This is a genomic window from Sinorhizobium saheli (assembly GCF_001651875.1).
Lineage (GTDB): Bacteria > Pseudomonadota > Alphaproteobacteria > Rhizobiales > Rhizobiaceae > Sinorhizobium > Sinorhizobium saheli.
The window spans coordinates 1-54992 of sequence record NZ_LNQB01000076.1; the positions used below are offsets into that span (position 1 = coordinate 1).

The 54992-nt window shown below is 64.0% G+C and carries 60 protein-coding genes and 1 pseudogene (1 of these 61 running past the window's edge); 30 read left to right on the plus strand and 31 right to left on the minus strand.

Annotated elements, in window-relative coordinates; genetic code table 11:
• The first annotated feature begins 84 nt into the window (after positions 1-84).
• The 4 genes from ATB98_RS17160 to ATB98_RS17175 all read left to right on the plus strand — a co-directional run bounded on the left by ATB98_RS17160 (position 85) and on the right by ATB98_RS17175 (position 3994).
• Entirely contained in the window at positions 85-1200 is a 1116-nt protein-coding gene (locus ATB98_RS17160) for a CgeB family protein (protein WP_066875713.1), read from the plus strand.
• Between the two features lie 19 nt (positions 1201-1219).
• Complete coding sequence (locus ATB98_RS17165; RefSeq protein ID WP_066875714.1) at positions 1220-2260, plus strand: UDP-glucuronic acid decarboxylase family protein; 1041 nt, start codon at positions 1220-1222, stop codon at positions 2258-2260.
• Positions 2261-2262: 2 nt separating this feature from the next.
• Positions 2263-3033: a TIGR04290 family methyltransferase gene (locus ATB98_RS17170; RefSeq protein ID WP_153436011.1), complete on the plus strand. Its 771-nt coding sequence runs from the start codon at positions 2263-2265 to the stop codon at positions 3031-3033.
• 181 nt (positions 3034-3214) lie between these two features.
• Positions 3215-3994 (plus strand): SH3 domain-containing protein, encoded by a 780-nt coding sequence (locus ATB98_RS17175; protein ID WP_066875855.1) that lies wholly within the window; start codon positions 3215-3217, stop codon positions 3992-3994.
• A gap of 162 nt (positions 3995-4156) precedes the next feature.
• Here ATB98_RS17175 and ATB98_RS17180 read toward each other — a convergent pair whose 3' ends face one another.
• The 4 genes from ATB98_RS17180 to ATB98_RS17190 form a co-directional block, all read right to left on the minus strand.
• Entirely contained in the window at positions 4157-4348 is a 192-nt protein-coding gene (locus ATB98_RS17180) for a hypothetical protein (RefSeq protein ID WP_066875715.1), read from the minus strand.
• Positions 4349-4404: 56 nt separating this feature from the next.
• A complete protein-coding gene (locus ATB98_RS17185) occupies positions 4405-4761 on the minus strand; it encodes a hypothetical protein (RefSeq protein ID WP_066875716.1) in 357 nt (118 codons plus the stop codon).
• Between the two features lie 137 nt (positions 4762-4898).
• A complete protein-coding gene (locus ATB98_RS29025) occupies positions 4899-5075 on the minus strand; it encodes a hypothetical protein (protein ID WP_153436010.1) in 177 nt (58 codons plus the stop codon).
• 102 nt (positions 5076-5177) lie between these two features.
• Positions 5178-6248, minus strand: a complete 1071-nt coding sequence (locus ATB98_RS17190; RefSeq protein WP_167354089.1) for a DNA topoisomerase IB — start codon at positions 6246-6248, stop codon at positions 5178-5180.
• A gap of 284 nt (positions 6249-6532) precedes the next feature.
• Here ATB98_RS17190 and ATB98_RS17195 point away from each other — a divergent pair, with 284 nt between their 5' ends.
• Positions 6533-6733 carry a hypothetical protein gene (locus ATB98_RS17195; protein ID WP_066875717.1) on the plus strand — a complete coding sequence of 67 codons (201 nt, stop codon included), beginning with the start codon at positions 6533-6535 and terminating at the stop codon, positions 6731-6733.
• 143 nt (positions 6734-6876) lie between these two features.
• A complete protein-coding gene (locus ATB98_RS17200) occupies positions 6877-8460 on the plus strand; it encodes a phospholipase D-like domain-containing protein (protein WP_066875718.1) in 1584 nt (527 codons plus the stop codon).
• On the opposite strand, the gene ATB98_RS17205 is transcribed toward ATB98_RS17200, so the two are convergent.
• Positions 8355-9296 (minus strand): lysylphosphatidylglycerol synthase domain-containing protein, encoded by a 942-nt coding sequence (locus ATB98_RS17205; protein WP_066875719.1) that lies wholly within the window; start codon positions 9294-9296, stop codon positions 8355-8357. The genes ATB98_RS17200 and ATB98_RS17205 overlap by 106 nt on opposite strands.
• A gap of 11 nt (positions 9297-9307) precedes the next feature.
• On the opposite strand from ATB98_RS17205, the gene ATB98_RS17210 reads away from it, so the two are divergent.
• The gene (locus ATB98_RS17210; RefSeq protein WP_167354090.1) at positions 9308-10147 is read left to right on the plus strand and encodes an endonuclease/exonuclease/phosphatase family protein; all 840 of its coding nucleotides are present in this window, start codon (positions 9308-9310) and stop codon (positions 10145-10147) included.
• Positions 10148-10231: 84 nt separating this feature from the next.
• Positions 10232-10726, plus strand: a complete 495-nt coding sequence (locus ATB98_RS17215; RefSeq protein ID WP_167354086.1) for a DUF1236 domain-containing protein — start codon at positions 10232-10234, stop codon at positions 10724-10726.
• A 147-nt stretch (positions 10727-10873) separates the two neighbouring features.
• On the opposite strand, the gene ATB98_RS17220 is transcribed toward ATB98_RS17215, so the two are convergent.
• Positions 10874-11380 (minus strand): ferritin-like domain-containing protein, encoded by a 507-nt coding sequence (locus ATB98_RS17220; RefSeq protein ID WP_066875722.1) that lies wholly within the window; start codon positions 11378-11380, stop codon positions 10874-10876.
• Positions 11381-11567: 187 nt separating this feature from the next.
• Here ATB98_RS17220 and ATB98_RS30370 point away from each other — a divergent pair, with 187 nt between their 5' ends.
• Both ATB98_RS30370 and ATB98_RS17225 read left to right on the plus strand, forming a co-directional pair.
• The gene (locus ATB98_RS30370) at positions 11568-11699 is read left to right on the plus strand and encodes a hypothetical protein (protein ID WP_268801793.1); all 132 of its coding nucleotides are present in this window, start codon (positions 11568-11570) and stop codon (positions 11697-11699) included.
• A 21-nt stretch (positions 11700-11720) separates the two neighbouring features.
• A complete protein-coding gene (locus tag ATB98_RS17225; RefSeq protein WP_066875723.1) occupies positions 11721-12044 on the plus strand; it encodes a hypothetical protein in 324 nt (107 codons plus the stop codon).
• Between the two features lie 28 nt (positions 12045-12072).
• Here the strand turns inward: ATB98_RS17225 and ATB98_RS17230 are convergent, their stop codons facing one another.
• The 3 genes from ATB98_RS17230 to ATB98_RS17240 all read right to left on the minus strand — a co-directional run bounded on the left by ATB98_RS17230 (position 12073) and on the right by ATB98_RS17240 (position 15147).
• The gene (locus ATB98_RS17230; RefSeq protein WP_066875724.1) at positions 12073-14058 is read right to left on the minus strand and encodes a protein-L-isoaspartate(D-aspartate) O-methyltransferase; all 1986 of its coding nucleotides are present in this window, start codon (positions 14056-14058) and stop codon (positions 12073-12075) included.
• A 144-nt stretch (positions 14059-14202) separates the two neighbouring features.
• Complete coding sequence (locus tag ATB98_RS17235) at positions 14203-14799, minus strand: general stress protein (protein WP_066875725.1); 597 nt, start codon at positions 14797-14799, stop codon at positions 14203-14205.
• 45 nt (positions 14800-14844) lie between these two features.
• Positions 14845-15147: a PepSY domain-containing protein gene (locus ATB98_RS17240; protein WP_066875726.1), complete on the minus strand. Its 303-nt coding sequence runs from the start codon at positions 15145-15147 to the stop codon at positions 14845-14847.
• Positions 15148-15366: 219 nt separating this feature from the next.
• On the opposite strand from ATB98_RS17240, the gene ATB98_RS28035 reads away from it, so the two are divergent.
• The gene (locus ATB98_RS28035) at positions 15367-15546 is read left to right on the plus strand and encodes a hypothetical protein (RefSeq protein ID WP_084435518.1); all 180 of its coding nucleotides are present in this window, start codon (positions 15367-15369) and stop codon (positions 15544-15546) included.
• Positions 15547-15631: 85 nt separating this feature from the next.
• Entirely contained in the window at positions 15632-15805 is a 174-nt protein-coding gene (locus ATB98_RS17245; RefSeq protein ID WP_066875727.1) for a DUF1328 domain-containing protein, read from the plus strand.
• Between the two features lie 25 nt (positions 15806-15830).
• Here the strand turns inward: ATB98_RS17245 and ATB98_RS17250 are convergent, their stop codons facing one another.
• Positions 15831-16079: a hypothetical protein gene (locus tag ATB98_RS17250; RefSeq protein ID WP_066875728.1), complete on the minus strand. Its 249-nt coding sequence runs from the start codon at positions 16077-16079 to the stop codon at positions 15831-15833.
• A gap of 142 nt (positions 16080-16221) precedes the next feature.
• On the opposite strand from ATB98_RS17250, the gene ATB98_RS17255 reads away from it, so the two are divergent.
• Together ATB98_RS17255 and ATB98_RS17260 are read left to right on the plus strand one after the other, a co-directional pair.
• A complete protein-coding gene (locus ATB98_RS17255; protein WP_066875729.1) occupies positions 16222-17034 on the plus strand; it encodes a nucleotidyltransferase family protein in 813 nt (270 codons plus the stop codon).
• Between the two features lie 5 nt (positions 17035-17039).
• Positions 17040-17750, plus strand: a complete 711-nt coding sequence (locus ATB98_RS17260) for a metallophosphoesterase family protein (RefSeq protein WP_066875730.1) — start codon at positions 17040-17042, stop codon at positions 17748-17750.
• Positions 17751-17839: 89 nt separating this feature from the next.
• Here ATB98_RS17260 and ATB98_RS17265 read toward each other — a convergent pair whose 3' ends face one another.
• Genes ATB98_RS17265 through ATB98_RS17275 form a run of 3 tightly spaced genes read right to left on the minus strand, consistent with a single transcriptional unit; the run spans position 17840 to position 18588 of the window.
• A complete protein-coding gene (locus tag ATB98_RS17265; protein WP_066875856.1) occupies positions 17840-18034 on the minus strand; it encodes a hypothetical protein in 195 nt (64 codons plus the stop codon).
• 58 nt (positions 18035-18092) lie between these two features.
• Entirely contained in the window at positions 18093-18332 is a 240-nt protein-coding gene (locus ATB98_RS17270) for a hypothetical protein (protein WP_066875731.1), read from the minus strand.
• 10 nt (positions 18333-18342) lie between these two features.
• A complete protein-coding gene (locus tag ATB98_RS17275; RefSeq protein WP_066875857.1) occupies positions 18343-18588 on the minus strand; it encodes a hypothetical protein in 246 nt (81 codons plus the stop codon).
• A 228-nt stretch (positions 18589-18816) separates the two neighbouring features.
• Between ATB98_RS17275 and ATB98_RS17280 the strand changes: the two genes are divergently transcribed.
• Both ATB98_RS17280 and ATB98_RS17285 read left to right on the plus strand, forming a co-directional pair.
• On the plus strand, positions 18817-19674 hold the full coding sequence (locus ATB98_RS17280; RefSeq protein WP_066875858.1) for an SDR family oxidoreductase: 858 nt from the start codon (positions 18817-18819) through the stop codon (positions 19672-19674).
• A 23-nt stretch (positions 19675-19697) separates the two neighbouring features.
• Positions 19698-20462: a hypothetical protein gene (locus ATB98_RS17285; protein WP_234781928.1), complete on the plus strand. Its 765-nt coding sequence runs from the start codon at positions 19698-19700 to the stop codon at positions 20460-20462.
• Positions 20463-20524: 62 nt separating this feature from the next.
• Here the strand turns inward: ATB98_RS17285 and ATB98_RS17290 are convergent, their stop codons facing one another.
• Positions 20525-22006 carry a sensor histidine kinase gene (locus ATB98_RS17290; RefSeq protein WP_234781934.1) on the minus strand — a complete coding sequence of 494 codons (1482 nt, stop codon included), beginning with the start codon at positions 22004-22006 and terminating at the stop codon, positions 20525-20527.
• Between the two features lie 292 nt (positions 22007-22298).
• Here ATB98_RS17290 and ATB98_RS17295 point away from each other — a divergent pair, with 292 nt between their 5' ends.
• The gene (locus ATB98_RS17295; protein WP_066875732.1) at positions 22299-25415 is read left to right on the plus strand and encodes a PAS domain S-box protein; all 3117 of its coding nucleotides are present in this window, start codon (positions 22299-22301) and stop codon (positions 25413-25415) included.
• 65 nt (positions 25416-25480) lie between these two features.
• Here the strand turns inward: ATB98_RS17295 and ATB98_RS17300 are convergent, their stop codons facing one another.
• Positions 25481-25876, minus strand: coding sequence for a response regulator transcription factor (locus ATB98_RS17300; protein WP_066875860.1), 396 nt, complete (start codon positions 25874-25876; stop codon positions 25481-25483).
• Positions 25877-26352: 476 nt separating this feature from the next.
• Here ATB98_RS17300 and ATB98_RS17305 point away from each other — a divergent pair, with 476 nt between their 5' ends.
• Positions 26353-26988 carry a response regulator transcription factor gene (locus tag ATB98_RS17305; protein ID WP_066875861.1) on the plus strand — a complete coding sequence of 212 codons (636 nt, stop codon included), beginning with the start codon at positions 26353-26355 and terminating at the stop codon, positions 26986-26988.
• Between the two features lie 502 nt (positions 26989-27490).
• On the opposite strand, the gene ATB98_RS17310 is transcribed toward ATB98_RS17305, so the two are convergent.
• From ATB98_RS17310 to ATB98_RS17325, 4 genes are all read right to left on the minus strand, one after another.
• Positions 27491-27724 (minus strand): type II toxin-antitoxin system Phd/YefM family antitoxin, encoded by a 234-nt coding sequence (locus ATB98_RS17310; RefSeq protein ID WP_066875733.1) that lies wholly within the window; start codon positions 27722-27724, stop codon positions 27491-27493.
• Positions 27725-28125: 401 nt separating this feature from the next.
• Positions 28126-28476, minus strand: coding sequence for a hypothetical protein (locus ATB98_RS17315; RefSeq protein ID WP_066875734.1), 351 nt, complete (start codon positions 28474-28476; stop codon positions 28126-28128).
• Between the two features lie 11 nt (positions 28477-28487).
• Positions 28488-28808: a hypothetical protein gene (locus tag ATB98_RS17320; protein ID WP_066875735.1), complete on the minus strand. Its 321-nt coding sequence runs from the start codon at positions 28806-28808 to the stop codon at positions 28488-28490.
• A gap of 237 nt (positions 28809-29045) precedes the next feature.
• Positions 29046-29765, minus strand: a complete 720-nt coding sequence (locus tag ATB98_RS17325; protein ID WP_066875736.1) for a GntR family transcriptional regulator — start codon at positions 29763-29765, stop codon at positions 29046-29048.
• A gap of 389 nt (positions 29766-30154) precedes the next feature.
• Here ATB98_RS17325 and ATB98_RS17330 point away from each other — a divergent pair, with 389 nt between their 5' ends.
• The 4 genes from ATB98_RS17330 (at position 30155) to ATB98_RS17345 (ending at position 33028) form a co-directional block, all read left to right on the plus strand.
• Positions 30155-30877: an SDR family oxidoreductase gene (locus ATB98_RS17330; RefSeq protein WP_066875737.1), complete on the plus strand. Its 723-nt coding sequence runs from the start codon at positions 30155-30157 to the stop codon at positions 30875-30877.
• Between the two features lie 296 nt (positions 30878-31173).
• The gene (locus ATB98_RS17335) at positions 31174-32397 is read left to right on the plus strand and encodes a GGDEF domain-containing protein (protein ID WP_407695293.1); all 1224 of its coding nucleotides are present in this window, start codon (positions 31174-31176) and stop codon (positions 32395-32397) included.
• 70 nt (positions 32398-32467) lie between these two features.
• Positions 32468-32704, plus strand: coding sequence for a hypothetical protein (locus ATB98_RS17340; RefSeq protein WP_066875739.1), 237 nt, complete (start codon positions 32468-32470; stop codon positions 32702-32704).
• Positions 32705-32821: 117 nt separating this feature from the next.
• Positions 32822-33028, plus strand: coding sequence for a CsbD family protein (locus tag ATB98_RS17345; RefSeq protein ID WP_066875740.1), 207 nt, complete (start codon positions 32822-32824; stop codon positions 33026-33028).
• Between the two features lie 220 nt (positions 33029-33248).
• On the opposite strand, the gene ATB98_RS17350 is transcribed toward ATB98_RS17345, so the two are convergent.
• The 3 genes and pseudogenes from ATB98_RS17350 to ATB98_RS17360 form a co-directional block, all read right to left on the minus strand.
• Positions 33249-34520 carry an MFS transporter gene (locus tag ATB98_RS17350; protein ID WP_066875741.1) on the minus strand — a complete coding sequence of 424 codons (1272 nt, stop codon included), beginning with the start codon at positions 34518-34520 and terminating at the stop codon, positions 33249-33251.
• Positions 34521-34992: 472 nt separating this feature from the next.
• Positions 34993-35229, minus strand: a complete 237-nt coding sequence (locus tag ATB98_RS30025; protein ID WP_066875742.1) for a DUF1127 domain-containing protein — start codon at positions 35227-35229, stop codon at positions 34993-34995.
• Positions 35230-35628: 399 nt separating this feature from the next.
• Positions 35629-36694, minus strand: a pseudogene (locus ATB98_RS17360) (aldo/keto reductase).
• Between the two features lie 205 nt (positions 36695-36899).
• Here ATB98_RS17360 and ATB98_RS17365 point away from each other — a divergent pair.
• The 3 genes from ATB98_RS17365 (at position 36900) to ATB98_RS17375 (ending at position 40724) form a co-directional block, all read left to right on the plus strand.
• Positions 36900-37853 carry an AraC family transcriptional regulator gene (locus tag ATB98_RS17365; protein ID WP_066875744.1) on the plus strand — a complete coding sequence of 318 codons (954 nt, stop codon included), beginning with the start codon at positions 36900-36902 and terminating at the stop codon, positions 37851-37853.
• A gap of 189 nt (positions 37854-38042) precedes the next feature.
• Positions 38043-38501 carry a (2Fe-2S)-binding protein gene (locus ATB98_RS17370; protein ID WP_066875745.1) on the plus strand — a complete coding sequence of 153 codons (459 nt, stop codon included), beginning with the start codon at positions 38043-38045 and terminating at the stop codon, positions 38499-38501.
• 3 nt (positions 38502-38504) lie between these two features.
• Entirely contained in the window at positions 38505-40724 is a 2220-nt protein-coding gene (locus ATB98_RS17375; RefSeq protein ID WP_066875746.1) for a xanthine dehydrogenase family protein molybdopterin-binding subunit, read from the plus strand.
• A gap of 101 nt (positions 40725-40825) precedes the next feature.
• Here the strand turns inward: ATB98_RS17375 and ATB98_RS17380 are convergent, their stop codons facing one another.
• The 4 genes from ATB98_RS17380 to ATB98_RS17395 form a co-directional block, all read right to left on the minus strand.
• Positions 40826-41653 carry an HpcH/HpaI aldolase family protein gene (locus tag ATB98_RS17380; RefSeq protein ID WP_066875747.1) on the minus strand — a complete coding sequence of 276 codons (828 nt, stop codon included), beginning with the start codon at positions 41651-41653 and terminating at the stop codon, positions 40826-40828.
• A gap of 75 nt (positions 41654-41728) precedes the next feature.
• Entirely contained in the window at positions 41729-42742 is a 1014-nt protein-coding gene (locus ATB98_RS17385) for a TRAP transporter substrate-binding protein (RefSeq protein ID WP_066875748.1), read from the minus strand.
• 39 nt (positions 42743-42781) lie between these two features.
• On the minus strand, positions 42782-44062 hold the full coding sequence (locus ATB98_RS17390) for a TRAP transporter large permease subunit (protein ID WP_066875749.1): 1281 nt from the start codon (positions 44060-44062) through the stop codon (positions 42782-42784).
• Between the two features lie 100 nt (positions 44063-44162).
• Positions 44163-44714: a TRAP transporter small permease gene (locus tag ATB98_RS17395; protein WP_084435534.1), complete on the minus strand. Its 552-nt coding sequence runs from the start codon at positions 44712-44714 to the stop codon at positions 44163-44165.
• A gap of 194 nt (positions 44715-44908) precedes the next feature.
• On the opposite strand from ATB98_RS17395, the gene ATB98_RS17400 reads away from it, so the two are divergent.
• The gene (locus ATB98_RS17400; RefSeq protein ID WP_066875750.1) at positions 44909-45955 is read left to right on the plus strand and encodes a LacI family DNA-binding transcriptional regulator; all 1047 of its coding nucleotides are present in this window, start codon (positions 44909-44911) and stop codon (positions 45953-45955) included.
• A 14-nt stretch (positions 45956-45969) separates the two neighbouring features.
• Here the strand turns inward: ATB98_RS17400 and ATB98_RS17405 are convergent, their stop codons facing one another.
• From ATB98_RS17405 to ATB98_RS17415, 4 genes are all read right to left on the minus strand, one after another.
• Entirely contained in the window at positions 45970-47217 is a 1248-nt protein-coding gene (locus tag ATB98_RS17405) for an ABC transporter substrate-binding protein (protein WP_066875751.1), read from the minus strand.
• Complete coding sequence (locus ATB98_RS17410; RefSeq protein ID WP_066875752.1) at positions 47214-49370, minus strand: putative bifunctional diguanylate cyclase/phosphodiesterase; 2157 nt, start codon at positions 49368-49370, stop codon at positions 47214-47216. Before ATB98_RS17410 ends, ATB98_RS17405 begins: the two co-directional genes overlap by 4 nt.
• Before the next feature lies 1 nt (position 49371).
• Positions 49372-49701: a hypothetical protein gene (locus ATB98_RS29035; protein WP_153436006.1), complete on the minus strand. Its 330-nt coding sequence runs from the start codon at positions 49699-49701 to the stop codon at positions 49372-49374.
• 268 nt (positions 49702-49969) lie between these two features.
• Positions 49970-50845 (minus strand): universal stress protein, encoded by an 876-nt coding sequence (locus ATB98_RS17415; RefSeq protein ID WP_066875753.1) that lies wholly within the window; start codon positions 50843-50845, stop codon positions 49970-49972.
• Positions 50846-51122: 277 nt separating this feature from the next.
• Between ATB98_RS17415 and crcB the strand changes: the two genes are divergently transcribed.
• Positions 51123-51512, plus strand: a complete 390-nt coding sequence (gene crcB / locus ATB98_RS17420; protein ID WP_066875754.1) for a fluoride efflux transporter CrcB — start codon at positions 51123-51125, stop codon at positions 51510-51512.
• Between the two features lie 137 nt (positions 51513-51649).
• On the opposite strand, the gene ATB98_RS17425 is transcribed toward crcB, so the two are convergent.
• Positions 51650-52081, minus strand: a complete 432-nt coding sequence (locus ATB98_RS17425) for a helix-turn-helix domain-containing protein (RefSeq protein WP_066875755.1) — start codon at positions 52079-52081, stop codon at positions 51650-51652.
• A 335-nt stretch (positions 52082-52416) separates the two neighbouring features.
• Here ATB98_RS17425 and ATB98_RS17430 point away from each other — a divergent pair, with 335 nt between their 5' ends.
• From ATB98_RS17430 to ATB98_RS17440, 3 genes are all read left to right on the plus strand, one after another.
• Positions 52417-53382 (plus strand): helix-turn-helix transcriptional regulator, encoded by a 966-nt coding sequence (locus ATB98_RS17430; RefSeq protein ID WP_066875756.1) that lies wholly within the window; start codon positions 52417-52419, stop codon positions 53380-53382.
• 388 nt (positions 53383-53770) lie between these two features.
• Positions 53771-54760, plus strand: coding sequence for an AraC family transcriptional regulator (locus tag ATB98_RS17435; RefSeq protein ID WP_066875757.1), 990 nt, complete (start codon positions 53771-53773; stop codon positions 54758-54760).
• 154 nt (positions 54761-54914) lie between these two features.
• A protein-coding gene (locus ATB98_RS17440; protein ID WP_066875758.1) for a TadE/TadG family type IV pilus assembly protein crosses the window boundary here: on the plus strand, positions 54915-54992 show its 5' portion. Its footprint extends 1284 nt past the window's final position; only the first 78 of its 1362 coding nucleotides appear in the window; it begins with the start codon at positions 54915-54917; its stop codon lies beyond the right edge, outside the window.

Sequence of the window (54992 nt, forward strand, 5' to 3'; positions counted from 1 at the left end):
AGCCAGAATGACAACCATACCCGCATCACCTGCGCCCAAGCAGATTCTCACTGCAGTAGGCACTATGAAAAGAGGTAAGGCCGAATGAACCGCCCGCTCGACATCGTCGTCCTCGGCCTGTCGCTCACCTCCTCATGGGGCAACGGCCATGCGACGACCTATCGGGCCTTGCTTCGCGGGCTGCACGCGGCCGGTCACAATGTGACCTTCCTCGAGCGCGACGTCCCTTGGTATGCGAGCCACCGTGACCTGACCGCGCCCAGCTTCTGCGATCTCGCGCTCTATGGCGACTTGGACGAACTCATCACCCGCTATGCCGGCAGCATGGCCGCGTCCGACGCCGTTGTCATCGGCTCCTATGTTCCGGACGGCGTGGAGATCATCGACGCCATTGCCGATCTCGGCCCGAAGCGCCTGTGCTTCTACGACATCGATACGCCCGTGACGCTCGCAAAGCTTGCCCGCGGCGACGAGGAATACCTTGGCCGGCGGCAGGTTCCCTTTTTCGATCTCTACTTTTCCTTCTCCGGCGGCAGGACGCTCGATCGGCTCAGGGACGCATTTGGTGCGAGGCGGCCGCTGCCGCTCTACTGCGCCGTCGACCTCGACGTCTATCGCAACACAGGCGCGCCGAAGGAATGGGACCTCGGCTATCTCGGGACATTCAGTCCCGACAGACAGCCCGGCCTCGAACGTCTGTTGATCGAGCCGGCCCGGCAATTGCCCGACATGCGCTTCGTCGTTGCCGGTCCAAGCTACCCCGCCGACATCGCCTGGCCGAAGAACGTCGAGCGCATCGACCACCTGCCGCCCGGCGAGCATGCGGATTTCTACAGCCGCCAGCGCTTCACCCTGAACGTGACCCGCGCCGACATGGTGGCGGCGGGCTGGTCGCCAAGCGTCCGCCTCTTCGAGGCCGCGGCCTGCCGCACGCCGCTGATCAGCGATTGGTGGGAGGGCATCGAGAGCTTCTTCCCGCCCGGCGAGGCCGCCGTCATCGCGCAGGGGAGCAGCGACGTCGTGACCGCACTCACGCGCCTCGACAGGCGGCAATGCGAGGCGCTTGCCGAGTGCGCCTATCGCCGCGTCGCAGGCGCACACAGCGCCGCTGCCCGCGCGAGGACCTTCATCGAGGCGATCGAAAGCGTCGCGCCGAGGGCCGATATCGCGGCAAGACACGCCGAGCGGCTTCCGATTTAACCCGAAAGGAGAATGGCCGATGGCAAAAAGAAACGGAGCAGGTCGAGGGAAGGTCATCCTGGTTGCCGGCGGAGCCGGCTTTGTCGGCTCCCATCTTTGTTCCGCGCTTCTTCGCGACGGCAATCGGGTGATCTGCCTCGACAATTATCTCACCGGTTCCCCTGCCAATCTGAGCGGTCTCGAGACCAATCCCCTGTTCACCATGGTCGAGCAGGATGTCTGCGACGAGATCGAGATCGACGAACCGCTCGACCACATCTACAACCTCGCATGCCCAGCCTCGCCCTCATCCTACCAGGCCGATCCCATCCATACGATGATGACGAGCGTGACCGGCACCGGCAATCTCCTGAAACTTGCCGCCCGGCACCGGGCCACCTTTCTTCAGGCGTCCACGAGCGAGATCTACGGCGATCCGAAGGAGCACCCGCAGCAGGAGGACTACTGGGGTCACGTCAATTGCACCGGCCCGCGGGCATGCTACGACGAAGGCAAGCGCGCCGCCGAGGCGCTTTGCTTCGACAGCCTGAGGGCTGGAACCGTGGACGCGAGGGTCGCTCGCATCTTCAACACCTACGGTCCGCACATGCGCTTCAACGACGGCCGGATCGTTTCGAACTTCATCGTCCAGGCGCTGAACAACGAGCCGCTCACGGTCTATGGCAGCGGCGAACAGACGCGCTCCTTCTGTTACGTTTCCGATCTCGTCGACGGCTTGATCCGGCTGATGAACCGCAGGCAGAACCCCGGAGTGCCAGTCAACCTCGGCAATCCTGGCGAGTTCACCGTCATCGAACTGGCGGAACTGGTGCTGTCCAGGGTGAGAACGGCGTCGGTCATTGTCCATGAGCCCTTGCCGCCGGACGATCCGCAGCGCCGCCGGCCGGACATCACGCGCGCGCGAGCGCTTCTCGGCTGGGAGCCGCAGGTGCCGCTGCAGGAGGGGCTGCTGCGCACGATCGCCTGGTTCCGGCAGAACCTCGCCGTTGAGCGCGCCGCGCGCCGCTCCGGTCGCTCCCGACGCCAGCCGCAACTCGCCACGCTTTCGCAAGATCTTTGACCATGGCTCATATGGACCAATCAGTAATAAGGAATCGCGTCGCGGCACTGGGCCCGTGGTTCCACAACATGCGGATCGGCGGGGTCGAGACGTCGCCCGAGCATTTCCTCGGCGACTATCCGGCCGTGAAATGGAACGCCTTCAAGCATGTCGTGCCCGAAGACCTCGGGGGCAGAAGCGTGCTCGACATCGGTTGCAACGCCGGGTTCTATTCGCAGGAAATGAAGCGGCGCAATGCCGGTCCCGTCCTCGGTATCGATTCCGATCCACGCTATCTCCGACAGGCGCAATTCGCGGCCGAACTTGGCGGGCTGGACATCGAATTCAGGCTGATGTCGGTCTACGACGTGGCCGAGCTGCGTCAGAAATTCGATCTCGTCCTCTTCCTCGGCGTCCTTTATCACCTGCGTCATCCGCTGCTGGCGCTCGACCTGCTCTACGAGCACGTGGTCGGCGACGCGATGCTCTTCCAATGCATGCAGCGCGGCGAGGATTCCGCGGCATCCCTGGAAGCCGACTATGATTTCCGCGAGTGGCAGGTCTTCGAAAGATCCGACTATCCGAAGCTTTTCTTCGTCGAACATCGCTTCGCAAACGATCCGACCAATTGGTTCATTCCGAACCGAGCCGGAGTAGAGGCAATGCTTCGCAGTGCCGGCTTCGTCATCGAAGCCCACCCGGAGCGGGAGGTCTATCTCGTACGACGCGGAGAGCGCCCGTACATGGACGAGCCCACCTTGCGCGTTCTCGGTGCGTCGCATGGCTCCGTTTGAGGGTGCGCCCGAAGCTTTCCGTTCAAGCTCTGTTCATGCAGAACGCGCTATAAACCATTGAAAGACAAGACGATGGCGGTCGCCTGACAGAAGCTGGCAGGCGACCCGACCGGCCCGGGAACCGGAAGGTAGAACAAATACCGGATGCGGCATGATGCCAGCCTCCCTGGGAGTTGAAAACGTGAAACGCACACTTGTGAAAATTGCCGCGACAGGCATGCTCCTGCTCGCGCCGGCGATCGCTCAGGCGGCGGAAGGCTTCGCGACGGCGAACGTCAATATGCGCGCCGGCCCGAGCACGGCCTATCCTGCAATCACCGTGATTCCAGCCGGCGAATCGATCGAAATATACGGTTGTCTTGCTGACGTGCCCTGGTGCGACGTGGAGTTCTACGACGGCCGCGGGTGGGTTCACGGTCGATATATCCAGGTGCTTTATGAGGAGCGCCGCGTTTATGTCGCTCCGCGATATTATCGCCGCCTCGGCATTCCCGTCGTCGTCTTCAGCTTCGGCAGCTATTGGGACCGCCACTACCGCGACCGTGACTTTTATCGCGACCGCGATCGCTGGCGCCGTGGGCCGGGTATCTATCGCGGCCCGACTCGCCGTGCGGAGCCTCCGGCCAGCAGCAGACCCCAATTGGGGCCGAGGCCGGCTCCGCCGCCTGAGTTCGAGCCGGAATTGGAGCGCAGGCCCGATTTCCGCCGTTCCCCTGAAAGGCGCCGGGACCTCGACGACCGCCCGGAACGCCTTCCGGATTTCGATCGCGCGCCCAGCCGCAGGCCTGATGTCGACAGGAGCGGCGGCGAGCGCCGCCGGAACCTCGAGCGGGGCGGCGATGACCGCGATCGCGTCATCCGTCGCGGCGACGACAATCGCGGCCGCAGGGGTGGTGACGATGACCGCCGCAGGCGGCAGCAGCGTGTCTGCGAACCCGGCGCTCCGAATTGCCCGAACTAAAGCATTTTGCAGTCAGGTTGAGCATTTAGCAGCGTTGAGGCAACGACATGCAGAAGAGCAGGAACGTGAAGCGCGTCGCATGGACTGAATGCGACGCGCTTTTGTGCGGATGGCGTCTCAGCCGCTGCCCGGCTGCCACCGCTCACTGATCGGCACGGCCGCTCAGCTGTAGCGCCTGAGCTGCGCCGCTTCCTGCTCGAGCAGGTCGGCTACTTCCTCGAGCGTCATGTGGGTCGCGCAGAGATGGATCGCACATTCCAGAAAGCGGGTCGATGACCGGCGCAGATAGAGCGCTTCCTCCCGGGCCGCGAGCTCCGGGAGCGGATCCTTTCGTTGGGGTCGGCGGTCAGGCATCGTAAACTCCCTTCCATTCTCGTCATCCGGATGCCTGATGCGGCGGCACCGCCCGATCAGGGCGGCAGCAGGCCGACCGCGTAGGCACCAACGGCGACCACCACGCAGACAAACACCAGGGCAAACACCAGGAACCGCGTGCTCGACGCATCGGTCCTCGCCCCTGCGTCGGGTACTGGCGGCCGCATGGCGTCGCTGTATTCGGTCGAGGTATCGATGGGCCGGCCTGCCACCTGGCCTGCTCTGGCCTCCTCGACCGCTTTCGGGCCCGGCGGCGTGCCGGCCGCCTCGGCGTCGGTCTCGAGCGGTGCCGCCGCCGGATCGAAACCACGCCTCTTGTCTCCCGTCCTTCCGGACTGAATATCGCCGCGCACCTGTGCAGGATTGCTCGCGGCCTTTGGCTGGTCGGACATGAGCTGCTCCTTTCACCCGCCACCACAACCGGTTCCGGCGACGTTTGTTCCCCGTCCTTCCCATGGCTTGCGCGCGCGAGGTCGCGCTACGTTCAGGATGCTTGCGCGGGCGCGGTCCCGCACCGTCAAAGCCCCGATCAATTTGGCCGGTTCTCCGGCGATTTTTCGTAAAGCTCCTCGACCTTGCGCTTCTGCGCTTCCCTTGCGGCGGGCGGAAGCGGCCTCTGTCTCATGATCGCATAGGCCACTGCCGCGCCGAGAGCGAAGGCGCCGCCTGCAGTCGCGAGCAGCCAAAGATAATCCATCACCATCATCGTACCTCCTCGATGAGGCCAACGGGGATCTTTGCCGAAGGTTCCAGAGAGATGGCGACCTATGGCTCAAATGCTGGCGGCCGGGAACAGCCGGCACCGCGATCACGAGCGTGCGCGCGCAGGCCTTGCGGCCGCGGCGCTCCGGTCGACCGCGCGAACCGTGCCCGGGTTCTCCTTTCTCAAACGCTCCGCGCGCCTCAGGAACCGCAGCATCCGCGCCTCATCCGCGCGCAATTCAGGACTGGCCTGCCCCCGCGCCCGCAGGCGCTTGGCCGAGATTTCGGTGCCATTGGTCGCGAGCGCGATGATGTCCGGATGGATGTAGCTCCTGCGGCAGATCGCCGGCGTGTTGCAGAGCGCCGTGGCCGCGGCCTCGCTGATCTGCCGGACCGTCGGGCGACGGTTCTCTTCGAGCGCCGCCCGCGCTGCGGCGAAGGCGGCACGGCTGCCCGCCCAGGTGCGGAACGTCTTTGCCGTGACGGAAAAGCCCGCGATCTCCGCAAGATAACGGTTGAGTCGACCCGAATCGACCGGACGCAAGCCATTGGTCTCGTCCTTCCAGACGAAGAGCTCCCTGCCCGGGAGGTCGGCGATCTCCTCGAGCACGCGCTGCAGCTTCGGGCGACGGAGCCGCCGCCTCACGCGCTTGCCGCCTTTGGCGACGAAACACAGCTCGATGTAGCCGTCCACCAGTTTGACGTGCCGCTTCAACAGGGTTGTCGCCCCATAGGTGGCGTTTTCCTGCAGATAGGCGAGACTGCCCGGGCGCAGATGCGCTTCGTCGAGCAGGGCCACGAGAGCGGCCAGGACGGCCTGGGGGCCGCTCGCATCGCCGTCCATGTGACGCCGCACGCTGCGCCGTATCTTGGGCAGCGCCTTGCCGAAGCGGATCAACTGCGCGAATTTGACGTCGCTCCTCAGTTCCTGCCATGCGGGGTGGTAGCGATATTGCTTGCGCCCCCGCGCGTCCTTCCCGGTCGCCTGCAGGTGGCCGTGTTCGTCCAGGCAGATCCATACGCTCTCATAGGCGGGCGGGATCCCCAGGGAAGCGATGCGCGCTTTTACGGCCGGGTCCGTCACGGCCGAACCGTCCGGCATCCTGTAGACGAAGCCCTTGCCGCAGCGTTGCCGGGTGATGCCCGGCTCGGAGTCGCTCGTATAGACGAGGGTCATGCCGTTTGCCGGCACCTCACGTCCTACCGCCGCCTCGACGATCTGCGTTGCGGCAGGCCCGGCCACGCCGATCCTGCGACCCGCATCCCGGTTCTGCGGTATCGAATTCAGTTGCATTGACATCCGCTCGGCCCTTCCGCCCATTTCCGTCTGCACCGCAACTAACGCCGGTCGGTGCAGATCGGGTCCATCACCGCCCATCTTCTCGATGAGGGAACTTCCCGGCGCCGGTTTCGTTGGCCTTGACGGAGCGACCCCATGTTCCGGTGCAAGGACGCGCTTCAATGGACACCAGCGACCTGAACGGGACCAGATTTGAAACCAAGGCCATCACTGCCGTCGTCGAAGAACTGGAGCGGCAGGCGGCTGAAAATCCGTCGAAACTCAGCGTTCGCCGAACGGGGGACAAGATCACCGTCGATGGCGAGATCGACGTCGACGCGCTCGTCATGGTGGTCGTCGGATCGATGACGGGCGGTCCGTGAAGCCACGGGCTTTTTCTTACGGCTATGCGGCCGGCCCTCACGGTTCCAATTCCACGCCAACCCGCGGCTGAGGTCCATTCCGCAACCTGCCGCAGGAACAAATCAGCAGTGAAATCGATTCTTGTGCAATCGCCACCTATGGGATGCACAGTTTGGCTTGGAAGAGCATGTTTACCGGAAGGCCGCCCGGCAAGGCGCGCCGACCGATCGTCAAGGAAGCCAGGAATGTCTGGCGCAGCGCACCGGCGCGGCGCCTGTCTTTTCTCATCGATGCAGCCGCCTACTACCGGTGTCTCGAGCATGTGCTCGAGCGGGCGGAGGAACAGGTCTGGATCACCGGCTGGGATTTCGATCCGCGCATCAAGTTGCGGCCGGAAGACGCCAATGCGGAGGCGCTCGGCGACATGCTGGAGCGGCTTGTCGCCCGAAAGCCGAAACTCAGGGTCCGCATCCTCGTCTGGGCGATGGGGCCGATCTATTCGGGAAAGTCGCTGCGGCTCTTTCGCAGGCAGAAATGGGCCGAGCATCCGCGGATCGAGCTTCGCTTCGCAAGCCATCGCGCCTTGCGCGGCTCGCATCACCAGAAGCTCGTTTCCATCGATGACAGCATTGCCTTCGTCGGCGGCATCGACCTGACCGCGCGCCGCTGGGATACGCCCGAGCACCTCGCCGACAACGGGCTGCGCCGCGATCCGGATGGCGAAACCTATGATCCGGTACACGACATCCAGGTGGTTCTCGACGGGGATGCCGCTCGCGCGATCGGCGATCTCTGCCGCTCCCGCTGGAAGTCCTCGACCGGCGAGGACATTGGAGCACCGCTCTCGGGAGCGGTGGGCTGGCCGACCGACACCTCGCCGGACCTGGAAAACTGCACGGTCGCGATCGCCCACACCGACCCCTATTCCGGCAAAAGAGAAGGCTGCCGGGAGGCCTTGCGGCTGACACTCGACGCCCTGGAGGTTGCCCGCCACCACATCTATATCGAGAACCAGTATTTCGCCTCCGGCAAGATCGGGGCGCTCCTTTGCAGGCGGCTGCAGGAGCCGGATGGCCCCGAAATCGTCATCCTTACCAGCCGCAGCTGGCATGGCCTTCTCGAACGGCTCGTCATGGGAGGAAATCGCGACCGCCTCATCCGCCGGCTGCGGCAGGCCGACCGCTATGGCAGGCTGCGTGTCGGCTATCCCGTCGTCCCGGCCGCCGACGGCTCCGAGCGTGAGGTCTTCATCCACTCCAAGGTGGTCTCGATCGACACCCGGTTCCTGCGGGTCGGGTCGTCCAACTTCAACAACCGCTCGCAGAGTTTCGACACGGAATGCGATGTCGCCGTGGAGGCGGAAACGGAAGAGGAAGAACGCACGATCGCCGGCATCCGAAACCGGCTCCTGGCGGAACATCTCGGCGTCAGCGTGAACGCGGTCGAACGCACGTTGAGGGAGACAGGCTCTCTTGTCGCGGTCGTCGACAGGCTGAACACGCTCGGCCGCGGCATACGCGCCTTCGATGGCGTGGACGACGGTGGCGCCACCGAGCTCGTCTGGGGCACCGCCATTGTCGATCCGCACCGGCCGATCCGACCGTTCCATCGCCTGCCCGTTCTGGTGCGGCGCTGGAGCGGTCAGGTCTTTGCCTTGCTCGCCAGGTCTCTGCCATCGTTTCGACGGACGACGAGCTCGGCAATGGACAGCGAAACCAGGCCCAGCGGCAGCGGCAGGAAGAAGTAGATCGCCCGAAAGGCAATCAGCGCGGCGATCGTCCCGGAACCGCCAAGCAGGAACACGATCGTCGCCTCGAGGACGCCGACACCCCCCGGGACATGGCTGAAAATGGCCAGCGCATTGGCACCGACATAGGCGGCGGCCGTATCGAGGAACGTCGGATTTGCGAAGGCCCGCAGCAATTGATGCAGGCAGGCGCTGACGCAAAGGAAATTGGCCGTGCCGACAATCACCTGGCAGGCTGCGAGCGCCGATGACGGCAGTTTGAAGCGCCAGCGGACGATGCGAAGCGACCCACGCAGGAAATGTGCCAGGGTCACGTAACCGATCGTGACGGCAATGCAGGCCGCGCCGAGGATGAGGACGCCGGTCCTGGAGAACCCGGTCATCCGCGCGGTCCCTGCCGAGACGACTAGGCTGCAAAGGCCCGCAAGGGTCACGAGGCCGAGGCCGACGGTAATGCCGCAGAAAAGGATGACCTTCGCGACCTCCTCCGCGCTCAGCCCCCACCGCGTATAGAACCGGTAGCGGATGGCTCCGCTGCTCAAGGCCGCGCCGCCGACATTGTGACCGATCGAAAGGCTTGTGAACGAGGCGATGGCGATCTTCGGATAGGCGAGCTTTCGTCCGACATAGCGGATCGCGAGCGTGTCGAAGAGCGTCAGGCAGAAATAGGAAAGGAAGGCGAAGCCCACGGCTGCGAGCAGGTGTCCGGTGGGTATCTGCCAGATCGAGGCCACGATGTCATCGAGGCTCTGCTCCTTGAGGGTCCGATAGATGAGCCAGCCCGCCAACCCGACGGCGGCAACTATGACCAGTCTCGCTGCGAGTTTCCTGAGCATCGGCCCTGTTCCTGAACGACTACCGGAACGAAAAGCAACCCAAGTGTGTTCCCGAGGCGAGAGCACTCCCGAATACGATCATGCGACGGCGGATACGTTTCCTCACCTATAACGTCCACAGTTGTTTCGGCACCGACCGCAAGCTCGACCCTGCCCGCGTCGCCGCCGTCATCCACGAATGCCGGCCGGACATCATCGCCCTGCAGGAGGTCGACGTCGGCCGCGCCCGCAGCGGCGGCATCGATCAGGCGCATATGATCGCCGCGCACCTGCAGATGGAGGCGCAATTTCACCCGGCGCTCCACCTGAAGGACGAGAAATATGGCGACGCGGTGCTGACCGCCTTGCCGATGCGGCTCGTCAAGGCGGCAGGCCTGCCGTCGCGCGGCGAGCCGCGAGGCGCGCTTTGGGTGGAAATCGACCTCGCTTACGTCAAGCTTCAGGTCATCGTGACGCATCTCGGGCTGCGCGGTTCCGAGCGCGTCCTGCAGGCGACGGCGCTGCTCGGACCGGGTTGGCTCGGCGCCCTGGACCAGCGCGACCAGCGCGTGGTGCTGGCGGGCGACTTCAACGCGACGGCGCGTTCGGCCGCCTACAAGCTCGTCGCCCGTCATTTCAGGGACGCGCCGCTCGATGCGGAGACAAAGCCGCGACCGACCTTTCCCTCGCGATTGCCGCTCCTGCGGATCGACCACATCTTTGTCGGAGAGGGGATAGAGGTTGCACGATGCGAGGTGCACAACAGCGCGCTCGCGCGGGTCGCTTCCGACCATCTTCCGATCGTGGCGGAGCTCGAGCCCGCCGGCATAGGCGCCGTCGCAGGCGATGTGGCGGCATTGCCGGGCGGATGACGACGCCGTCAGCCAGCTATATCAGCTGGAACAAAAATGCGGCGGCGCGGTTGGGGGCCCGACTTCAATGAAAGGGAGAAAAAGATGAAACACCCTGCCATTCTCGCCTTCGCAATCGCCCTTGGCGCCTCGCCGCTCGCCCTTACGGGCATAGCCGTCGCGCAGGACAGTCAGGATACCAAGCCGGCCCCGAGCACCCAGGGGACCGAGATGCAGCCTATGCAGGACACGGAACAGCGGACGACCGACAGGTGCGCCGTGGCGAATCCTCCGGCAGACTGCCCGGCCGGCGACAAGACGGGTGCGATCAGCCCTTCGGGCGGCGTTAACGTCACGACCGAACAGCAAACGCAGATGCGCACGATCATCAAGGAAAGCGACGCCAAGCCGCTCGACTCGGTCGATTTCGACGTATCGGTTGGGACGACCGTACCGCAGAGCGTGACGCTCCAGACATTGCCTCCACGCATCGTCGAGATCGTGCCCGCTTACAAGGACTACAAGTACTTCATGTTGGCCGATGGCCGCATCGTCATCGTCGACCCCAACAACATGCACATCGTTGCCGTTATCGCCTGATAAGCCAGGCGATCGCTGACCGAGCCCGCGCCCCCCGCGCGGGCTCGACTGCTTTCCCGGAGCCTCATTCCTGTGACGTTGTATCGTTGCGCCTGATAAGACGCGCGGCGCAGACGAACGGCGCCGCGAAGGCGGCGCCGGACATCCTCAATGCTTGGCAGTCACGCCGAGTTGGTCCCGATCGAGGAACCTGCGCGTGATTTCCGCTGCATGCTGTTCGAGCCACTCGGCCATCGCGATTTCCTGCTGCAGAATGGTTTCGCAGACGCGTTTCGTCTCCTGATCGCCCGCATGCTCGGCGGCGGCGATGAGAATCCTGTAGCTGCCGATTTCCATGTGTTCGAACGCATAGCTGGCCAGTGAGCCCTTGACGACCTCGTCATCGACGAAGAGCCCGCTCAAGCCCTGCCCGAAGGCCATGATCTTGCCGCTGATGTCCTTGACCGTGGAGGTTCCGCCGTCAAGCCGCTCGAGGCAGCGCTCCAGCATCCGCGACTGGTCGCGCGTCTCCTGCAGATGCCGATCGATTCTGGTCTTGAGCTCCGGGTAGTTTTCCAATCGCCTGGATTGGCTGGTAAGCATGGTGATTGCCTGTTCTTCCATCGCATGCGCGTCCCTGAGCCAAGCTACGAGGTGTTCGGTCGCCTTCGCCATGGCATGTTCCTTTCCTGTTATGGCGTGCTCCAACCGAGAGGCCCTGGAAAGGTTCCGGCATTCGCGAGGAGAAGAATAAGAATATCGTCTGCCACGCTGAATCCGGAACAATTCCCGCTCTTGAGGATTGGAGACGGCAAAACCGCAAGTTTTCCCGATACAGTCTCGGCAATCGTCGGAAAGTCCCATGTCGAAAATCGTGGCTGCAGCAGTGATCGTCTTGCTGGTGTTGGCCGCGGCACTCTGGGCGATGTTTCCCCTCGACCGCCCACCGAAGCAGGGCCAGCCGGCGCCCCATGCGATCGACCAGTCGGAGTAGACCACATCAGCGAGGCAGATCATGCAGGAACAGTTGAAGATATATCGCCTGTTGCCCATCGCCGAACCCGATGACCCGAATTGGCAGAACGCCCAATATCAGGGCGTGCTTTTGGTCGCGGCAAGGTCGAGCGGCGACGCCCGCATCGTCGCCTCCGAGGCAGAGCTCGATTTCCTCGAGATCGATGCGAAACCGGCAGAGGGTGTCACGACCGACATGGCGAGCGCCTTCCGCAGCGAAAAGCTCTACACCGTCATCGAAGAGGGGTCTGCTCCTCCCGGTGCGGAACGGGGCGTCATCCGGGGCAATGTCGGCGTGGACAACATCATCTCGACCCAGGTCTGATGAGCGCGCAAGCGCCGGGCATCCGCCCTTAGAAGCCGGACGGAAATGTCTCGGGCACGCCCGGCCGGGCGTGTTCCGGGCCGAGCGGCGTGACCGGCGTGGTCTCGTCAACCCAGACGAAGGCATCGAATTGCCGGGGTAGTGACGCGTAGGCGTAGTGACTGAACCGCTCCGTGTCCGGCCTGTAGATGACTCCGATGAACCGCTCGAGCCTTGGTTTCAGCAGGCGCTCGCGCAGGCCTGCGTCGCGGCTGAAGTCGATGAGGAAGCGCTCGACCCCGGAGTCGTGGAGAAGGCGCTCGTAACTTTCCTCGTGCGACGGCCGGATCGGCTTCACCTCCATGTCGCCACCCCAATCGCTCGCTGCCGCCACGCGCCCGCCATGGGTGCCGAAGCCGATCAGCACCGTCTCTGCGGGGAAGCGCTCGCGGCAGAGCTGACCGATGTTCAACTCGTCGCGGGCTGTGCCCATGTCGGTGTGGCGGGCGTCACCAATGTGGGAATTGTGGGCCCACACGACCGCCTTTGAGGTGGGGCCGCGCGCGTCTAAGACATGCTGGAGCGTCTCGAACATATGGGTGTCGCGCATGTTCCAGGACTCCGCGCCGGCGTAATACATGCTGCGGTAGTACCGTTCGGCCGAGGCAATGAGCCGCGCATTCTGCACGGCGTCCAGATGCTCGTCGCCGCTGTCGCGGCCGGCTTCGAGCTGTCTCTCCAGGAGTTCCCGGCACTGTCGGACGACCGCTTCCTCGCACTTGCGGAAGCCCCGCGTCATCGCCGCGCGGCCATAGGTCGACGGGTCGTTCTGCCACGGCGTCAGGCACCCGTAACGCTCGCGCGCGATCGCCGCCGCCTGAGCGTCGATCCGGTCGAGATAGCCGAGGACGGCGGCAATGGAGCCACGCATGTTGTAGATATCGAGCCCGTAGAAGCCGACCCGCTCGGATGCGTTCTTATCGGCGTTGTGGCCGCGCAACCATTCGATGAAATCCATCACCTCGCGATTGCGCCACATCCAGGTAGGGAACCGCTGGAACGGCGCGGCCAAGCGGGCGTCGCCCGGCGCGCGGTGGCGGAGGTAGCGATCGATTGCCGCGGCGTCCGGCCAGTCCGCCTCGACTGCGACGATGGTAAAGCCATGCGCCTCGATCAGCCGGCGTGTGATGGCCGCACGGGCCCGGTAGAATTCGGACGTGCCGTGGCTCGACTCCCCGAGGAGAACAATCCTCCGGTCGGCAAACCGATCGAAGAGACGACCGAAGGCGGGATCGTCGAGAGCAGGCAGCGGCTCGGCCGCGTCGGCGATCATTTCCGGAAGCGTCGGCTCTGGCGCGGGGCGCGCGCTGGCGGAAGGCTGCGCGCGCCCATCACGCCAGCCATACTCGCCGACGAGCGGCACGAAGCGGACGCCGCCCAGGTCCTGCTCCTCGAAGGTGGTGGCGTTCACCCGCGTGACCTTCAGGAGACGCTGCTCGTCGGCGGATCCGACGGGGATCACCAAGTGGCCGCCGAGATCAAGCTGTTCTTTAAGCGCATGCGGCACATCCGGACCTCCGGCGGCCACGAGTATCGCGTCGAAAGGCCCCGCCTCGGGCCAGCCCGCCGTGCCGTCGCCGATGCGCACGTCGATGTTGTCGTAGCCTAGCTTGGCAAATCGCCCTTTCGCTGCCTCGGCGAGGCCGGCATGGCGTTCGATGGTATAGACGTGTTCGGCGATCCGGCTGAGGACCGCGGCGGCATAGCCGGACCCTGTCCCGATTTCCAGCACCGTGTCGCCGTGCTGAACCCCGGCCCGTTCGATCATCAGCGCCACGATGTAGGGCTGGGAGATCGTCTGGCCATAGCCGATCGAAAGCGCCGAGTCCTCGTAGGCGAATTCCTCGAAACCGGGATCGACAAAGACCTCCCGCGGCACGACACGCATCGCCTCCAGGACGCCGGGATCCCTCATCCCGCGCCGGGAGAGGTGGGACGTGATCATTCGTTCTCGGGCATGGGTGAAATCGATCATGGCAGACGCCCTCCTTCCATTCGATCGAAGCCGCCGGACCACGCGGCATCGGCGATGCCGGCGGCACGACGTTCAAGCGCAAAGGGCCGGAGGCAGGCCCTCGGCGCCGTGGGTCCAGTCAGACCCGGGAGAGATCGCAACGGCCTATGGTGACGTCGTTCGGCCGTGGCTTTCCCGCTCGCGGACCACGTCGTCGAGCGAAAATGGCGGGGATGCGCTGTCGAATTCGGTCCAGCCCTGTTCGACATAGGCGCGACGGCGGACCGATATATCGACCGCGTTGCGGTTTCTCATGATGCCGTCCGCCTGCGCGGCCCGCGAGTCGTCGACCCGGACGGTCACCAGTGCGCCTCCCCGCCGGATGCCCTCGGCGTAGAGATGCGCATCCTCTTCGGCAATGCCGGCATCGGTGAGCGATCCGATGATCCCGCCAACCGCGCCTCCGACCACTGCTCCGGCCGCAGCACCGGTTGCGGTCGACACCAGCCAGCCCGCGGCGACCACCGGGCCGACGCCGGGAATGGCCATCAGCCCGAGCCCCGCGAGAAGCCCTGCCGCGCCTCCGCTCACCGCACCCAATCCTGCCCCCGCTCCGGCCGCCGCACCCGCTCCGGAATAGCGGTCGCCGGCGTTGTTGACGACGATGCTGATGTCGTCGGACGGGTAGCCGGCCGCTTCCAGATCGTGCACGGTGCGACGCGCGTCCTCGTAATCATCAAAGAGCGCTGCCACGGTTCTCATTTCTGTGCTCCCTTCCTGTTCTCGCTTCTGCAACGCTTTCAATGGTCAGAGCGCGACGACGTTGCCCTGGAAATCGAGGGCGATTGTCACGGGCTCGCCGTCCTTCGTTGCGGTGGCCCGCCAGATTCCGTCGTCATCGAGCCTCAGCCCCTTGACATCCGTGTAGCCCGCGTCCTGGATGCGCTTTCTCGCCTGCTCCTCCGTGAAGCTGTTCTTGCCCGGAACCGGCGCTGTCGGGTTCTGCATTCCGGGGCTGGCGATCGCCGGCGTATTGCCCGCCGTCTGGGCAACGGCCGGCATTGCGGCAAGGCCCAAGAGGGCCGCAACACCAAGAATGATTGTCCTCATGGCTTTTCCTTTCCGGCAGCATCGATCCCGGGCCCAACCCTCCGGACCGACTTTGGTTCCGGCTGACCGGCGGAGGAAGAGGGTCGCTGCGAGCAGCGACCCCGCCCCCAAGTGGAAGCGGGAACATTATCGCCATTACTTGGTTGCATTCCGGCTGCCGCAGGGGGGAACGTCTCCGCAGTGCCCCCTGACCAGCAGTAACTCTTTCGAGGAACCGACATGGCTACGAATACGAAGGACGGAAAAGCCGCCAACAGCCCGAAGGGCACGCATGGTGGAAATCGCGCCGGCGATCAGCGACGAGCAGGTGACGAGAGAACGAACGACCAAGGGAAGAAGGAGGACGTGAAGAGAAGCAGCCAGGCCGCCGGCAAGGATCCCCGTCGCGCCAGTCGCTGACGGAACGGCCGGAGAGAGACATCGCGGTCGCTTTCATCTGGATTGGTGAAAATTCGGCGGAATTGGACGAACGGAAGGCACCATCATGTTGAAATGGGCACTTATCTTTTTCGTAATCTCGGTGGTAGCCGGGCTTCTCGGTTTCTCCGGCATTTCGGCAGCGACCGCCGGCATCGCAAGGATACTCTTCTATATAGCAATCGTGCTTCTGCTCATATTCCTGGTTCTCGCGCTGGTCGTCGGAGGGGCTGCGATCTAAGTCCTTTCACGGTCCCACGGGACCGTCAGTGCAATGTCCTCGTGCGCATACGCAGGTGAGGCTCGCCTTCCGCCGCGGCCTCATCGGAGCGCATCGCCAGCGCATAGGCTTCTGTCAGTTCCATCAAAGCGAGCACGATCTCCTGCCACGACCAGCCGGCATTTTCGGCGATGCCCGTCAGGATTTCGAACTCGTCCTGGATAGCCCTCTGGCATTCGGGCCAGCGGTCGACCTGAGGATTGCTGCGGATATTCGGTCCAACGACTCTAGGCATTGCTCCTCCTACTTGAGAAAAAGAACTCGCCACAGGCGCCCCGGTTCCATCACTTTCGGCTTTGCTTGCTGGCCGGCTGCAGCGGAACTTCCTCAAGGCTGACGTGTTGTCGTAGAGGATTCGTTCACCCATGGAGACCCGCATGACGTCGGCCATGCCTCCTTCAACGCCTTCGAAATTCGCTGAAGTACCGCTCGCGCTGCCATGGCTCGTCGACGAAGAATCCGAGGCTTTCGTGGCCGAGGCACTCGCCGAACTCGACCGGTCGAAAATCCCGTTCCTCATCGCCGGCACCTTCGCGGTCAGCGCCTATACCGGAATATCGCGGCAAACCAAGGATCTCGACGTCTTCTGCAAGCCGGGCGACTACACGCGGATACTCAATCACTTCCAGGCTCTCGGCTATACGATCGAAATCGAGGACGACCGCTGGCTCGGCAAGGTCTTCAAGGGTCGAATGTTCTTCGACGTGATCTTCTCGTCGCCGAACGGGACCATGCAGGTCAACGACGCCTGGTTCGCGAATGCCCGGCGGGTGAAGATCGGAGCCTGCCCCTGTTCGATCGTCTCGCCGACTGAGCTGGTCTGGTCCAAGGCCTTCATCCAGTCCCATGATCGATACGATGGGGCCGATGTCGCGCACCTGATCCTCAGGGCGCATGACCGGATCGATTGGGCGCGGTTGCTCGGATACATGGACGCCCATTGGGAAGTGCTGCTCATCCATATCCTCAACTTTCGCTGGATCTATCCATCCGAACGCAATTGCGTGCCGCTCTGGCTGATCGACGAACTCCTGAGCCGGGTGGCGGCGCAACGGGATCTGCCGGTGCCTCAAACGAGAATCTGCCGGGGCCGGATGTACTCGCGGCCGGACTATGAAATCGACGTGAAGGAATGGGGTTTTGCGGATGTCGGGGGCGACGCCGAGATCCCTGAAGAAACCGAGGAGTAGACACGATGGGCAAGCTCAGGGTGGCGGCAGTGGCCGACCTGCACGTCCGGGAAGACCGGTCCGTCTCGTACACGGAACTGTTTTCGGAAATGTCGAAGGCGGCCGACGTGCTCGTCATCGCCGGCGACCTTACCGATCTTGGCAAGCCCGTGGAGGCGGAGCTTCTGGCGAGCGACCTCAAGTCCTGTACGATACCCGTCGTCGCTGTTCTCGGAAATCATGACCATCAGTGCGATGCGATCGAGGAAGTCTCGTCGATCCTCGTCAGGTCGGGCGTCCACCTGCTCTACGGCCAGGCCGTCGAGATCTCGGGTGTGGGTTTCTGCGGGACCAAGGGTTTCATCGGCGGCTTTGGCCGCCACATGCTCGGCGCCTTCGGCGAAGCCGCGATCAAGACCATGGTGGCCGAGAGCGTCGATGAGGCGATGCGGCTGGAAAACGCCCTGAGGGCCACAAGAGCCGAGCGCGCGTTGGTGGTGCTGCATTATTCGCCGATCCCCGAGACGGTGGCCGGCGAACCCCAGGAGATCTACCCGTTCCTGGGATCCTCCCGGCTTGCCGAAACGATCGACCGCTTCAAGGTGAGCGCCGTCGTTCATGGCCACGCGCATAAGGGGGCCTATGAGGGCCGGACGCCAGGCGGCGCTCAGGTGTTCAACGTGGCCGCCCATGTCGAGAAGCCGACCGGCCGCCCCTACGCCCTCCTCGAACTGTGAAATCGGGAACTTGCCCCGAAGCGTCTGGTGGGATCTACGTCGCCCAAATGCGGCAACAACAAACAGGTAGAATGGGGTGCAAACCCGCTCTACCGCCGCTTTGTCTTGCCGGCATCCGAGAGCTTGCCGCGATGCGGGTCCTTCAGGTTTTCGCCCGCGGCATCCCGGTCGCGTTCAGGATCGTCCTTGGCCGGGAGATAGCCCCTTGGCCGCGTTTCCTTCGGACCCTCCCACCGCGGTGATTGTTCGGTCGTGCCCGGTGCGCCTTCCTTTGGCGTTTTCATCATCATGCTCCATCCAGTGTCTTGCTTTTATCTGCATGTTCCAGCGGAACGCTGCCGATCACCAGAAGCGCTGGTACCGCGGCTGAGCGGAAGAACTGCCCATCAGGAATCCGGCCGTGAAGGCAAGCGCCGCAATGACGAGCAGGGTGCCGGCTGCCGCGGTCGGATGCTCGCGGGCGGTTTGCGCTAGGGCGCCCCCCTCGTCCCGGACGTAGCGCGCGACGTCGCGGCTCCTGGTCTCGAGACCCTCCGCCTGGCTCTCGGCGAGCGTTTTCGCTCTCTTCGAGATCTGTGCCATCGTGCTCTCCTCAATCCTGGTCTTTCATGTCGGGCAAGGGATTGCGCTGGTCGGCGTCCTCCAGGTCCGGCTTGACGAGATAGTCATCCTTCTTCAGGCGGGTGACTTCCCGCGCCGCCTCGCGGTTCGGAATGTCATCCGGTTCGATCGACGGTTTTGCGGCCTCAGGGCGCAGATCGCTGTCCTGCTTGATTGGGCGTGCCTTGTCGGCATTCACGTCCGCGACGCCGCGCGACTGGTGTCTGGTCTTTGCCATCTTGCCCTCCTCGAAGGTCCGTCTTGAGGTCAACGTGAAGCGCAAGGCGAAGTTCCATTTGCGACGGGCGCCGGATGCGCATGCCGGCATTGGCGGCCTCCTTTGCCGTCTCCGCGGCTCCTTCGCGCAGCCGTCATCGGTCGGAACAACGGCTTCATGCCCGAGTTAGAACCACGCATTCATTGCGGCAAAGCCGTGCCGATTTCGTTCCAGATGGAGTTCGTAACCATGGAGAAATTCCCGCAGCCACCGTTCGTTCGCCAGACCCAGGACATGCCCGGCACCACCGAACAGATGCAGCCCGTCCCGGACCACGGGGAAGAGTCCTACCGGGGCTCCGGTCGGCTGAAGGACAGGAAAGCGATCATCACCGGCGGCGACAGCGGCATCGGCCGCGCGGTGGCGATCGCCTATGCGAGGGAGGGCGCGGACGTCCTCATCAGCTATCTCAACGAGCATGACGACGCCATGGCGACCAAGGCCCTGGTCGAGGAGGCAGGCCGCAAGGCGGTGCTCGTCGCCGGCGACATCCAGTCCTCCGACCATTGCAGGCGCATCGTCGAAACCGCCGTCCGCGAACTCGGCGGCATCGACATTCTCGTCAACAACGCCGCCCACCAGGCCTCGTTCAAAAACATCGAGGACATCAGCGACGAGGAATGGGAACTGACATTCAAGGTGAACATCCACGCGATGTTCTACCTGACCAAGGCGGCGGCCCCGCATATGAAGAAGGGCGGCGTCATCATCAACACCGCTTCGATCAATTCCGATAGCCCCAATCCGATCCTGCTCGCCTATGCGACCACCAAGGGCGCCATCCACAATTTCAGCGCCGGCCTTGCCCAGATGCTCGCCGAACGCGGGATACGGGTGAATGCCGTCGCGCCGGGACCGATCTGGACGCCGCTGATCCCCTCGACGCTGCCGGAGGACTCGGTCGTCAACTTCGGCAAGCAGGTTCCAATGAAGAGGCCGGGCCAGCCGGTCGAGCTCGCCTCGACCTACGTCATGCTCGCGGATCCGATCTCGAGCTACGTCTCCGGCGCAACCATCGCCGTCACCGGCGGCAAGCCGTTCCTTTGAGAACGCGGGATGAGGAGGCCAATATGAGCACGGCAAATGCATCACGACATATCGAACGCTGGCCGATGGAGTCCCGCCAGGCCGCGCAATTGGTGATCAACCAGTATGGCGAACCGGATGAAATGGCGGAAAGCCAGCTCATCTGGCACAGGCCGGGTCCATGGAAGCGGATCGTCGCCTCGAAGGCCTGCTACGGACACAATTTCCCGGCGCCCCACTACGACTCGGTCGAATCGGTGATCGACTATCGCGTCCCTCCGGAAAAATGCTCCGCACTCGCCGCCTTCGACGGCAGCGTGATCGTCGAGCGAACCGCCGGCGAGGTGTCGGCGCGCTGCCACGACGAGCAGGCGAACTTCCTTGCGCTCAACCTGATGCACGACATTGTCACCGGCGCGAAGACCGTAGAGGAGGCTCGCGCCTATTATGCCAAGGAATTCGCGGACTATCGGCGCAAGAGGCCGACGCCCTACATGGAAAAGCTGCGTTTCGCGCCTGCCGGCCAACGGACTGCCGATCCCGACGTGCGAGTGCTGAGCGATGAAGACATCGCCCAGGCTACTCGGGAAGGCCAAGGGGGCGAGGGGCCGGCCGGCGCCTCCTATGCCGAACATGCCGAGGCGGTAAAGCCGCTTGGCCAAGGCCGGGTATCCCCCGTCCGAAGCCGGGACGAGGCGAACATCGGTTCCGACGAGGCACTTCCGAGCGACGAAGAAGAGCGCTCCATTGCCGATAATCCATCGCGCGAGGAGATCCGCCACGGCAGCCTGAAGCCGCCGCGCCCATGAACGCGGTTCGCACGCGGCAGGAACATCGACGCATTGCAACGGCTCGGCGACCCGGATTCGCTTTATCGCAGCCGGTCCAGCGGGAGAGCCAGACGGATGACCAGGCTGCCTGAACTCAACTCCCTCGACAGTTCGGCGCCCAGCTGCGCAGCGGTCGCCCGCGCGAGCTTGCTTCCGAAGCCTTCGCCATTCGGCATCGACAACGGCAGGCCGCCGCTCTCCCGCCAGGTCAGGAAATAGTGATCCTTTCCCTTCCTGCAATCGACGTCGATATGTCCGCCCGGCGCGGAAAGGCTCCCGTACTTCACCGCATTCGTTGCAAACTCATAAAGCAACAGCGCAAGCGGGGTGACCGCGTGGCTCGCCACTGGAACGTCAGGTCCGCTGATTGTGAAAGTCGCCTCCGCGCTGCCCCCGCGCGTGAAGGGCGAAAGGATAGTGCGCACGAGGGAATGCAGGGTCGTGCCCGGGTTCTCGAAGGAACGACGGGGGGAGGAGAACGACAGCGTCAGGGAGTGCGCACCGGCGAGCGCATTCAGCCGCCCGCAGACCGCCGCGGCAAGATCGTCGGGCGAAGTCGCCGAGCGAGCACCGATATTGACGATGCTGCTCGCCACGGCGAACAGGTTCTTGATCCGGTGCTCCATTTCGCTGAACAGCAACTGCTGCTTCTCCTCCAGCCGCCGTCGCTCCGTGACGTCGCGGGCGATTTTCGAGATGCCGATGATGACTCGATCGACATCCTTGATAGGAGAGACCGACAGCGAGATGTCGACCAGGCTTCCGTCCTTGCGCTGTCGGGTCGTTTCGTAATGATCGATGCGCTCGCCATCGAGAATCCGCTTGAAGATCGTCGGCTCCTCGTCGTCCCGGTCGATTGGAATGAGGATCTTCCCCGGCTTTCCGATGACCTCGCTCGCGGTGTAACCGAAAAGCGCTTCGGCGCCCGGATTCCAGCCGGTGATGATGCCGTCGAGATTCTTGGTGAAGATGGCGTCGTCGGACGACTCGATGACGGCGCCGAGCCACCGGGCAGCCTCGTCGGCCAGGCGGCGGCCAATGCAGAAGCCAAGCTGGCGGGTGATTGTCGTCGACACCTGCAGCTCGTGCTCGGTGAACGCGTGCGCCCTCTCGAAGCCAATTATCAGCTCACCGATGATCTTGTCGTCCAACGGCACCGGGATGAACGCCAGCGAACGAAGGCCTTCGTGAAGGGTGATGTCCTTCAGGCTTGGAGGCACGCCTTCCGTCGCAATATCTTCGATGAAGAACGGCTCCGCGTCCTGGTCATCCGGCAGCCACGGCGAATATCCATCGACAGCCGATCGGCAGGCATCGGATAATCCGCGCCAGGCAACGATACGCATGACGCCATCAGGATCAGGGCGAAGTATCGAGGTTCCGGTACAATCCAGCGCTTCGCTGATCGCGTCGAGAGCCGCATCATACATGCCGGCGGTTGAAGAGGCTCTGTAAAGGCGGTCGGTAAACCGATCTAACGCCCGCGCGAGTCCTCCCTCTTTACAAGCGCGTTCATTCAGCATTTCGATCACCGTTCAATGGAGCCGACAATTACGAGTGGCCGCGCCTCGTGCGGAAAGAATGAATATTGCGCTTGCATGACAGGCTTTCAAGATGCCGCGCGGCACGGGGATCCGTCTGTCCGCCCTTGCTGTCGGCCGCTTTTCGGGCGTCCTCATCGTCCGTGCGTGCCGCAATCTCATTCATTGCCCCCGCCGGCTAGGTGAGTCCCATGGATTGCGGGCGCCCATCCATGGGAGCAATATAAGCGGCAAGAAATATTGATCGAGTTATCTGGGGGGGACTCGGGCAATCATGTTGCGGCAGCGTTTGATCTTCCCCGTCGCCGGCATCGTTCTCGTTCTCAGTCTCGTCCTCGCCGGTTTGTGGATCTGGACGGGAAAGGTCATCGTCTCGGTCATGTCCGAACGGCTGATCCGAGAGGTGACGCAGGCCGTCGATCGCGACGTCGGTCATCTGGTGCGCGGCGCCGAAAAGGCGGCAGCCCGGCTGTCAAACGGTCTTGTTCGTCACGACGTATCGCTCGGCGACCCGCACGCGGTTGCACGCGAGCTCTATGCTCTCCTGGCCGAGGAGCCGGATGTCGACTGGATGTTCTTCGGCAACGAGGCCGGCGGTCTCGTTTCGGTGGGGCGATTGCCGGATTCAAGCCGGGTGTTTCTGATGAGCGATGACTTTCGCGCCGGTACTGTGCGCGAGTTCGAGGCGTTGCCCGGCGGCCGGGTCGGCCGCCTGCGGAAGTCGGAAGGCGCGTTCGATTCGCGCGAGAGGGCCTGGTACAGACAGGCGAAGGCGACGGGCGAGCGGTACTGGACCGAACCCTATCTCGGCATGGTCGAGCCCGTCCTGGGTATCTCGCTCGCCGCTCCGGTCTTCGGCAAGGACGGCAATTTCGTCGGCGCGTGCGGGATCGATCTCATCCTCACGCAGCTTTCGAGGTTCCTGCAGACCCTCGAGGTCGGCGAGAACGGACGGGCCTTCATCATCGATGCGACCGGACATCTGATCGGCGCGTCAGGCGGGGTGTCCCCCGTGACGATCGGCACCGACGGCGGCCATATGCGCCTGCCTGCTTCGGAGGCCACCGATCCCATCGTCCGGGAAACTGCCCGCTATCTTAGTCGAAACCCGGACATTGCCGGGCCCGCGTCGGCGGGGCCGCGCGTGTTTTCCTTCAGCGATCCCGAGCGCGGCCGGATCTATGCGGCGGTTGATCAGGCTGCGCCCGGCGCACTTCGGTGGACCGTCGTCTCGGCGGTACCCGCTTCGGATTTCCTCGGACCCGTGTATCAGGCGGCCTATCTCTCGATCGTCGTCGGCGCGGTCATCGTCGCCGTCTTCGTGATCCTCGGGCTCGGGACGGTCGGACGCACCTTGCGACCGCTGACGGATCTCACCCAGGCGGCAAATGCGATCGCAAATGGCGAATGGCGTGACGTACCGAAGGTTCGCCAGAATGACGAAGTCGGCCTGCTCGCGCAGGCATTCTCCCTCATGACCTCCCGTCTCAAGGAGACGTTGGAGGGGCTGCGTCGAAGCGAGGCAAACTTTGCGGAAGCTCAGCGCGTCGCCCATGTCGGCTACTGGGAACGCGACCTCGCCACGGACTATCTTGCCTGGTCGGACGAGACATACCGCATCTTCGGCATGGCGCCACGCCCCGCCAGGATGATCAGCCTGGCCGAGGCGACGGAGCGGATATATTCGGAGGATCGGCCGAACTGGAAACTGGCCGCCGCCCGCGCCTTGCGTGGGGAGGCCCGCTACGACCTCGAATACCGCATCGTGCGGCCCAACGGCGAACTGCGCACCGTTCACAGCCAGGGCGATCTGACAAGGGATGCATCGGGCCGGCCGCGCAGCATGTTCGGCACGATCCAGGACATTACCGAACGCAAGCGGGCCGAAGAGGCGCTGAGGCACAGCGAGGAGCAGTGGAGGGCCGTATTCGAGAACAATCCGACGATGTACTTCATGGTGGACGCGGCCGGCACCATCGCGTCCGTCAATCCCTTCGGGGCCGAGCAGCTTGGCTACACCGTCGACGAACTGATCGGCCGACCTGTCAAGGACATCTTTCACGAGGACGACCGGGATGCGGTCCAGAGACATGCGGCCGCCTGCCTCGATCATCTCGGCGAGGCCATGAGCTGGGAGCTGCGCAAGATCCGCAAGGACGGATCGATGCTCTGGGTTCGCGAGACGGCCCGGGCGATGGTGGTGAGCGAGCGACCCGTCATCCTCATCGTCTGCGAGGACGTGACCGAGCGCAAGCGGGCCGAAGACGCGGCCCGGCGCAGTGAGGACGAACTCCGCCAGGTCATCGAGACGGTTCCGGCGATGGTGTGGACCGCCCTGCCCGACGGGCGCGTCGATTTCATCAACCGGCGGGTCCAGGAATTCACGGGCCTCTCCCTTGCCGGAACGTCGGGAGCGGGCTGGGAGCCCGAAGGCCGGTTTCATCCCGACGACGTCGAGCAGTACAGGTCCAAGTGGCGCGCATCGCTCGCCACGGGCCACCCGTTCGAGGCCGAGGTCAGGATCTGTCGCGCGGCCGACGGCGAATATCGATGGTGGCTCGAAAGCGCCGTCCCGCTCAGGGACGAGCACGGCAACATTCTCAAATGGTATGGTTTCCTCGTCGATATCGAGGACCGCAAGCGCGCCGAAGAAGCGCTGCAGAGGACGCAGGCCGAGCTTGCGCATATCACGCGCGTGACGACGATCAGCGCGCTGACTTCCTCCATCGCCCACGAGGTCAACCAGCCGCTGGCCGCCGTCGTCACCAACGCCAACGCCGCCCTGCGCTGGCTCGCCGGCAGTCCGCCGGACATCGGCGAGGCGCGGGAGACGCTGGCACGCATCGTTCGGGACGGACACCGCGCTAGCGAGGTGATCGGCCGCGTGCGCGCGCTCCTCAAGAAGACAGCCACCGTGACGACGGCGGTGGACCTGAACGGCCTCATCGAAGACTCGGTGGCCCTCGTCCGGGGCGAGGTGCGCAGCCATCGGATTCTGGTGCGGACGGAACTGGCGCAGGATCTCCCGCCCGTCGAAGGGGACCGGGTCCAGTTGCAGCAGGTGCTGCTGAACCTGGTGATGAACGGCATCGAGTCCATGAAGAAGGTGACGGACCGGCCGCGGGAGCTGCTGATCAGGTCCGGACGCGACGCATCCGGCTGCGTGCTGGTGGCGGTACAGGATGCCGGCGTAGGACTGGAGGCGCAGGATGCGGAGCGGGTCTTCGAGGCGTTTTATACGACCAAGGCCGAGGGCCTCGGCATGGGCCTCGCCATCTGCCGGTCGATCATCGAGGCGCATGGCGGGCGCCTATGGGCCGAGGCGAAGGAGCCCTGGGGCGCCCTGTTCCAGTTCACCCTGCCGCCGGTCTCAGACGACGGCGATGGGTAGAGCGGATCACGATCGCAGGGCAGAGGAGGCGTATGCGGCTCCAAGCCGAAGCCCGCCCCACCCCGTCATTCGTCACCCTCGCCGTCGCCCCGGCGCGCGAGTGCAGCGCGAATGCAATCCAACAGGTCCTGCTCGTCGAACGGCTTTGCCAGCTGGCCGATGATGTCCGGGCCCAGCCCGCGGGCGCGCAGATTCTCGTTCGGAAAGGCGGTGATCAGGACGGTTGGAATGCTCTCGCCCAGCGCCACGAGGCGGCGGTGCAGGTCGAGCCCGCTCATTCCGGGCATATGGATGTCAGTCACCAGGCAGGCCGTCCGGCGGAGCCGGGGGAATTTCAGGAAATCGTCGGCGCATGAGAAAGCCTCGGCGTCAAATCCGAGCGACCTGATGAGCCCCTTGGTAGCCTCGCGCATCGACTGATCGTCGTCGACAATGGCAATCAGAGGCTTCTCGATCGGCACTGCCGCCTCCAAAGCTCGCGACAAGCATCTTGCAGCAATTTCCTGCATGTTTCCCGGACGGGGATTTGCCGAAACATGCAAGCGATTCAACGTACTCCAGCGACCTCAATGCGTCCGATCGGACGCGCGCTGCAGCGGTGTAGCGTGGCTGGCAACATACATCAGCGCGCGAGGGCCACAAAGGCAGAGGAAGCTATACAATGGTATAGATCCTCCGCGATTTTGCGGCCGCGGCACCTTCCGTTTCCGCAGGATCGCCATGCCGTGGCCGCCCGACAGCCTGTGGTCTTGTGAGCGAAGGAATTAGGGCGCATTCTGATGGGCGAGAGCTTCGTTTCGGCACCGGCGGAGGAGCGAGGAGGCGTGTTCGCTTTGCATCATCGGCGCTCTGCCGCTTGGCCGCCGTCCGATACCGCGGCGGCGAGCGCCTTCGCCTCCTGCCTGCGGCAATCGGCTCCTCCCGGGGGTTCCGGGCGATGACCGAAGGGCGTGCAACCGTCGTCGTCATCGATGACGATCCTGCGATCCGCGAGGCACTCGGCAGCCTGCTGCGCTCCGTGGGCTTTGACGTGAAACTGCTCACATCGGTGAGCGACTTCCTCAAGACCGGTCGACCGGAGGGGCCGACCTGTCTCGTGCTCGACGTCCGTCTGCCGGGACAGAGCGGCCTGGAATTTCAGCGCGAGTTGTCGCGGGGCAGCATTCAGCTCCCGATCATCTTCATCACCGGCCACGGCGACATTCCCATGTCCGTTCAGGCGATGAAGGGCGGCGCAATCGAGTTCCTGACGAAGCCGTTCCGCGACCAGGACCTGCTCGACGCGGTCCATTTCGGCCTAGCGCGCGACCGCGAATGGCTCGAGACCGAAGCGGCGCTCGCGAACTTGCGCGCGCGGTTCGAGAGCCTTACCCCGCGGGAGCGCGAGGTAATGGCGTTGGTGGTGACCGGGCGGCTCAACAAGCAGATCGCCGCCGACCTGGGCGTGAGCGAAATCACCGTGAAGGTCCATCGTAGCCAGGTAATGCAGAAGATGCATGCGAGATCCCTGCCCGAGCTCGCCCGCATGGCGGACAAGCTCAACCTCGAGCCGGGCAGGCCGCAAGGCTCGTAATGCATGTCGCCCAAAAGTGTGCAGCGGTTTTGGAACGACGACATGCATAAAGACAACAACCTGAAGCGCGTCGCGCGAATACGTTTGATCGCGACGCTTCAGGTTCGTCCTAAGGCATATAGACCAGCGTATAGGTCTTCCCCTCCGCATCGATAGCCGATCCGTCCTCTCGATCAATAGTGCTGCTGAAAGCGCACTGCTATGGTCGGGGTACTTCTTCCCGTGGGCCGTTGTTCCGATCGGCCCCCCTCGACCCCTCCCCGTCCCGGGAGGGGTTTTTTCATCCCGACAGCGGCTGCGCCACGATAAGCGAGAAGAGCCCCCGTTCGGGATCTCGGATCGGCGCGCACTCAAGTAGCACATCATCGTGCACCCTGCACGGCCGAGGGAATAACAGGCGGATTGATCCGGGTTGGTTATGTGCGTCAAGTGCAGCAAATTGGGGCGGCGATGGCGCCGGTCAGCGACCATGCCCATGCACGGGTGTCGAGAAGCACTGCCGTCACGCTTTGCCTTCCCAAAGCGCCAGCTCAGCCTCACTCATAGGCTCGAAGAAATCCGGCCCGCCTCCTGTAACCTTGCCTTTCAGCAGCCCGATCGTGAACTTGTTTTGCGGGATGGCAACGATCCGGGCAACAGGAGTCTTGCCCTTGGCGATGACAACTTCTTCGCCAGCCTTCGCCGCCTCAATAAGTTTGGACAGGTTCGTTTTGGCGTTATGGATTGTTACCTGCATGGGAGCCTCAAATAGCTAGTTTGGTACTTGGTGTTTTTTACTCGCAAAATCTAGCCACTCGTGGTCTGTGCAACGCTTTACGTCGCCATCCTTCTTAAACGTTGACGTTTGAACCGCATCGGCGACGACTGTCGCACCTCTAGAATACCTGGTTCAAGGCAGGCTGCAACAAGGCGGTCGCGAAGCTGGGCCATATCAACTTCTTCCGTCACGACCAAATCAGTTTTTAATCATCTTCTTCCACGACTCGGTGTCCACCTATTTCGACGGACACCTCATGCCTCAGCTTAACTCAAGAGCAAAGGGTGCGGGGAAATTCGCGCTTACCGTTGTCCTTGAATCGCAGTTGATTAAGGAGACGTGCAGTAGACGAAAGCGTCGCTGCACGCTTTTGGGCTGCATTAATGTATGGTCACGGAATGCCGCGAAGGACAAGGCTCCTCGAAGTCCTCGACGACGCGGAGAAGCTCGAGCGAGTAGAGCGAAAGACCGAAGAGGGTTCCGGTCACGTACAGCGTGAACGCGGGCGGCCGAATCTGGAAGGCCTTGCCGGCGCAAGACGCCGCTGCATCCGGCGGCGTGACGCAGATTGTCATCAAATGTGCTTCGGAGTGGGTGTCCGGCCGGGGCGGATAGTCTGCCGGCATGTAGAGCGGATGGCCCGGCAGCGTGGTCCAGCCTTCCGATATGCGCCGCGAGAACAGCTGCAACGGGAGCAGGTCGATCTCTATGCGGTTGAGGTCCTGTGTCATGGTCACAATCCCTAGAAAGAGCGCGGAGGAACGAAGAGGCAGATGGTGCGGCCTCTCGGTTCGCCGGCCACGGTGCAATGGTGAAACTGCCCGTCCGGGCTGTTCCTGATGCGCGTGTCGCGCGGCGTGATGAGCTCCCCGGTGAGCTTGATGACATATCCGCGCGGGCCCTCGAGAACCGCCTGATCGCGGATTTCGCGGCAGTCCATTCCGCTGCAGCACGAGAACGGATAGGTCCATCCATTCGGCTGTGCCGCCGTCGGCGTGGCGTCATGGGCCGCTGCCGGAGCAGCGATCATGACAGCAAGGAGAATAGCTGCTGGCCTGCTCATGGTCCGTACCTCGATCGTGGACAGAGCGCGCTTCGGTTTCGAAGCCTTCCCTTCGAAGCGCCCGCCTGTCGGCCCCCCGCGCTTGCGGCAATGGCCCTGCCTGAGGATATGGCCCAAGATAGCAGGGCCCTCCCCGACCGGACTATTGATCACGAGGACGGATCGGATACCGAAGCGGAGGGTGCGACCTATACCGGGGTCTAATGCGCGTCGCCTGAAAGTGCGCCGAGGCTGGCGTTATTCCGCCGCCTTGCGCCGCCCGAGCGAGACGTCCGTCGCGTAGTTCTCGCGCATGAAGTCGATGAAGTTCTGCTGGAACTGGCGCGTATGGGCATGGGCGAGCTCGTCGGCGAGGTCGACGTTCTTCGCCCGGATCGCCTCCAGCATCTGGTTGTGCTCGTCGGTCAGGAGATAGCCTTCATGCGTTCGCTCCAGATATTCGAAATGCAGGTGGAGCATGCGCTGGCCCTGATTGAGCAGCCGCTCGTAGAAGGAGGCGAGATAGGGATTTTTGCCGGCCTGGGCGATCGCCATGTGGAATTGCTTGTTGGCCTCCGACATCAGGAGATGGTTGCCGGTTTTCACGGCTGCCTCGAATTCCTTCTGCCGCCTGGCGATCGCCTTCAGATCGGCATCGGTGCGCAGTTGCGCGGCAAGCCGGGTATTCATGCGCTGGGCGATATCCAGCGCCTCGACATATTTCGGGAATGTCGCGACCTCGATCGGGGCGACGATCGTGCTGCGGTTGGAGAGCGTCACGACGAGCTCCTCGCCGGCGAGCCGGATCAGCGCCTCGCGCACCGGCGAGCGGGACATGTCGAAGCGTTCGGCGAGCGTGTTCTCGTCGAGGAGCTGCCCGGGGGCAAGCGTCAGCGCTAGGATCTCGTTCCTCAGCGTCTCATAGACGCTTTTCCAGCCCGTACCCTTGGCTCGCTTGGTTTGCGTTTCTTCAGACACTTACGTCCCCTTCTCGCCGCAGAGCGGCATAACGCCAGAATGAGCCCACCAAGACAATGTAAATTTTCCGCTTGACAATGTCGACACGAAGACGACATCAGGAACCGCGACGATCGGCTGAAGTCGACGAGAACCCGGGCGTGTCTTACGCCACCGGTCACCGGCACCTGGGTCTCATCTACGCGGCAACGACCGCGTCTGATCGCCGACCTCGTAACCGGATCGGACACCGCCACTCGATCCACGCCCCTAAAGGGCCGATCGCTTCTGATGCCTGTCGCCCAAGAACGTGCAGCGGTTTTGGGACAACGACATGCAAAAAACAAGAACCTGAAGTGCCTCGCATGAGTAAATTCAATCGCGACGCATTTTAACGGAAGGAGAAGAAGATGGCTTCATCGGATATCGAAAACGGCAAACCGGTCGCCGTGATCACCGGCGGCGGCCGCGGCATGGGGGCGGCGATCGCCCGCGAACTCTACGCGCGCGGCTACCGCCTCGCGCTGATGTCCCCCACCGGCACCGCCGAGACGCTGGCGGCCGAGCTCGGTGCGGTCGGCCTCAAGGGCACCGCCGAAAATGCGGCCGATCTCGAGCGGCTCGTCGACAAGGCCGTGAAGAGCTTCGGTCGTATCGACGCGGTGGTCAATCATACCGGCCACCCGCCGAAGGCCGACCTCCTCGAGATCACCGACGAGAACTGGGCGCTCGGCAACGAGATGATGGTGCTCTCGATCGCCCGCATGGCCCGGCTCGTGACACCGCTGATGCTCGCCCAAGGCAAGGGCGCTTTCGTCAACATCACCACCTTCGCGGCCTTCGAACCGACGCTAAAGTTCCCGGTCTCCTGCGTCTATCGCGCCGCGGTCGGCGCCTACACCAAGCTCTATGCGGATCGCTATGCGGCGGACAACATCCGCATGAACGCGCTGCTTCCCGGCTATATCGACAGCCTGGACCACAAGCCCGAGACGGCCGAGACCATTCCGATGCGGCGGATCGGCACCGTGGACGAAATCGCCAAGACGGCGGCCTTCCTGCTTTCCGACGACGCGGGCTACATCACCGGCCAGAACATCCGCGTCGATGGCGGCATCACCCGTCACGTTTAGAGCGGGATGAGGAAAAGTGCGCGCGGTTTCCGCCCGCATCCCGCGCAATCGAGCAAACAATCCGGGAGAAACGGACGGCGAGTGGCATGCGAGCTTCGCCGTCGATCTCGATTGATGTTCCATCTCTGCCGTGCCGTGATCCCGCACATGATCGGCGCCGCCGATAGCGGCCGCAACCGAGGATTTCGGAAACCGGCCGCGCGAGACTTGCCGGCACCGGATGCTCCGCTAAATGGGCCTGAATGGAGGTTCCGGAGAGCGCAGTTTCAGCGGAGCGGGTGGGCGCATCGGCACGGATGCGGCTCCAACTGCAGCCTCCTGCCATCATGGCCGAGGTCGAGCGCCTTCTCGCGGGCCGCACCCGTGACATCCGTCTCAAGGGCGAGCTTCGCCGCCTGTTCCAGGAGCGCTCCTGGCCGCGAACGGCCAAAATCATTCGCGCCTGGATGACCTGGGTGATCATGCTCGATGCACTGACCCTGGGCCTCAACGCCGTTCTGCTGCCGAGGGCGATCGCGCTGTCGATGATCCTGCCGGCCTGCATTCTCCCGCCCGCTGCCCTCGCCTCCGCCTTCGTCTGGACGAAGCCGCGCGCATTCTGGCTCCAGAGGCTCTCCATCACGGGAGGCATGTTCTTCATCCTCATGTCGGTCGCTCTGGTGGGCGTCGGCGCGGGGGGCGAGTTCTATGAGCGGCACTTGAACATCATGCTGTTCGTGGCGACTACCGCCATCATCATCTTCGCCGTTCCGCTGCGCTGGACGCTGACGGTCGCCGCCATGGCGCTTGGTCTCTACCTGTTTTTTCAGTTGCACAATCCGCGCCTCGAAACGGGAAGCGCCGTCGCTGCGACGCTGTTTTTCGCAAGCGGCATCATCGCCACCGTCGTTGCCCGGCGCACCATGAACATCCTGGCGCAGAAGACATTTCTGCTTGAGCTGAGAGACCGGAGCCGTGTCGCGGAGCTTGCCGACGCGAATGCCCGGCTCGAGCGCCTTGCGAGAACCGATCCCCTGACGGGAATTGCCAATCGGCGCTGGATGATGGAGACGCTCCACCGTCTCTGGAGCGATGGCATGAAGGGCCGCGACGCCGCCATGCTGATGTGCGATATCGACGACTTCAAGAGCCTGAACGATCGCCTCGGGCATGCGGAGGGCGACCGCTGCCTCGTGAAGGTTGCCGGCATCATTCAAAGCAGCGTGAGGCGAAACCGCGATCATGTCGCCCGCTACGGCGGCGAGGAGTTTTTGGTCGTGCTCCCCGGCGCGGACGAGCGGGAGGCCGCCCATATTGCCGAACGCATCCGGCAGGGCGTCGAGGCTGCCTCCCTTCCGAACCCGGCATCCCGCGTCGCGCCCTACGTCACCCTCAGCATCGGCGTGGCGGCGCAGGCGCCTGACGACGCGATCGCTTCGCCGGAGCAGCTACAGCACCGGGCCGATGCGGCGCTCTATCTTGCCAAGCAAGCCGGCCGCAATCGCGTGGTCCTTCACAGGCCGGACCCACCGGGCAGCTGATCGCATGCGGGTCGAGGGGGAACCTATCGCCGTTCACGCTGTTGGTCGGACGAAACAGGAGGATTGAGCCATGGCCAGATGCGATCAGTGCGGCAACGACTATGACAAGACCTTTCGGCTGACCCTGGGCGACGACACCTATACGTTCGACAGTTTCGAATGCGCGATCCAGAAACTCGCGCCGACATGCCCGCATTGCGGTGTCCGGGTCATCGGGCACGGGGTCGACCAGGGCAACACCATCTACTGCTGTGCGCATTGCGCCGAGCAGCAAGGAGCCGACGCTCTCACCGATCGCGCGCCTTAGGCCGCCGACCTCTTGCGCGCTTCACCGCGAACGGGTGCCTCTCGACGAGATAGCATCGAACCAAATCCGCCCTCATGAGTTTGATCTTCAGAGCATGTGAACTCAGGAGGATCGATAATGGACTGGAATCGCGTTGAAGGAAACTGGAAGCAGGTCAAAGGCAAGATCAAGGAGCAGTGGGGCCGGCTTACCGACGACGATCTCGACCAGATCGCCGGCAGCCGCGAACAGCTCGAAGGCAAGATCCAGGAGCGCTACGGCATCGAGAAGGACCGCATCCGGCGCGATCTCTACGATTGGTATGATCGCCAGACCTGGAACTGAAGATCCGGCAGCCTGCTCAAAGGAACTCCGCTTCGGCGGGGTTCTTTTGTGTCTGCCATGCAGGATGAAAAAAAGCCCGGCACTGAATGGCCGGGCAGTCAGCAGGGTCTTGGCTGTCCCTGCGGGGAAGTGAAGCTCGGGTCGATCGACCGAGTGGATTGCCACGTCGCGCAAAGACCGCCGGAGCGAACCGCTCCGGCGGCGATCTCGGCGGGAATGGTTACTGCGCGAAGGCGCCGGCCGGCATCTCGGCAGCGCGGCGCTTCAGCCGGCGGATCGAGACACTCATCCAGATCATGGAAACGGCGACGATCGCGAAGAGCAGCATGAAGCAGCTCGACCAGAGGCCGGTCACGTCCTTGAGATAGCCGAAGGCGATCGGCAGGATGAAGCCGCCGAGGCCGCCCATCATGCCGACGACGCCGCCGACGGCGCCCACATGGGAGGGATAGTAGGCGGGAATGTGCTTGTAGACAGCCGCCTTGCCGAGGCTCATGACGAAGCCGAGCACGAAGGTGACGGCGACGAAGACGACCGGAGTGACGATGATCGGCATGGCACCGGCCGTTTGTCCCGCCGGCACCGAGAGAATGAGCGTCGCGACGGCGGAGACGGCAAACATCGCATACATGATCTTGCGGGCACCGATCTTGTCCGACAATGCGCCGCCATAGGCACGGAAGATGCTGCCGGGGATCGAATAGGCGGCCGCGATCATGCCCGCCGTCTCGATGTCGAAGCCGTAAACGCCGACGAGGTAGCGCGGCAGCCAGAGCGCCAGTGCCACGAAGCCGCCGAAGGCAAAGAAGTAGTAGAGGGAGAAGCGCCAGACCTGAACGTTCTTCAGCGGCTCGAATTCGCCAAGGAAGCTCTTGCGAGGCGCCCGGACGTCGCGGCGGGCGCGGAACTGCGGATCATCCTCGGTGGTGAACCAGAAGACGATCGCGGTGACGAGAAGTGCCGCGGCCCAGATCTCGGCGACGGCCTGCCAGCCGAAGGCGACGAGAACCAGCGGCGCGAGGAACTTGGTGACGGCCGCGCCGACATTGCCGGCGCCGAAGATGCCGAGCGCCGTGCCCTGCTTCTCCGGCGGGAAGAAAGGCGAGACATAGGCGACGCCGACGGCAAAGGAGCCGCCCGCGATCCCGACGCCGAGACCGGCAAGCAGCATTTGCGGATAGGTCGTCGCATAGGCGAGCAGGAAGGTGGCGAGCGACGCCGCCAGCATGGTCAGCGTATAGACGAGGCGACCGCCATAGCGGCTGGTCCAGATGCCGAGAAAAATGCGGATCAGCGAGCCGGTGAGGATCGGCATGCCGATCAGCAAGCCGAACTCAGCCTCGGTGAGGCCAAGCTCCTGCTTGATGCGCACCCCGATGATGGAAAAAATGGTCCATATGGCGAAACAGATGGTGAAAGCGGTTGTCGAGACCCACAAGGCGCGGGCCTGCTCGTTTGCAGAGATCGTCGGTGTCTGATGAAGCGTGGACATAACATCTCCCGGCGCGCCCCGCGCGCCTTTGCCTGTCGGTTGATCCTGGAAAAGCCGCAAGCATGCCTTCGCGCTCATCAGGGACGGGCGCGTCGATCCTCTTCAGCAACCTTGCTTCTGGCGCGCGACATTGGGCGCCGGTGCCTGCTCGGGCTCAAAACAAAGGAAAGCAAGCGCCATGCCAAACGCGGGCGCGGTGAAAGATCATTTAAATTCAGTGGGTAATCCGAAGGTCATAAGGGCGGCAATTTCAGGATGACCAAATATTAATCCGCCCCCAGTACCATGCTCAAATATGATGCAGATTCCGGCTGTCGTTCTATGAGCAACGGAGCGGGGCAGCTCACGCCGCCCCACCCCGACCATGCCGCCGCCCCGCGAGCGCCCGTGCAACGCACGAAAATCGCCGCGGGGCTTCGATTTGCTGCATGTCCTCACTTTCAAATCGGCTCCGATCAACGTGCAGGGCACCTCAAAGCCGGATATCCCACAAGGGAAATCTGACGTCCAGGAGCTCATCCTCGTCTTCCGGCAGGCCGATGTCGCGGCGCATGCGGTTCGACAGATGGGAGGTCTGGTTCGCCGCATGCCGGCGCCGCCAGACGGCCAGCATCAAGGTGCGCGCGGTTCTCCAGGTGCCGAATTTCCGGCACAGTTCGTCGAGCTTCGCGCCAAGGGCATCAGCAACTACAAATTGTTCGTCACGCATGATTTTTCCGTCCCGGCGCAATCAAGCAGCCAGGTCCTCTCGAAGGTCGAAAAGACGCGCGGATGCGGACGCGAAGATGCGAAAAATCGCTCCGTCAGCCGGTCACGTCAGGTCACAAGGGAAAGTGCCAATCGGCGGAAATCCGGGGTTCTGGTCAGCCCTGGAACTGATATCGGCTCACGCCGGGTGCGCGACGCACCGAAGCCATGAGAGCCGTTCCGCCACCGAGGCGCATAAACATGGGAATAGAAGTCATCCACGCCTCCTCTGGTTCGAATTGCGGATAAGGTCACCATACACCAGATCGGACGATCGGCAAGTCACAATTTCGGATTGCAGACATAGCCCTCAAATTTGTTGCAGCAGAGCAACAGTGATGATGGTCATGCACCCGCGGGCCTAACTAAAGGTCCGCGAGCGGTCTCCGCGGTGTTCGCCGGCCGAGCGATCAGTGCTGGTCGAGCCTGTCGTCGAGAAGCTCGGCGATTTCCGCCATCGTCGCCGGCGGCAACGGTCCCATCTCGAGCGCAGCGAGGTTTTCGCGCACCTGTTTTTCGGTCTTGAAGCCGGGGATGGGAAAGGTGTTGGGCGAGCGGCCCAGGATCCACCCGAGCGCGCCTTGCGCCAAGGTCCGCCCGCCGGTCGTAAGCAGTTCCCGCACCTCGGCGAGGCGGCGGAGATAGTCGGCGCGCGGCCGGCCGTCCTCGAAGAACCGCACCCAGCCATGACCGGCGGCCCGCACGTCGCCTTGGGGCAGGCGCGATTGCGAACCGAACTTGCCGGTCAGGAATCCCATTGCCAGCGGCGAGCGATTGAGGCTGGCGAGATCGTTGCCCTCGCACATCGCCAGCATGTCCGCTCCGTCCGTGAAGACGTTCAACTCCTGCTGAACCGCGACGAAATGGGGGAATTTCACCATGCGCTTGGCCGCGGCGGCGTTGTCCGTGCTCCAGCCCCAGAAGCGCACGGCACCCTTCTCCACCAGCCTTTCGAGCGCCTCGCCGGCGGCATCCGCTTGGTCGTCCGAAAGCTCGCCGACATGGATCTGGTAGAGGTCGATATAGTCGGTGCGCAGGCGCTCGAGCGAGGCGGCGCAGGCCCTCTCGATATAGGCCGGACTGACATCGGTGCCCATCAGCGCGCGGGCGGCGCGATCGTAGGTATAGCCGAACTTTGTCGCGACGATTGCGTCGGCCCTGCGCCCGACGAGCGCGCGGCCGATCACCTCCTCGCTGTGCCCGGTTCCATAGGCATCGGCCGTGTCGATCAGCGATGCGCCGATCTCGAGCCCGAGACGAATGGCGCGGATCGACTGTTCGTCGTCAATCTCGCCCCAACCATCCGGCTTCCCGTCCAGGGTGAAATGACCCCCGATCGCCCAGCAGCCGAGGCCGATGCATCCGGCCGAAAGGCCCGAGCGTCCCAACGGTCTGCGCCCGATCGCTGAAATGTCGCTGGCAAGCATGGCAGTCCCTTCCTTGTTGCGGCGTTGCGCACGGGACTATGTCACTCAGAATGCGGCGATCCGAAGCTCCGATTCCGCAAGGTGTTTTTCAGTCATGAAAAACCGTCCTGCCTGTCACAGCTTTTAATTCTTGCCTAATACTCTAATGTTCGAAGACTTATGATAAGAAATCCGTATAAAGAAAGGCCGGGCCCCAGGTCACGAAATGAGCGAGATCATGCTCCCACGACAGAACCTGCGCGAGGAGACAGCGGCGCTGCGCGCCCGAATTCTCGACAAGCTTTCGCAACTTCCCTGGGACGGCGTCCGCTACGTCCACGATATTCCGGGCCTGACGCTCTATCGCATCGTGGCGCCGGCCGGGCCGTTTACCAGCGTTTCGGAACCCATCCTGTCGCTGATCATCCAGGGCAGCAAGCGTGTGCACGTGGGTGACAAGACGCTGGTTTACGACGAGTCCTGCTTCTTCCTGAGCGCCGTCGGCCTGCCGATGACGGGCCACGTCTGCGAGGCAAGCGAGGGCGAGCCCTATGTGGCGGCGACGCTCCGCCTCGATCTGGAGAAGCTGCGGCGGATCATCGCCGACCACGACATACAGACGGTGGAAATGCCCGAGCGCGACCTCGGCGCCGCCGTCGGCGCCGGCACGCCCGAACTGTTCGATGCGCTGTTGCGGCTGATTTCGCTTGCGGGCTCGCCGGCAGACATCCCCTTCCTCGCCAATCAGATCCAGAGCGAGATCCTCTATCGGCTGCTCACCGGCGAGCAGGGCGCGCGGTTGAGGCGCTTCGCGCTCGCCGGCACGAATAGCAACCGGGTGGCAAAGGCTGTGGCGTGGTTGAGGGAAAACTACACGCGTCCCCTGCGAGTCGAAGAGCTCGCCGAGATCGCCAATATGGGCGTGTCGACCCTGCACCATCATTTCCGTGCGATGACGGCCATGAGCCCGCTGCAATTCCAGAAGCACCTTAGGCTCCATCACGCGCGCGAACTGATGCTTTCGGAACAGCTCGACGCGGCAACGGCGGCGCTGCGCGTCGGCTATGAGAGCCCGACGCAGTTCAGCCGCGAATATCGCCGCGCCTTCGGCCACCCGCCGCTGAGAGACGTCAAGGCCATCCTGAACTCCGGCGATTCCCGCCGCGATTCCATCGACTAGACCGGACGCGATGATCACAATCGCGTTAGATCGACAGGAATAGGCAATAATCAGACAGGAATGAATCTATTCGGCCCAAGGACGCCCCTCTAATCTGGCGCCGCAATCTGGTGAAACGATCGCGGTCTGAATCGGCATCCCCAACGAACGGGCAGGCCCGCGCCAGTGCCAAAGCACGAGGAGAGCACCATGGTGACTGTTACGATCAACGGCGTCGAACATTCGGTCGAGGCCGAGGCGGATATGCCGCTTCTCTGGGTGATCCGCGATATCGTCGGCCTGACCGGCACGAAATTCGGCTGCGGCATGGCGCAATGCGGCGCCTGCACGGTCCTTGTCGACGGCTCGCCGGTTCGCTCCTGCCAGACCTCGATCGGCGACATCGAGGGGGCGCAGGTCACCACCATCGAGGGCCTGAAGGGCAAGGTCGCCGAAACGGTTCAGGCTGTCTGGGCCGATCTCGACGTCCCGCAATGCGGCTATTGCCAGTCGGGACAGATCATGTCCGCGACGGATCTCCTGACCAACAACAAAAGCCCGAGCGACGCGGACATCGACGCCGCCATGTCCGGCAATCTCTGTCGCTGCGCCACCTACCATCGGATTCGCGCCGGCATTCACGAAGCCGCCAAGCGCCTGGAGGCCTGAGCCATGATCCCCAAACTGATGCAATCGATCGCCCTCCCCGCCGCGCGTGTCGAGGCCTCCCGGCGGCAGTTCCTGATCGGCGCGCTCGCCGCCGGCACCGGCATCGCCGTCGGCTTCCATCTCCTGCGTGCGTCGCCGGCAGAGGCGGCCGGTGGGACGCCGGCAGCGGAAGGCACGCATTCCTTTTCGCCCTACGTGACGATCGACGGCGACGGAAAGGTGACCGTGCTCTCCTCGCAGTTCGAGATGGGGCAAGGCTCCTATAACGGCATCGCCACGCTGGTGGCGGAAGAGCTCGACGCCGACTGGTCGACCATCGACGTCAAGGGCGCTTCCGGAAACGTGAAGGCCTACGGCAACATCGCCTTCGGCGGCACGATGCAGGGCACCGGAGGCTCGACCTCGATGGTGACCTCATGGGAGCGCTATCGCAAGGCCGGTGCCGCCGCCCGTGCGATGCTCGTCGCCGCCGCCGCCTCCGAGTGGGGCGTCAATGCCGACGAAATCACCGTTGAAAACGGCGTTCTCAGCCATCCCTCCGGCAAGAGCGGCGGCTTCGGCGCCCTTGCCGCGAAGGCGGCGACCATGCCCGTGCCGGGCGACGTCAAGCTCAAGCAGCCGGGTGAGTGGAAGCTCATCGGCAATGCCGGCCTGAAGCGCTTCGACAGCGCCCGCAAGGCGAACGGTACGGAGCAATATACGATCGACGTCAAGCTTCCCGGCCTGCTGACGGCGGTGATGATCCACCCGCCCCTCTTCGGCGCCAGGGCGAAGTCCTTCGATGCCTCGGCCGCGCGCGCCGTCAAGGGCGTGGTCGACGTGGTCGAAACCCCGCGCGGCATCGCGGTCGTCGGCGAGCACATGTGGGCGGCGATCAAGGGGCGCGAAGCGGTCAAGGTGGAATGGGACGACACGGCGGCGGAAAAGCGCGGCACGCAGGAGCTCATGTCCACGTACCGCGACCTCGCGAGGAAGAGCCCGGCAGCGGTCGCGCGCAAGGACGGCGATGCCGAGGCTGAATTCGCCAAGGCCGCCAAGGTCCTCGAGGCGAACTTCGAGTTCCCCTATCTGGCGCATGCGGCGATGGAACCGCTGAACGCGGTCGCACGCATGAACGAAGACGGCACGCTGGAGATCTGGGGCGGGCATCAGTTCACCGACGTCTACCAGAAGCTCGCCGGCAACGTGGCTGGGATCGCGCCCGAGAAGGTCCGCCTGCACGTCATGAAGACCGGCGGCAGCTTCGGCCGGCGGGCAGTCTTCGACGGCGATGTCATCGTCGAGGCCGTGCACGTGGCCAAGGCGATCGGCTTCCGCGCGCCGGTCAAGATGCAATGGACGCGTGAGGACGACATGCGGGCGGGGCGCTATCGGCCCGCCTATGTGCACAGCCTCAAGGCCGGCATCGACGCAAGCGGAAAACTCGTGGCCTGGAACGATCACATCGTCGGCCAGTCCATCGTGGCAAAGACGGCGTTCGAGGGCATGGTGAAGAACGGGGTCGACCCGACCTCGGTCGAAGGGGCGCACAATCTCCCCTATGCCATCCCCAACCAGACGGTCGGCCTGACGAGCACGGAGGTCGGCGTCCCGGTTCTGTGGTGGCGCTCGGTCGGTTCGACACACACCGCCTTCGCGGCCGAGACCTTCCTCGACGAGGTCGCCGAGGCGGCGGGACGCGATCCGGTCGAATTCCGTCTCTCCATGCTCGAGCCCGGTTCGCGCCACGCAATCGCGCTCAAGCTGGCGGCGGAAAAAGCCGAGTGGGAAAAGCCGCTGCCCGAGGGCCGCTTCCGCGGCGTCGCGCTTGCCGAAAGCTTCGGCTCCGTGGTCGCGCAGATCGCGGAGGTCTCGACCGACGGCAATGGCGGGATAAAGGTTGAGCGCGTGGTCGCCGCCGTCGATTGCGGCCTGGCGGTCAATCCGGACCAGGTGCGCGCGCAGGTGGAGGGCGGGATCGGCTTCGGCCTCGGCGCCATATTGGGCGAGGAGGTCACGCTGACGGACGGCCAGGTCGACCAGGGCAACTTCGACACCTATACGCCGCTGAGGATCGATGCGATGCCCAAGGTCGAGGTCCACATCGTCGCCTCCGCCAACCCGCCGTCCGGCATCGGCGAGCCCGGCGTTCCGCCGATCGGCCCGGCCGTCGCCAACGCTGCCTACAGGGCGCTCGGCAAGCGGATCCGCGTGCTGCCGTTCGCGCGGTCGCTCAACGCCTGAGCTTGATGCCCCGGCCGCTCGCATGGGCGGCCGGGGCATCGCAGTTGGGTTGCTTTAAAGCGATCCTTTGCGGGGCCGAATAGACCCGCGGCGCCGCGCGCTCAGTACGACTTTTTGAGATGGGACGAGGCGGCCGGCTCTCCGCCGCTGTCGCGCCGCTCGCGAAGGGAGCGATATTCCGCCATTGCCGCCAATCCCGCGTCGCGCAACAGCGCCACGTCGTGCGGGCCGGCGATCACGCGATAGCCGCGATCGATGAGATCGGCGACGGGCGCGCCCTGGTGCGGCACCGTTCCCATGATCTTGCCGGAGGCGAGGATCGCCTTCTCGGCGCGCCGTACCAACGCCTGCACGCCCGGGTGGCCGGTCTGTTCGAGCCGGCCGATCGAGCCCGCCAGATCGTTGACGCCGATGAAGATGATGTCGGCGCCTTCGACGGCGGCGATCGCCTCGGCATTCTCGACGGCCGTATGGGATTCGATCTGCAGGGCGATCAGCATGTTCCTGTTGGCCTTGTGGATATAGTCGGGCTCAAGGCCGAAGGTGGAGGCGCGCACCACCCCGGCGGCATAGCCGCGAATGCCCTCGGGGGGATAGCGGCAGGCCCTCACCGCGGCGAGCGCCGCCTCCGCCGTGTCGACCGAGGGGATCATCAGCGATTGCACTCCCGCATCCAGCACCCGCTTCAGGAACACATGATCGTTCCAGGGCACGCGCACCAGCGCCGGCGAGGGCGTCGTTTCGACCGCGCGCAGCGTGTCGACGATCTCGCGCGTCTCGCCGACGCCATGCTCATGGTCGACGAGCAGGAAATCGAAGCCCGCATGGCCGAGGATCTCGGCATTGGTCGGCGAGCCGCCGCCAACCCAGCATCCGAACGCGACATGACCGGCGGCAAGGTGGGCTTTCAGGCGGTTGGGTGTGTACATGAACAGTCAGCCTCGAATTCGACAGGGAGGGAGGCACGGGAGCCCTTGGCGGGCTCCCATGCCCATGTTCCGGTTTCAGTTTTCCGCGCGCACGCGCTCGATCGTCTCGGTGAGCGCCTTAACGAGTTCCGGATTGGCGGATGCCGCGAACTTCTCTGCGACGGCCTTGGTCTTCTCGCGAAAGCGGGCGACCTCCTCCGGAGGCAGCTTGGTCACGGTCATGCCGGAGGCGGCAAGCGCCTCGACCGCCTTCTGGTCGGCATCGCGGGAAAGCTGGCGCTGGAAGGCTGCCGCCTCGGTCGCCGCCGCCTGCAACAGGTCCTTCTCGTCCTGGTCGAGCTTTTCCCAGAGCGGCTTCGAGAAGAGCAGCACCATCGGATTGTAGGTGTGGCGCGTGAGCGTGATGTATTTCTGCACCTCGTTGAGCTTGGCCGTCAGGATGCTCGGCGCCGGGTTTTCCTGGCCGTCGACCGTGCCGGTCTCGAGCGCGGTATAGACCTCCGGGAACGGCATCGGCACCGCATTGGCGCCAAGCGCCTGGAACATTTCCAGATAGATCGGCGACTGCACGACGCGGATCTTCAGGCCCTCGATGTCGTCGACCTTCTCGACGGGGCGGCGGCTGTTGGTCAGGTTGCGGAAGCCGAGCTCCCAATAGGCAAGCACGATGAGGTTCTTGTCGGTCAGCTCCTGTGCGAAGGTCTTGCCGACCTCGCCGTCCATGACCGCATCGGCCTCCTTGGTGCTTTCGAAGAGAAAGGGCAGGTCGAGCACGGCGAAATCCGGCGCGAGACTCGCCATCAGCCCGGCGTTCATGACCGACATCTGCAAGAGACCGCCCTGCAGCGCGGCGACCGACTGGAGGTCGCCGCCGAGCATGCCGGCCGGGAAGACCTTGACGTCGATCTTGCCGCCGCTCTTCTCCTTGACGATCTCGGCGAACTTGCGCTGGCCGATGACCAGCGGCGAACCTTCCGCGCCGGCGCTGGCGAAGCGGATCGTCTGTTCGTGGATTTCGGCGCCTGCCGTCAGCGGTGCTGCCGAGGCCAGCATGAGGCCGGCTATGGCTGCCATGAGAGTCTTACGCATATCGCTTCCTCCTTGATACGATGCGAATTCGCTTGCAGATCAGCGCCCGAGCCAGGCGGCAGGTAGCGTGACGAGTTCGGGAAAGGCGATCATCAGCCCCAGCACCACGAGCTGGGCGATCATGAACGGCGTGACGCCCTTGATGACCGTTTCCATGCTGATCCGCGAAACGCCCGCTACCACGTTGAGCACGGTCCCGACCGGCGGCGTGACGAGGCCGATCGAGTTGTTGATGATGAACAGCACGCCGAAATAGATCGGGTCGATGCCGGCCGCCTGAACGACCGGAACAAGCACCGGCGCCAGGATCAGGATGGTCGGTGCCATGTCCATCGCCGTGCCGACGATGACGACGAGGATCATGATCACGAGCATCAGCAGCTTCGGGCTGTCCATAAAGGGCGAAAGGAGCGCCACGACCTGCCCCGGCAGGTCGGCAATAGTGATCAGCCAGGCGGAGACGAGCGCGGCCGCAACGAGGAAGATGACGACGCTCGTCACCTTGGCCGAGGAGACGAAGACCTGGTAGAGCTGACCGAGGCTGAGCTCGCGATAGACGCAGGTGGCGACGAAGAGCGAATAGACGGCGGCAACCACCGCGGCCTCGGTCGGCGTGAACAGGCCGAACTTCAGCCCGAAGATGATGATGACCGGCAGCCCGAGCGCCCAGAGGCTTTCGCGCAGCGCCTCCACCCGCTCCGCGCCGGTCGCACGCGGCCTGAGTTCGACCTCCTCCTTGCGCACCGTCAGCCACCAGGCGACGGCAAGGCCGACGCCGATCATCAGGCCCGGCGCGATACCCGCCATGAACAGCTTGGAGATCGAGAGATTGGCAGTGACGCCGAAAAGGATGAAGGCGATCGAGGGAGGGATGATCGGTCCGATGATCGAGGCGGAGGCGACGAGGCCGGCCGAGCGGGCCTTGTCATGGCCGACCTTGACCATCATCGGCACCAGCAGGGCCCCGAGCGCCGCCGCATCGGCGACGGCCGAGCCGGAAAGCGCTGAGAGAACGCAGGCCGCGATGATCGCGACATAGCCGAGCCCGCCGCGCACATGGCCGACGAGCGCAAGCGCCAGCGCTACGATCCGCTTCGACAGGCCGCCGGCATTCATCACCTCGCCGGCCAGCATGAAGAAGGGAACAGCCAGCAGCGTGAAGCTGTCGGTACCGCTCACGAGGTTCTGAGCGAGGATCTGCGGATCGAACATCGAGAGCTGCAGCATCAGCGCGACGCCGCAGATCAGCAGCGCATAGGCGATCGGCATGCCGATGGCGATCGCGGCGAGAAGGGCTGTGATGAAGACGAGAATTGTCATCGCGGACCAACCTTTGCCGCAGGAGACCGAATGACCCTGTCCGGCCCGGTCGCGGCTGCAAACTCTTCGAGGCGACAGGCGTATGGCGCCGGGCAACCGCTCAGCGGGGGCGAGCGTCGCCGGGCGGCATCTGGGTGATATCGAAATCCTCCTCCGACTCCCTGACGCCGATGAGCTCGTCGTCGCTCATCCGGCCGCTCAGCGAGCGCAGCAGCGACAGGCAGAACCAGGCGGCCGCCAGCGCCGTGAAGATCAGGACCGGCACGAAGAACCAGGCCTGCGAGATGCCCATGACCGGCGTCGTCATGCCGAGATTGATGCCGAACTGTTGCCAGGTGCCGCTGAAAACGAGCCAGGTCGTATAGAGCATCAGGAGGTTGGAAAGCGCGAAGCAGACGATGCGGCCCTTGCGGGAGAGCCGCCGCACCAGCGTGTCGACCCCGAGATGCGCCTGCTCGAACAGCGTCACCGCCGCACCGAGGAAAACCATCCAGACGAACAGGAGCCGCGACAGCTCGTCCGACACCGGGATGCCGGTATTGAAGGCGTAGCGCAGGACGACATTGCCGAAGACGAGCACCAGCATGGCCGCCAGGCAGGCGGCGATGACGAACTGCATCGGGTTCAGCAGGAACTTGCGAATCGCGATCAAGGAAGCCTCCTCCTCAAACGGCTGCTTTTCGTGCATGCGGACACCCTCAATGCCCCACATGCCCACCTCCCGCAGCCGGCTTATGTAAGCGCTTACATAGCAGTTTCACGGCTTCTGTCAACACATCGCAAAAAGACTGGAAAAATATCTGTAAGCGTATACATGTCTAATCGATCGAGGGAGCGTCGGTTCGCATGGCACGTGCAGGCAAAACGAGGAACGGGCAATCGGGAGCGCGGGCACTCGACGTGGCGGCGCTCGCCGGCGTGTCGACGGCGACGGTTTCGCGCGCCTTCAACGCGCCGGAAAAGGTTGCGCCCGAGATACGCGAAAAGGTGCTGAAAGCCGCGACCGAGCTTGGCTGGATGCCGCATCCGGCGGGTGCTGCGCTTGCAAGCCGGCGGACCTGGCTTGCCGGCGTCCTGATCCCCACCCTCGACAACGACGTCTTCGCCTCGCAGGTCGGCGCGCTTCAGACGCGGCTCTCGGCCGATGGCGTCACCGTGCTGATCGGCTGCTCGAACTACGATGCCGACCAGGCGGCCAATCAGGTGCGCACCATGCTGGCGCGCGGCGTCGAGGCGCTCGCCATCGTCGGCGAATCGCACCGGCCCGGCATGTTCGAGACCATTGCGGCGCGCGGCGTTCCCTATGTCGTCACCTATTCGCACCGGCCGGGCTCCCCGCATCCGAGCGTCGGCTTCGACAACGCCGCCGCCTTCCGGCGGATCGCCCGGCATCTCCTTGATCTCGGCCACCGCGATTTCGGGCTGATCCACCAGCCGTCGATCGACAACGACCGCGTCATGGCACGGATCGAGGGCCTGCGTGCGGCACTTGCGGAGGAAGGTCTGGCGCTAAGGCCGCAGCATGTGCGCGAGGGCCCGGCGGCGATTGCCTTCGGCCGCGAGAGCCTGCGCTCGATCATGGAGGCGCCCGGGCCGCGCCCGACGGCGGTGGTTTGCGGAAACGACGCGCTGGCGATCGGCGCGCTCCTCGAAGCGCGCGCGCTCGGCATAAGGGTGCCGGAGGACCTTTCCGTCACCGGCTTCGACGACGTGGCGATGGCCGAGCAGACCGACCCGCCGCTGACCACGATGCGCGTCGACAACGCCGAGATCGGCCGCCAGGCGGCGGATTACCTGCTTACCTGCCTTGCCGGCCGCAACCCCGCTCATCCGCCGCCGCTGGAAAGCCAGTTGATCCTGCGCGCCTCGACCGCCGCCCCTTCGGCCGGCTGACCCGCCGGGGCGGTTCAATTCTGGCTGAGGACATGCTCGAGCCGCCGCTGGGCGGCTTCGACCGAAACAGTCTCGTCGTTGAAGAAATCGGTGAGAACGCCGATCCAGCCTTCGGACATCTGGGTCGGCATCGCCATCGATTGCGCGCTCACGCCGCTCTTCGCCGCAATCATCTCGAGACCGAGGCGGCCGCACCGGTCGAGCCCGCTCGGATCGACGTCCGTGCGCACCGGCAACGAACCCTTGATCCGGCTGAAGGCGAGCTGATTGTCGCGGTCCAGCACCATGCGCGCGAAAGCCTGCTGGGCTTCGGCGGCGCCCTCGCGATTGGTCAGCGGAAAGGCGAAGGCATCGATCACCATGAAATAGGCAATCTCAGTGCCCGGCACAAGGCTGCAGCCGAAATCCCTGTCGACGACGTATCCGCGGGCCGACAACTCGCCCTTGGCCCAGTCGCCCATGAACTGCATGCCGGCCTCGCCGCGTCCGACGGCGGCCGTCGCATCCGCCCATGTCAGGCGGTCGCGCTCGGCAAGCGGCTGGACATAGCGGGACAGGCGCCGCAGCATTTCGAGCGCCTCGGCCATGCGCGGATCGCGCACGATCGTCGGATCGCCCGCGATCGTCCGGCTGTAACCGTCGCTTCCGAGCTTGAAGTGCATGATGTTGTTGAACATCAGGGACACCTCCCAGCGCCCTCCGCCGAGCGCGATGGGCAGCCGGCCTGCGGCCTTGATCTTCTCGGTCGCCGCGAAGATCTCGTCCCAGGTCTGCGGCGCCGCCATGCCGATCTCCCGGAAGATTGCCTCGCTTATCCAGAGCCAGTTCTCCGCATGGACGTTGGTCGGCGCGAAATAGATCTTGCCCTCGTAGCTGATGCGGTCGAGCACCGTGGCCGGCAGGACGTCGCGCCAACGATCCGCCTTCGCCACATCTTCGATGTCGAGCACGATCCCCATTTCCGGCAGTTCGCGCGCGCCCTCATTGGCGTTCCATTGCATCACCGAAGGCGCATAACCATTGGCGACGCGTTCGCTGACGATTCGTTGCACGGCGACCTTGCTTTGCGCCGGCAGGTCGATCCACTGATTGCCGGCAGCCGTCCATGCCTTCCGGTAGACGTCGAGTGCCGCCGCTTCACTCTTGGATATCCAGTAATGCACCACATCGACTGCGCTGAGCCGATCGGCGGCCGCGGCCTGATGCAGGACCGCAAGCGACAGGACCGCCGCCAGGCAAGCCCGCTCGATCCCCCGTTTCACTCCCGCTGCCCTCCCCGGCCGATGCTCACGAGCGCGATCCTCGGCGGTGTCTCGTGCGATGCCGCAACCTTGCCTGCGCGCGGCCAACCGCCGCCCGCCCTGGCAGGGCCGGCGGGCCGCTTCGGCAGCCGCTCGCCGGCGATCGCGGCCGGCTGGGGCCTGGCAAACAGGTAGCCCTGGCCGATTTCGCAGCCGGCATCCATGAGGAAGCGGCGCTGCCCCTCCGTCTCCATGCCCTCGGCGACACAGCGCTTGCCGAGGTTGCGCGAGAGGTCGATCATGGCGCGGATGATCTGCTCGGACCGCGCGTCCGCTCCGATGCCGGCGACGAAGCTCCGGTCGATCTTGATTTCGTCGAAGGGGAAATCGCGCAGGTGCACGAGCGACGCAAATCCGGTCCCGAAGTCGTCGAGGGAGATCGACAGGCCGTGCTCGCGGAAGCGGGTGACGGTCTTGAGGATGTGGTCGGCACAGCGATTGAGGAACACGTCTTCGGTGATCTCGACCGCGAAATCTTTCCACTCCAGGGCGTTTTCCCGGATCGCTTCCGCGAGCAGGCCATAGCCTTCCTCGCCGACGAGAAGGACTTCGGGCAGGTTGACGGAGATGGCCCCCGGAGCGAGCCCCGCCCTCTTCCAGGCGCTGAGATCGCGGCCGACGGCCGCCACCACCGCACGGGTCATGCCGCGGATGAGATGCGTTCCTTCCATCAAGGGCAGGAAGCGCCCGGGAGGCAATATGCCAAGCTGCGGATGCTGCCAGCGCACCAGCGCCTCGAAACCCAGGTGCTCGCCCGTCAAGAGGTCGACCTTCGGCTGATAATGCACCACAAACTCGTTGCGATCGGCCGCCAGCACGAGGGCAAGGGAAAGCTGGTTCTGCTCTAGCCGGCGCGCAAGCGCCGCCTCGTCGAAGATGACGGCGGTGTTGCGGCCGCTCTTGGCGGTGTAGAGCGCAAGGTCGACGACGCGCATGAGGCTCGATGCATCCGAGGCATGACTGGGCACCACGGCACCACCGATGCTCGCCGAAGCCTGCAGGTTGCGCCCGTCGAAGGGAATGTCGGCCGCGATGGCATGAACGGCGTGGCCGGCGACGGTCGCAAGCATCGCTTCGTCGGATATTCCCGGCAACAGCACGGCAAATTCGTCGCCGCCGAGCCGCGCGATGACATCGCCGGACCGGAAGGTCTTCAGGAGCGCCTGGGCAACGTGGCGGAGCACGGCGTCGCCGGCCGGATGGCCGAGGCCGTCATTGATGCTCTTGAAGCGATCGAGGTCGACCAGCAGCATCGAAAAGCCGGTGCCGGTCCGCTCCAGCTCGGCGAAGAGGTTGCCGAGCGCAAGATTGAACGAGGAGCGGTTGTTGAGCCCGGTAAGCGCGTCGGTGTGGGCAAGTAGCGTCAGCCGCTTCTCGAAAGCCATCACTCGGCGATGTTCGTTGCGAAGCTTCTTCAGGAGCGGGCTGAACAGCAGGGCGCTTGCCAGGATGACGGTGGCCGCGATGAGTGCGAGAAGGCCGGCGCTCATCACCTTGGCATTGTCGATGCTGACGCCGCTGCGGTCGTGGGCGTGGCGGATGAGGTCTCCGAACTGGCGCACAAGGATACTGTCGGAAGCAACGGCGAAGTCGATCGGTCCCCAGAAGGAGTAGCGCTCGCGCCGGTCTTGCGTGCTGGCATCCGCCACTTTCGCGGCCCGTTTCAGGAAGTCTTCCAGGCGCTCGTTGAGCTCGAGGCGCAACTGCTCGGATATTTCGTCGCGGGGAATGAGCCACTCCAGGAGGTTCTGGCCGATGCTGCGGTGCAGCTCTTCCAGTTGCCAGCTCATGGCGCGGATGTCGTCTATGGCGCGACGGATGTCGCCGCGCATCGGACCGGTGATGTGTTCCGGCAGGTTGGGATCGGCGGAGGCGCGCATGAGCGCGCGCGTCTGGGTGGAAAGCTGCTGGAACCGGATGAACTGGTTGCTGGTCAGAAAGCTGATGTTCTGCTGCAGCCCATGGCGCTCGAGAGCGACCATCACCGTCAGATACGTGGCCGCAATCAGCAGCGTCACGACGATGACGGCGTGGGCATAGTGCCGGCCTATCGATCGAATGTATTGCTCGACCGAATGACGAGGCTTGTTCACCGGCCTCGAAAACCAAGACATCTTATCGGCCCACTGCCTGGCTCGTCACCGCCGAAAGATCGATCGCGCGTCCGTCCGGTTCCAACCCGCCGCCGCTCATCCGGTCTCCACTGCGAACCCGCAGCCGCGGCTCTGACAACGCTGAATGGATTTGATCGAGTTGAAGGGCGATCGCGAGCATGGCGTCGCGCGCACGCTCCAAATCGGCGGCCCGGGCGCGGTCTTCAGGCGCATTGGCCGGGAAGACAACGATGTTCGACGCTTCGCGTGAACCGGCAGATTGGCGTTCCGGGCCGTTCACGCGCCCGGCGCCATCAGTGGCTGCAATGGGGGGTCGGCTCAGCGCAATCATATCATTCCTCATTCACGTCTCGGCGCGTCGCTCCCCTTGGGGAAGCAATGCCCCGCATTCTGATATTCCACTAATCTAAATTAACGTCCTAACAGATACTTAAGCCTGCAAGGCTTTGCATCCTTTGCAAGATTCGGCTGCGCTTTTTGTGCTGATCCTGCACTTTTCGGATAGCGGCCGCCGAACGAACGAAAGCCCCGAGGCGGGTCGCGCGATGGCCTGGTCCGCATCGACAGCTCAACTTAGCGGAGCGCCCTTTGAGCCGCGTCTAATGCTTCATCATCAGCGGCAAGGGTCTATGGGCGAGCAGATATCGCGTGTCACGGCCGAGAATGAGCTCGATGAGATATCCATGCCGGTAGGCGCCGATCAGGAGACAGGTCGCATCGACGGTGGCGGCAAAATCAAGGATCGCTTTCCCGACGGGGCGGCCTTGCGAGCGGATGGAGACGACGTCGCCTGCGAGGTCGAGTTCTGCGAGAAGTTCGCTCGCCGTGGACTGATGGTTTTCATCGACACAGAGGACCGTGATCCGCTCGGCGGAAGCGAGCCAGGGCCTGGCCGCCACCACCGCCCCGCGGACGTTAGCATGCGGCCTCCAGCCGATCACGACATGCCGCAGCAGATGGCCGGCATAAGCGCCCGCGGGCGGCACGAGCACCAGCTTGCCTTCGTTGAAGAGCACGTCATGAAACGCATCGCGGGCATCGAGGCTGCCGCGGGCCGGCATCACGACCAGCGCGCTTTCGCGGCATTCGCCAGCAACGCAGCGACCGAGATCGCCGCGGCAATCCTTGAACCGGAACGGCTTTCGGTCGGGACTTGCCTGTTTCCAGTCCTCGAACACGCGCGAGACGCATTCGAAGCGGTGCTGCGGCGAGCCTTCATCCAGATCCCTGAGCCGCTGCAGATCGATCTCCTCGGGCGCCGCAATCATCCTCTCCGGGTCCGCCCCGATATGCGCGGCCGCCATGTTCCCGCGAACGGCGCGTGCGGCATCCTCGGCCATGTCCAGGCAGGCCCGGGCGCTCGCCGGGTCCGGCAGCAAGGCAAGGACATCTGCCCTGGGATGGGACGGGGAACCCCGCTCGGCCGGGGCGGCCGGCAACTCCGTCGTCTCCCCCTGATCGGGCGCCTCGTTCATAACGCTCTCCCGGCGCGATGCGGCCACTTCGCCTGGCCCCTTCCGCAAGACTGCGCCGACGAGGTGGTGGCAACGACTGATACTATGCCCGCCTCGATTGACGGGCAATGCCGCAGGTCGCGACAAGCCAGGCCGGCGCAATATTGACGGGAGCAGACTCGTCTTTGTAAGGGGTAGCGTATCGGCGGGTTGCCCGCCCGCGCCGCCGAGGCCGATCGCCCCGGCGCGCGACCGCAGCAGAAGGGCGCGAAAGCGATACTACCGGAAGGTTCTGGCGATGGCCTATTTGATCGTTTTTCTCGGCGCCGGACTGGGTGGTGCGATGCGTCACGGCGCCAACCAGCTCGCGGCCCTTCTGCTCGGCGTCGCCTTCCCCTATGGCACGCTGGCGGTGAACGTCGCCGGCTCGTTCATCATGGGTCTTCTCGCCGAATACTTCGCCCTGCGCGGTGAGCTGCCGCAGGAGGTGCGCCTGTTCCTCACCACGGGCGTGCTCGGCGGCTTCACGACCTTCTCCACCTTCTCGCTCGACACGATCAGCCTGTGGGACCGGGGCCAAAGGTTGGACGCCGCCCTCTATGCCGCCTCCTCCTTCGCCTTTTCGCTCATCGGTCTCGTTGCCGGACTGATGCTCGTGCGTCTCCTGGTAGAGGGCCAGGCGGCCTAAGAGCCGGATGCGCTCACATGCGTTCGCGCCGCCGCTCCATCCGTTTGTTTTGCCGCATTTGCGCAACGTCAGGTGATTCCACCTGACTGCAAAATGATCTGAGGCCGCATGCCGGTGGTTCAGATCGTTGGCGGGCGCTATTCCTCGGACATCTCCGGCTCCATCTTCGCCAGCGACTTCGTCAGCGCCACGATCTTCCGCCGGACCTGCATATCGGGCACCCTGAGGAATGCCCGATTGAGCGCCATGCCCTCCTCGGTCGCCAGAAACTGCAGCATCTCGTCGCTGGAGAGGGCGGCGCCATCATTATTCGCGCCTTGCGGCACCGACGGCGCCCCCTCGAAGAAGTAGCTGACGGTGACGCCCATCACCTCGGCCGCACGCTGAAGGCGGCTTGCCCCCATCCGGTTGATGCCCTTTTCGTATTTCTGCACCTGCTGGAAGGTCACGTCGAGCGCTTCACCGAGCTTCGTCTGACTCCAATCCAAGGCGAGACGGCGCAAACGAATCCGGTTGCCCACATGCGCGTCGATCGCGCTCGGTCCTTTCTTGTTCGTTCGCTCCCGCATTAGCCCTTCATCCTCATGTTATGACTTTCGCATGCTCCAGTTGAATGGTTCCTCTCGCGATCGATGGCGCAGTACAAACTGCTCTGATCGGAATCGATCTCGAATTGACGGAACCTTTTTCCTGAATATGTCCACCGGAATACAAAAGACATACGAAGGCATACTCATTCCTATCCGGTTAGCGCATGACGTATCCCCGCAGCGATAATATTCATCCGCATAGATAGAGATTCATAATCACTAATGCTTACTCCCGGCTGCAAGCGGCGAGGCGGACCGCGGCCGGCCGACGCCGGACGGTGCCGTCGCCGCGCCAAGGCAGGACAGGGTTGTGGATGTCGCATCGGTCAAGCACAGTGTTCCAGGGAAACGATCCCGACGAACTTGCGGCTGCGCTTTCGACACCCCGTTCGCCGATCATCGTCGAGCCGCTCGGCGGAGGACCGTTGGCCTTTCGCGGCGAATTCTTCACCGCCGGCCCGATGACCTTCGGTGACTGCGCCTACCAGGGCGACATTCGTTGCCAGCGCCTCGCCGCAAGCGGTCGGCTGCTCGTTTTCCTGCCGATCGAGGGCGACGCTCTTTTCGACAACGGCCGCGACGAACTTCACTCGGCACCCGGCCACGCCACGATCGTCGACGGCACACGCAACGCACGCGGCGAGCTCTACGGCTCGCGTCGGCATCTCACCACTTTCATCGACAACGACAGGCTAACCGCCCTCCTGGCAGCCATGATCGAGCGGCCGGTCGAGGGAAGCCTCGAGTTTACCCCTCGCCTCGACGTCGATACCGGCGCCGGCCAGATGCTGACGCAATTGGTCGAGACGGCATGCCGGGGCTTGCGGGGGGATGCGCCGTTGCGCCGGGCGCCGTTGGCGCTCAGTGCGCTCGGCGACGCCGTCGCCCATCTGCTCCTCGAAGCCGTTCCGCACCGCTATTCCGACGAGCTCGGGCGGCCGGCCGCCCTGCCCGCCCCGCGTCATGTGAAATGGGCGATCGAATTCATGCACGCCCATCTCGGCGACCCGATCACCATTGCCGACGTCGCCGCGGCGGCGCGCGTCAGCGTGCGCACGCTGCAGCAGGGCTTTCGGCAGTTCCGGGCGACGACACCCATGGCCTATCTGCAGGAACTGCGCCTCGCAGCCGCGCACCGCGAATTGACCAGCGCTCCCGCCACGACGACGGTGGCTGATGTCGCCTTCCGGTGGGGCTTCGGCCATCTGGGCCGTTTCGCCGCCGACTACAAGAAGCGCTTCGGGCAAACGCCGTCGCAAACATTGCGCAAGTGGCGGTAGAGCATTTTGCAATCAGGGAATCACCTGACGTCGCACAAATGCGGCAAAAACAAACAGATAGAGCGGTGGCGCGAACGCATGTGAGCGCATCCCGCCCTAGAGCGCGTCGCGTTCAATCGAGTCCCCGTGGACGTCAAGCCGTTGTTTTTGTGCCGGCGCGTGCCGGAACGCGGTCATATCCAATTTGTGCGGTTTTCGGCTGATTTTCTCGCATTCCGGACAACGCGCGCAGAATAAGAGTTTACGCGGACGCTAATGTACGCTTATTTGTATGATAATATGCAGGCGTTGGACGCCTGTAGGAAGGAGGTGGCGTGGACCTGATCACCGTATCGGCGCCATTCGGCGTGTTGTTGGCGGATGCGCGCCGTGTCTTTCCAGGCCGATAATGAGGTACGTTCCTCAACGCCAGTCGTTCCGGATCGTCGAGGCTGATGCCGACGAGATGACGGAACATTATGCAAGAACCTTGTCGCCCGCAAAGGTTGAGCCGCTGGTGCGCGGCCGACGCATCCTGGTCGAGGACCGGCATTATTCAGCCGGCCCTTTCAGCATCTGGAGCGGCAAGTGCCATTCGGGAATGAAGGTGACGTTCTCGGAGCCGTCGGATGTCTACGTCCTTTACATTCCGCTATCGAGCGCAATGGAGATCGATGCCGGCCGCATGCGCCTCACATCGGATTCCGGAGCGCTGCTGATCGGCAACATGTCGCGCTTCGAGAAGCTGACAATTCACGAGAATCGCGGCCATATCGGCATCGCCTTCGACAAATGCGCGATGGTTTCCCAACTCAGCGAGTTGCTCGACATGCCCATCCTCAACGATATCGAGCTTTCGGCGACGGTGGAGATGTCGTCGCCTCTCGGCTCGCGACTGGCCGCGCTCGGGAATCTGCTCTGGGACTGCTTCGATGTGGAGCCGGACGATCGCGTTTCAGCCATCGCGGCCGATCACCTTTTCCGCGCCGCGATGGTCACGATTCTCGAATCCGTCCCCCACAATTACAGCGAGCGGCTGGCCCGCCCGGTATCGCCCGCGATGCCGCGCAACCTGAAAAGGGCGATCGAGTACATGGTCGCTAACATCGCGCAGCCGATGAGCGTCGCCGACATAGCCCGAGAGGCCGGCACCAGCGTCCGTGCCTTGCAGGCGGCCTTCCAGCAGTTCAAGGATACGACTCCGTTGAGCTTTCTGCGCCAGATGCGGCTGGAGGGCGCCCGCCGTGCGCTTGCCGACGAGAGCAATACCTTCGCGATCGCCGAAGTCGCACGGGCCTGGGGCTTCACCCACATGGGGCGGTTTTCGGCCGTATACCACGAGGCCTTCGGCCAGACTCCGTCGGAGACCGCGAGGCTGCGCGGCAAGCGCAGGGGTTGACGCGACGTCCCTTTCAAGGCGCCGCTCGCTCATTCCTGCGCGATACGGATAGCGTCGCGTCAATCGGATAGCGCCAGCCCATTCTAATTTACGCCCGGATAATATTTTTCCGTGAAGCATCCGTTTTCAAAGAAACGGAAGTGGCTGGCAGCACATGCGTCTCAATTTCGGGCCCCTGCGTCCCTGGATCGCCAAGCGCATAGCGGCGATGCTCGCCGACCGCGGCGGCAAC

Coding starts and splice junctions, on each gene's coding strand:
- ATB98_RS17160 (WP_066875713.1), top strand. CDS start 85: ATGAACCGCCCGCTCGACATCGTCGTCCTCGGCCTGTCGCTCACCTCC.
- ATB98_RS17165 (WP_066875714.1), top strand. CDS start 1,220: ATGGCAAAAAGAAACGGAGCAGGTCGAGGGAAGGTCATCCTGGTTGCC.
- ATB98_RS17170 (WP_153436011.1), top strand. CDS start 2,263: ATGGCTCATATGGACCAATCAGTAATAAGGAATCGCGTCGCGGCACTG.
- ATB98_RS17180 (WP_066875715.1), bottom strand. CDS start 4,348: ATGCCTGACCGCCGACCCCAACGAAAGGATCCGCTCCCGGAGCTCGCG.
- ATB98_RS17185 (WP_066875716.1), bottom strand. CDS start 4,761: ATGTCCGACCAGCCAAAGGCCGCGAGCAATCCTGCACAGGTGCGCGGC.
- ATB98_RS29025 (WP_153436010.1), bottom strand. CDS start 5,075: ATGATGGTGATGGATTATCTTTGGCTGCTCGCGACTGCAGGCGGCGCC.
- ATB98_RS17190 (WP_167354089.1), bottom strand. CDS start 6,248: ATGACCCTCGTCTATACGAGCGACTCCGAGCCGGGCATCACCCGGCAA.
- ATB98_RS17195 (WP_066875717.1), top strand. CDS start 6,533: ATGGACACCAGCGACCTGAACGGGACCAGATTTGAAACCAAGGCCATC.
- ATB98_RS17200 (WP_066875718.1), top strand. CDS start 6,877: ATGCACAGTTTGGCTTGGAAGAGCATGTTTACCGGAAGGCCGCCCGGC.
- ATB98_RS17205 (WP_066875719.1), bottom strand. CDS start 9,296: ATGCTCAGGAAACTCGCAGCGAGACTGGTCATAGTTGCCGCCGTCGGG.
- ATB98_RS17215 (WP_167354086.1), top strand. CDS start 10,232: ATGAAACACCCTGCCATTCTCGCCTTCGCAATCGCCCTTGGCGCCTCG.
- ATB98_RS17220 (WP_066875722.1), bottom strand. CDS start 11,380: ATGGCGAAGGCGACCGAACACCTCGTAGCTTGGCTCAGGGACGCGCAT.
- ATB98_RS30370 (WP_268801793.1), top strand. CDS start 11,568: ATGTCGAAAATCGTGGCTGCAGCAGTGATCGTCTTGCTGGTGTTGGCC.
- ATB98_RS17225 (WP_066875723.1), top strand. CDS start 11,721: ATGCAGGAACAGTTGAAGATATATCGCCTGTTGCCCATCGCCGAACCC.
- ATB98_RS17230 (WP_066875724.1), bottom strand. CDS start 14,058: ATGATCGATTTCACCCATGCCCGAGAACGAATGATCACGTCCCACCTC.
- ATB98_RS17235 (WP_066875725.1), bottom strand. CDS start 14,799: ATGAGAACCGTGGCAGCGCTCTTTGATGATTACGAGGACGCGCGTCGC.
- ATB98_RS17240 (WP_066875726.1), bottom strand. CDS start 15,147: ATGAGGACAATCATTCTTGGTGTTGCGGCCCTCTTGGGCCTTGCCGCA.
- ATB98_RS28035 (WP_084435518.1), top strand. CDS start 15,367: ATGGCTACGAATACGAAGGACGGAAAAGCCGCCAACAGCCCGAAGGGC.
- ATB98_RS17245 (WP_066875727.1), top strand. CDS start 15,632: ATGTTGAAATGGGCACTTATCTTTTTCGTAATCTCGGTGGTAGCCGGG.
- ATB98_RS17250 (WP_066875728.1), bottom strand. CDS start 16,079: ATGCCTAGAGTCGTTGGACCGAATATCCGCAGCAATCCTCAGGTCGAC.
- ATB98_RS17255 (WP_066875729.1), top strand. CDS start 16,222: ATGACGTCGGCCATGCCTCCTTCAACGCCTTCGAAATTCGCTGAAGTA.
- ATB98_RS17260 (WP_066875730.1), top strand. CDS start 17,040: ATGGGCAAGCTCAGGGTGGCGGCAGTGGCCGACCTGCACGTCCGGGAA.
- ATB98_RS17265 (WP_066875856.1), bottom strand. CDS start 18,034: ATGAAAACGCCAAAGGAAGGCGCACCGGGCACGACCGAACAATCACCG.
- ATB98_RS17270 (WP_066875731.1), bottom strand. CDS start 18,332: ATGGCACAGATCTCGAAGAGAGCGAAAACGCTCGCCGAGAGCCAGGCG.
- ATB98_RS17275 (WP_066875857.1), bottom strand. CDS start 18,588: ATGGCAAAGACCAGACACCAGTCGCGCGGCGTCGCGGACGTGAATGCC.
- ATB98_RS17280 (WP_066875858.1), top strand. CDS start 18,817: ATGGAGAAATTCCCGCAGCCACCGTTCGTTCGCCAGACCCAGGACATG.
- ATB98_RS17285 (WP_234781928.1), top strand. CDS start 19,698: ATGAGCACGGCAAATGCATCACGACATATCGAACGCTGGCCGATGGAG.
- ATB98_RS17290 (WP_234781934.1), bottom strand. CDS start 22,006: ATGCTGAATGAACGCGCTTGTAAAGAGGGAGGACTCGCGCGGGCGTTA.
- ATB98_RS17295 (WP_066875732.1), top strand. CDS start 22,299: ATGTTGCGGCAGCGTTTGATCTTCCCCGTCGCCGGCATCGTTCTCGTT.
- ATB98_RS17305 (WP_066875861.1), top strand. CDS start 26,353: ATGACCGAAGGGCGTGCAACCGTCGTCGTCATCGATGACGATCCTGCG.
- ATB98_RS17310 (WP_066875733.1), bottom strand. CDS start 27,724: ATGCAGGTAACAATCCATAACGCCAAAACGAACCTGTCCAAACTTATT.
- ATB98_RS17315 (WP_066875734.1), bottom strand. CDS start 28,476: ATGACACAGGACCTCAACCGCATAGAGATCGACCTGCTCCCGTTGCAG.
- ATB98_RS17320 (WP_066875735.1), bottom strand. CDS start 28,808: ATGAGCAGGCCAGCAGCTATTCTCCTTGCTGTCATGATCGCTGCTCCG.
- ATB98_RS17330 (WP_066875737.1), top strand. CDS start 30,155: ATGGCTTCATCGGATATCGAAAACGGCAAACCGGTCGCCGTGATCACC.
- ATB98_RS17335 (WP_407695293.1), top strand. CDS start 31,174: ATGCGGCTCCAACTGCAGCCTCCTGCCATCATGGCCGAGGTCGAGCGC.
- ATB98_RS17340 (WP_066875739.1), top strand. CDS start 32,468: ATGGCCAGATGCGATCAGTGCGGCAACGACTATGACAAGACCTTTCGG.
- ATB98_RS17345 (WP_066875740.1), top strand. CDS start 32,822: ATGGACTGGAATCGCGTTGAAGGAAACTGGAAGCAGGTCAAAGGCAAG.
- ATB98_RS17350 (WP_066875741.1), bottom strand. CDS start 34,520: ATGTCCACGCTTCATCAGACACCGACGATCTCTGCAAACGAGCAGGCC.
- ATB98_RS30025 (WP_066875742.1), bottom strand. CDS start 35,229: ATGCGTGACGAACAATTTGTAGTTGCTGATGCCCTTGGCGCGAAGCTC.
- ATB98_RS17365 (WP_066875744.1), top strand. CDS start 36,900: ATGAGCGAGATCATGCTCCCACGACAGAACCTGCGCGAGGAGACAGCG.
- ATB98_RS17370 (WP_066875745.1), top strand. CDS start 38,043: ATGGTGACTGTTACGATCAACGGCGTCGAACATTCGGTCGAGGCCGAG.
- ATB98_RS17375 (WP_066875746.1), top strand. CDS start 38,505: ATGATCCCCAAACTGATGCAATCGATCGCCCTCCCCGCCGCGCGTGTC.
- ATB98_RS17380 (WP_066875747.1), bottom strand. CDS start 41,653: ATGTACACACCCAACCGCCTGAAAGCCCACCTTGCCGCCGGTCATGTC.
- ATB98_RS17385 (WP_066875748.1), bottom strand. CDS start 42,742: ATGCGTAAGACTCTCATGGCAGCCATAGCCGGCCTCATGCTGGCCTCG.
- ATB98_RS17390 (WP_066875749.1), bottom strand. CDS start 44,062: ATGACAATTCTCGTCTTCATCACAGCCCTTCTCGCCGCGATCGCCATC.
- ATB98_RS17400 (WP_066875750.1), top strand. CDS start 44,909: ATGGCACGTGCAGGCAAAACGAGGAACGGGCAATCGGGAGCGCGGGCA.
- ATB98_RS17410 (WP_066875752.1), bottom strand. CDS start 49,370: ATGTCTTGGTTTTCGAGGCCGGTGAACAAGCCTCGTCATTCGGTCGAG.
- ATB98_RS29035 (WP_153436006.1), bottom strand. CDS start 49,701: ATGATTGCGCTGAGCCGACCCCCCATTGCAGCCACTGATGGCGCCGGG.
- ATB98_RS17415 (WP_066875753.1), bottom strand. CDS start 50,845: ATGAACGAGGCGCCCGATCAGGGGGAGACGACGGAGTTGCCGGCCGCC.
- crcB (WP_066875754.1), top strand. CDS start 51,123: ATGGCCTATTTGATCGTTTTTCTCGGCGCCGGACTGGGTGGTGCGATG.
- ATB98_RS17425 (WP_066875755.1), bottom strand. CDS start 52,081: ATGCGGGAGCGAACGAACAAGAAAGGACCGAGCGCGATCGACGCGCAT.
- ATB98_RS17430 (WP_066875756.1), top strand. CDS start 52,417: ATGTCGCATCGGTCAAGCACAGTGTTCCAGGGAAACGATCCCGACGAA.
- ATB98_RS17435 (WP_066875757.1), top strand. CDS start 53,771: ATGAGGTACGTTCCTCAACGCCAGTCGTTCCGGATCGTCGAGGCTGAT.